58 protein-coding genes and 5 pseudogenes (1 of these 63 running past the window's edge) are annotated in these 54,848 nt (G+C 58.7%); 21 read left to right on the top strand and 42 right to left on the bottom strand.

Features of this window, described 5'->3' with window-relative positions; all coding sequences use genetic code 11:
* The 16 genes from SPHINGO391_RS01130 to SPHINGO391_RS01055 form a co-directional block, all read right to left on the bottom strand.
* Positions 1–211, bottom strand: the start of a protein-coding gene (locus tag SPHINGO391_RS01130) for an EamA family transporter (protein ID WP_096705142.1). The gene continues 728 nt to the left of window position 1, outside the view; only the first 211 of its 939 coding nucleotides appear in the window; its start codon is at positions 209–211; its stop codon lies off the left edge, out of view.
* A 27-nt stretch (positions 212–238) separates the two neighbouring features.
* Positions 239–682, bottom strand: coding sequence for a hypothetical protein (locus tag SPHINGO391_RS01125; RefSeq protein WP_152007191.1), 444 nt, complete (start codon positions 680–682; stop codon positions 239–241).
* A 13-nt stretch (positions 683–695) separates the two neighbouring features.
* Positions 696–1,688: an ABC transporter substrate-binding protein gene (locus SPHINGO391_RS01120; RefSeq protein WP_176556057.1), complete on the bottom strand. Its 993-nt coding sequence runs from the start codon at positions 1,686–1,688 to the stop codon at positions 696–698.
* Entirely contained in the window at positions 1,685–2,872 is a 1,188-nt protein-coding gene (locus SPHINGO391_RS01115; protein ID WP_244615066.1) for a Gfo/Idh/MocA family oxidoreductase, read from the bottom strand. The genes SPHINGO391_RS01120 and SPHINGO391_RS01115 overlap by 4 nt, the downstream gene beginning before the upstream one ends.
* Positions 2,862–3,800, bottom strand: a complete 939-nt coding sequence (locus tag SPHINGO391_RS01110; protein ID WP_152007190.1) for a PDR/VanB family oxidoreductase — start codon at positions 3,798–3,800, stop codon at positions 2,862–2,864. The genes SPHINGO391_RS01115 and SPHINGO391_RS01110 overlap by 11 nt, the downstream gene beginning before the upstream one ends.
* Before the next feature lie 129 nt (positions 3,801–3,929).
* A complete protein-coding gene (locus SPHINGO391_RS01105) occupies positions 3,930–5,072 on the bottom strand; it encodes an alpha-hydroxy acid oxidase (protein ID WP_152007189.1) in 1,143 nt (380 codons plus the stop codon).
* 127 nt (positions 5,073–5,199) lie between these two features.
* The gene (locus SPHINGO391_RS01100; RefSeq protein WP_040104545.1) at positions 5,200–6,480 is read right to left on the bottom strand and encodes a Rieske 2Fe-2S domain-containing protein; all 1,281 of its coding nucleotides are present in this window, start codon (positions 6,478–6,480) and stop codon (positions 5,200–5,202) included.
* 311 nt (positions 6,481–6,791) lie between these two features.
* Positions 6,792–7,367, bottom strand: a complete 576-nt coding sequence (locus tag SPHINGO391_RS01095; RefSeq protein ID WP_096705147.1) for a hypothetical protein — start codon at positions 7,365–7,367, stop codon at positions 6,792–6,794.
* 200 nt (positions 7,368–7,567) lie between these two features.
* Positions 7,568–9,418: a TRAP transporter fused permease subunit gene (locus tag SPHINGO391_RS01090; protein ID WP_096705148.1), complete on the bottom strand. Its 1,851-nt coding sequence runs from the start codon at positions 9,416–9,418 to the stop codon at positions 7,568–7,570.
* 220 nt (positions 9,419–9,638) lie between these two features.
* The gene (locus SPHINGO391_RS01085) at positions 9,639–10,628 is read right to left on the bottom strand and encodes a TAXI family TRAP transporter solute-binding subunit (protein ID WP_076626055.1); all 990 of its coding nucleotides are present in this window, start codon (positions 10,626–10,628) and stop codon (positions 9,639–9,641) included.
* Positions 10,629–10,938: 310 nt separating this feature from the next.
* Positions 10,939–11,466, bottom strand: coding sequence for a MarR family transcriptional regulator (locus SPHINGO391_RS01080; RefSeq protein ID WP_244462834.1), 528 nt, complete (start codon positions 11,464–11,466; stop codon positions 10,939–10,941).
* A gap of 421 nt (positions 11,467–11,887) precedes the next feature.
* On the bottom strand, positions 11,888–12,922 hold the full coding sequence (locus SPHINGO391_RS01075) for a 2-hydroxyacid dehydrogenase (protein WP_096705150.1): 1,035 nt from the start codon (positions 12,920–12,922) through the stop codon (positions 11,888–11,890).
* Positions 12,922–14,691, bottom strand: coding sequence for a thiamine pyrophosphate-binding protein (locus SPHINGO391_RS01070; RefSeq protein WP_096705151.1), 1,770 nt, complete (start codon positions 14,689–14,691; stop codon positions 12,922–12,924). The genes SPHINGO391_RS01075 and SPHINGO391_RS01070 overlap by 1 nt, the downstream gene beginning before the upstream one ends.
* A 133-nt stretch (positions 14,692–14,824) precedes the next feature.
* A complete protein-coding gene (gene nadC / locus SPHINGO391_RS01065) occupies positions 14,825–15,676 on the bottom strand; it encodes a carboxylating nicotinate-nucleotide diphosphorylase (RefSeq protein WP_096705152.1) in 852 nt (283 codons plus the stop codon).
* A gap of 126 nt (positions 15,677–15,802) precedes the next feature.
* Positions 15,803–17,281 (bottom strand): aldehyde dehydrogenase family protein, encoded by a 1,479-nt coding sequence (locus tag SPHINGO391_RS01060; protein ID WP_007803185.1) that lies wholly within the window; start codon positions 17,279–17,281, stop codon positions 15,803–15,805.
* Between the two features lie 56 nt (positions 17,282–17,337).
* Positions 17,338–18,096: an IclR family transcriptional regulator C-terminal domain-containing protein gene (locus SPHINGO391_RS01055; RefSeq protein ID WP_008335451.1), complete on the bottom strand. Its 759-nt coding sequence runs from the start codon at positions 18,094–18,096 to the stop codon at positions 17,338–17,340.
* A 105-nt stretch (positions 18,097–18,201) separates the two neighbouring features.
* On the opposite strand from SPHINGO391_RS01055, the gene SPHINGO391_RS01050 reads away from it, so the two are divergent.
* From SPHINGO391_RS01050 to pcaF, 3 genes are read left to right on the top strand one after another with little or no spacing between them, the layout of a single operon-like run.
* Positions 18,202–18,921: a 3-oxoacid CoA-transferase subunit A gene (locus SPHINGO391_RS01050; protein ID WP_102855997.1), complete on the top strand. Its 720-nt coding sequence runs from the start codon at positions 18,202–18,204 to the stop codon at positions 18,919–18,921.
* On the top strand, positions 18,921–19,616 hold the full coding sequence (locus tag SPHINGO391_RS01045) for a 3-oxoacid CoA-transferase subunit B (RefSeq protein WP_007803189.1): 696 nt from the start codon (positions 18,921–18,923) through the stop codon (positions 19,614–19,616). The genes SPHINGO391_RS01050 and SPHINGO391_RS01045 overlap by 1 nt, the downstream gene beginning before the upstream one ends.
* Positions 19,613–20,812: a 3-oxoadipyl-CoA thiolase gene (gene pcaF, locus SPHINGO391_RS01040; RefSeq protein WP_076626053.1), complete on the top strand. Its 1,200-nt coding sequence runs from the start codon at positions 19,613–19,615 to the stop codon at positions 20,810–20,812. The genes SPHINGO391_RS01045 and pcaF overlap by 4 nt, the downstream gene beginning before the upstream one ends.
* Positions 20,813–20,817: 5 nt before the next feature.
* On the opposite strand, the gene SPHINGO391_RS01035 is transcribed toward pcaF, so the two are convergent.
* Entirely contained in the window at positions 20,818–21,756 is a 939-nt protein-coding gene (locus tag SPHINGO391_RS01035; protein WP_193217147.1) for a LysR substrate-binding domain-containing protein, read from the bottom strand.
* Between the two features lie 54 nt (positions 21,757–21,810).
* Between SPHINGO391_RS01035 and pcaD the strand changes: the two genes are divergently transcribed.
* The 5 genes from pcaD to SPHINGO391_RS01010 all read left to right on the top strand — a co-directional run bounded on the left by pcaD (position 21,811) and on the right by SPHINGO391_RS01010 (position 25,440).
* On the top strand, positions 21,811–22,593 hold the full coding sequence (gene pcaD / locus SPHINGO391_RS01030) for a 3-oxoadipate enol-lactonase (RefSeq protein WP_096705153.1): 783 nt from the start codon (positions 21,811–21,813) through the stop codon (positions 22,591–22,593).
* The gene (gene pcaC / locus SPHINGO391_RS01025) at positions 22,590–22,970 is read left to right on the top strand and encodes a 4-carboxymuconolactone decarboxylase (RefSeq protein WP_076626051.1); all 381 of its coding nucleotides are present in this window, start codon (positions 22,590–22,592) and stop codon (positions 22,968–22,970) included. Before pcaD ends, pcaC begins: the two co-directional genes overlap by 4 nt.
* Positions 22,970–23,698, top strand: a complete 729-nt coding sequence (gene pcaH, locus SPHINGO391_RS01020; protein ID WP_076626050.1) for a protocatechuate 3,4-dioxygenase subunit beta — start codon at positions 22,970–22,972, stop codon at positions 23,696–23,698. Before pcaC ends, pcaH begins: the two co-directional genes overlap by 1 nt.
* Position 23,699: 1 nt before the next feature.
* Positions 23,700–24,305 carry a protocatechuate 3,4-dioxygenase subunit alpha gene (gene pcaG / locus SPHINGO391_RS01015; protein ID WP_076626049.1) on the top strand — a complete coding sequence of 202 codons (606 nt, stop codon included), beginning with the start codon at positions 23,700–23,702 and terminating at the stop codon, positions 24,303–24,305.
* A gap of 70 nt (positions 24,306–24,375) precedes the next feature.
* Positions 24,376–25,440, top strand: a complete 1,065-nt coding sequence (locus tag SPHINGO391_RS01010) for a 3-carboxy-cis,cis-muconate cycloisomerase (RefSeq protein WP_102855998.1) — start codon at positions 24,376–24,378, stop codon at positions 25,438–25,440.
* 127 nt (positions 25,441–25,567) lie between these two features.
* Here SPHINGO391_RS01010 and SPHINGO391_RS01005 read toward each other — a convergent pair whose 3' ends face one another.
* Together SPHINGO391_RS01005 and SPHINGO391_RS01000 are read right to left on the bottom strand one after the other, a co-directional pair.
* A complete protein-coding gene (locus tag SPHINGO391_RS01005) occupies positions 25,568–26,227 on the bottom strand; it encodes an HAD family hydrolase (RefSeq protein ID WP_193217146.1) in 660 nt (219 codons plus the stop codon).
* A 358-nt stretch (positions 26,228–26,585) separates the two neighbouring features.
* On the bottom strand, positions 26,586–27,188 hold the full coding sequence (locus tag SPHINGO391_RS01000) for a superoxide dismutase (RefSeq protein WP_152007187.1): 603 nt from the start codon (positions 27,186–27,188) through the stop codon (positions 26,586–26,588).
* A gap of 32 nt (positions 27,189–27,220) precedes the next feature.
* On the opposite strand from SPHINGO391_RS01000, the gene SPHINGO391_RS00995 reads away from it, so the two are divergent.
* Entirely contained in the window at positions 27,221–27,952 is a 732-nt protein-coding gene (locus SPHINGO391_RS00995) for a metalloregulator ArsR/SmtB family transcription factor (RefSeq protein WP_244615065.1), read from the top strand.
* 14 nt (positions 27,953–27,966) lie between these two features.
* On the opposite strand, the gene SPHINGO391_RS00990 is transcribed toward SPHINGO391_RS00995, so the two are convergent.
* Positions 27,967–29,163, bottom strand: a complete 1,197-nt coding sequence (locus SPHINGO391_RS00990; RefSeq protein ID WP_152007186.1) for a multidrug effflux MFS transporter — start codon at positions 29,161–29,163, stop codon at positions 27,967–27,969.
* A 128-nt stretch (positions 29,164–29,291) separates the two neighbouring features.
* Positions 29,292–29,738 carry a helix-turn-helix domain-containing protein gene (locus SPHINGO391_RS00985; protein ID WP_152007185.1) on the bottom strand — a complete coding sequence of 149 codons (447 nt, stop codon included), beginning with the start codon at positions 29,736–29,738 and terminating at the stop codon, positions 29,292–29,294.
* A gap of 93 nt (positions 29,739–29,831) precedes the next feature.
* Here SPHINGO391_RS00985 and SPHINGO391_RS00980 point away from each other — a divergent pair, with 93 nt between their 5' ends.
* From SPHINGO391_RS00980 to SPHINGO391_RS00965, 4 genes are all read left to right on the top strand, one after another.
* On the top strand, positions 29,832–30,710 hold the full coding sequence (locus SPHINGO391_RS00980; RefSeq protein ID WP_152007184.1) for an SDR family oxidoreductase: 879 nt from the start codon (positions 29,832–29,834) through the stop codon (positions 30,708–30,710).
* Positions 30,711–30,772: 62 nt separating this feature from the next.
* Positions 30,773–31,540 (top strand): SDR family oxidoreductase, encoded by a 768-nt coding sequence (locus tag SPHINGO391_RS00975; protein WP_193217145.1) that lies wholly within the window; start codon positions 30,773–30,775, stop codon positions 31,538–31,540.
* 92 nt (positions 31,541–31,632) lie between these two features.
* Positions 31,633–32,538, top strand: coding sequence for an NADP-dependent oxidoreductase (locus SPHINGO391_RS00970; RefSeq protein ID WP_152007182.1), 906 nt, complete (start codon positions 31,633–31,635; stop codon positions 32,536–32,538).
* Positions 32,539–32,569: 31 nt separating this feature from the next.
* Positions 32,570–33,619 carry an LLM class flavin-dependent oxidoreductase gene (locus tag SPHINGO391_RS00965; RefSeq protein WP_152007181.1) on the top strand — a complete coding sequence of 350 codons (1,050 nt, stop codon included), beginning with the start codon at positions 32,570–32,572 and terminating at the stop codon, positions 33,617–33,619.
* 50 nt (positions 33,620–33,669) lie between these two features.
* On the opposite strand, the gene SPHINGO391_RS00960 is transcribed toward SPHINGO391_RS00965, so the two are convergent.
* The 11 genes and pseudogenes from SPHINGO391_RS00960 to SPHINGO391_RS00910 form a co-directional block, all read right to left on the bottom strand.
* A complete protein-coding gene (locus tag SPHINGO391_RS00960) occupies positions 33,670–34,773 on the bottom strand; it encodes a helix-turn-helix domain-containing protein (RefSeq protein ID WP_152007215.1) in 1,104 nt (367 codons plus the stop codon).
* Between the two features lie 149 nt (positions 34,774–34,922).
* Positions 34,923–35,414 (bottom strand): annotated as a pseudogene (locus SPHINGO391_RS00955) (transposase); the annotation flags it as partial.
* A gap of 264 nt (positions 35,415–35,678) precedes the next feature.
* Entirely contained in the window at positions 35,679–35,906 is a 228-nt protein-coding gene (locus SPHINGO391_RS00950) for a patatin-like phospholipase family protein (RefSeq protein WP_193217144.1), read from the bottom strand.
* A 254-nt stretch (positions 35,907–36,160) separates the two neighbouring features.
* The gene (locus SPHINGO391_RS00945; RefSeq protein ID WP_152007180.1) at positions 36,161–36,520 is read right to left on the bottom strand and encodes a hypothetical protein; all 360 of its coding nucleotides are present in this window, start codon (positions 36,518–36,520) and stop codon (positions 36,161–36,163) included.
* Between the two features lie 4 nt (positions 36,521–36,524).
* Positions 36,525–37,976, bottom strand: coding sequence for a mercury(II) reductase (gene merA, locus SPHINGO391_RS00940; RefSeq protein ID WP_152007179.1), 1,452 nt, complete (start codon positions 37,974–37,976; stop codon positions 36,525–36,527).
* A 59-nt stretch (positions 37,977–38,035) separates the two neighbouring features.
* Positions 38,036–39,385, bottom strand: coding sequence for an NAD(P)/FAD-dependent oxidoreductase (locus SPHINGO391_RS00935; RefSeq protein WP_152007178.1), 1,350 nt, complete (start codon positions 39,383–39,385; stop codon positions 38,036–38,038).
* Positions 39,386–39,412: 27 nt separating this feature from the next.
* On the bottom strand, positions 39,413–39,595 hold the full coding sequence (locus SPHINGO391_RS00930; protein WP_152007177.1) for a hypothetical protein: 183 nt from the start codon (positions 39,593–39,595) through the stop codon (positions 39,413–39,415).
* Positions 39,596–39,627: 32 nt separating this feature from the next.
* Positions 39,628–40,032, bottom strand: a complete 405-nt coding sequence (merF, locus tag SPHINGO391_RS00925; protein WP_152007176.1) for a mercury resistance system transport protein MerF — start codon at positions 40,030–40,032, stop codon at positions 39,628–39,630.
* 86 nt (positions 40,033–40,118) lie between these two features.
* Complete coding sequence (locus SPHINGO391_RS00920; RefSeq protein ID WP_210385730.1) at positions 40,119–40,409, bottom strand: hypothetical protein; 291 nt, start codon at positions 40,407–40,409, stop codon at positions 40,119–40,121.
* Between the two features lie 22 nt (positions 40,410–40,431).
* Entirely contained in the window at positions 40,432–40,737 is a 306-nt protein-coding gene (locus SPHINGO391_RS00915; RefSeq protein WP_152007174.1) for a periplasmic mercury ion-binding protein, read from the bottom strand.
* A 12-nt stretch (positions 40,738–40,749) separates the two neighbouring features.
* Entirely contained in the window at positions 40,750–41,157 is a 408-nt protein-coding gene (locus SPHINGO391_RS00910) for a mercuric transporter MerT family protein (RefSeq protein WP_152007173.1), read from the bottom strand.
* A gap of 75 nt (positions 41,158–41,232) precedes the next feature.
* Between SPHINGO391_RS00910 and SPHINGO391_RS00905 the strand changes: the two genes are divergently transcribed.
* Positions 41,233–41,655, top strand: a complete 423-nt coding sequence (locus tag SPHINGO391_RS00905) for a helix-turn-helix domain-containing protein (protein WP_280177911.1) — start codon at positions 41,233–41,235, stop codon at positions 41,653–41,655.
* A 6-nt stretch (positions 41,656–41,661) separates the two neighbouring features.
* Here the strand turns inward: SPHINGO391_RS00905 and SPHINGO391_RS00900 are convergent, their stop codons facing one another.
* Both SPHINGO391_RS00900 and SPHINGO391_RS00895 read right to left on the bottom strand, forming a co-directional pair.
* Positions 41,662–42,384, bottom strand: a complete 723-nt coding sequence (locus SPHINGO391_RS00900) for a hypothetical protein (protein WP_152007172.1) — start codon at positions 42,382–42,384, stop codon at positions 41,662–41,664.
* Between the two features lie 9 nt (positions 42,385–42,393).
* Positions 42,394–43,539 (bottom strand): alpha/beta fold hydrolase, encoded by a 1,146-nt coding sequence (locus tag SPHINGO391_RS00895; protein ID WP_193217143.1) that lies wholly within the window; start codon positions 43,537–43,539, stop codon positions 42,394–42,396.
* On the opposite strand from SPHINGO391_RS00895, the gene SPHINGO391_RS00890 reads away from it, so the two are divergent.
* Both SPHINGO391_RS00890 and SPHINGO391_RS00885 read left to right on the top strand, forming a co-directional pair.
* Positions 43,508–44,386, top strand: a complete 879-nt coding sequence (locus tag SPHINGO391_RS00890; protein ID WP_280177910.1) for an IS110 family transposase — start codon at positions 43,508–43,510, stop codon at positions 44,384–44,386. The genes SPHINGO391_RS00895 and SPHINGO391_RS00890 overlap by 32 nt on opposite strands.
* A 277-nt stretch (positions 44,387–44,663) precedes the next feature.
* A pseudogene (locus tag SPHINGO391_RS00885) lies at positions 44,664–45,146 on the top strand (IS6 family transposase); the annotation flags it as partial.
* 424 nt (positions 45,147–45,570) lie between these two features.
* On the opposite strand, the gene SPHINGO391_RS00880 reads toward SPHINGO391_RS00885, so the two are convergent.
* The gene (locus SPHINGO391_RS00880; protein WP_193217142.1) at positions 45,571–45,909 is read right to left on the bottom strand and encodes a hypothetical protein; all 339 of its coding nucleotides are present in this window, start codon (positions 45,907–45,909) and stop codon (positions 45,571–45,573) included.
* A 348-nt stretch (positions 45,910–46,257) separates the two neighbouring features.
* Here SPHINGO391_RS00880 and hisI point away from each other — a divergent pair, with 348 nt between their 5' ends.
* On the top strand, positions 46,258–46,617 hold the full coding sequence (gene hisI / locus SPHINGO391_RS00875; RefSeq protein WP_343200283.1) for a phosphoribosyl-AMP cyclohydrolase: 360 nt from the start codon (positions 46,258–46,260) through the stop codon (positions 46,615–46,617).
* Between the two features lie 166 nt (positions 46,618–46,783).
* Here the strand turns inward: hisI and SPHINGO391_RS00870 are convergent.
* Positions 46,784–46,969, bottom strand: a pseudogene (locus SPHINGO391_RS00870) (IS3 family transposase); the annotation flags it as partial.
* Positions 46,970–47,082: 113 nt separating this feature from the next.
* On the opposite strand from SPHINGO391_RS00870, the pseudogene SPHINGO391_RS00865 reads away from it, so the two are divergent.
* From SPHINGO391_RS00865 to SPHINGO391_RS00855, 3 genes and pseudogenes are all read left to right on the top strand, one after another.
* Positions 47,083–47,277 (top strand): annotated as a pseudogene (locus SPHINGO391_RS00865) (winged helix-turn-helix transcriptional regulator); the annotation flags it as partial.
* A 172-nt stretch (positions 47,278–47,449) separates the two neighbouring features.
* Entirely contained in the window at positions 47,450–47,701 is a 252-nt protein-coding gene (locus SPHINGO391_RS00860; RefSeq protein ID WP_152007169.1) for a type II toxin-antitoxin system RelE/ParE family toxin, read from the top strand.
* 11 nt (positions 47,702–47,712) lie between these two features.
* Entirely contained in the window at positions 47,713–48,057 is a 345-nt protein-coding gene (locus SPHINGO391_RS00855; protein ID WP_152007168.1) for a helix-turn-helix transcriptional regulator, read from the top strand.
* A 61-nt stretch (positions 48,058–48,118) separates the two neighbouring features.
* Here SPHINGO391_RS00855 and SPHINGO391_RS00850 read toward each other — a convergent pair whose 3' ends face one another.
* Positions 48,119–48,802: an SMC-Scp complex subunit ScpB gene (locus tag SPHINGO391_RS00850; RefSeq protein ID WP_152007167.1), complete on the bottom strand. Its 684-nt coding sequence runs from the start codon at positions 48,800–48,802 to the stop codon at positions 48,119–48,121.
* Between the two features lie 2 nt (positions 48,803–48,804).
* Complete coding sequence (locus SPHINGO391_RS00845) at positions 48,805–49,761, bottom strand: DUF1403 family protein (RefSeq protein WP_152007166.1); 957 nt, start codon at positions 49,759–49,761, stop codon at positions 48,805–48,807.
* A gap of 124 nt (positions 49,762–49,885) precedes the next feature.
* On the opposite strand from SPHINGO391_RS00845, the gene SPHINGO391_RS00840 reads away from it, so the two are divergent.
* Positions 49,886–51,022 carry a tyrosine-type recombinase/integrase gene (locus SPHINGO391_RS00840; RefSeq protein ID WP_023516351.1) on the top strand — a complete coding sequence of 379 codons (1,137 nt, stop codon included), beginning with the start codon at positions 49,886–49,888 and terminating at the stop codon, positions 51,020–51,022.
* Positions 51,023–51,127: 105 nt separating this feature from the next.
* On the opposite strand, the gene SPHINGO391_RS00835 is transcribed toward SPHINGO391_RS00840, so the two are convergent.
* The 4 genes and pseudogenes from SPHINGO391_RS00835 to SPHINGO391_RS00820 all read right to left on the bottom strand — a co-directional run.
* A complete protein-coding gene (locus SPHINGO391_RS00835; RefSeq protein ID WP_024271578.1) occupies positions 51,128–52,504 on the bottom strand; it encodes a DUF4189 domain-containing protein in 1,377 nt (458 codons plus the stop codon).
* Entirely contained in the window at positions 52,501–53,448 is a 948-nt protein-coding gene (locus SPHINGO391_RS00830) for a hypothetical protein (RefSeq protein ID WP_024271577.1), read from the bottom strand. Before SPHINGO391_RS00830 ends, SPHINGO391_RS00835 begins: the two co-directional genes overlap by 4 nt.
* Positions 53,400–54,689 (bottom strand): AAA family ATPase, encoded by a 1,290-nt coding sequence (locus SPHINGO391_RS25310; protein WP_024271576.1) that lies wholly within the window; start codon positions 54,687–54,689, stop codon positions 53,400–53,402. The genes SPHINGO391_RS00830 and SPHINGO391_RS25310 overlap by 49 nt, the downstream gene beginning before the upstream one ends.
* A 53-nt stretch (positions 54,690–54,742) precedes the next feature.
* Positions 54,743–54,848: pseudogene (locus tag SPHINGO391_RS00820) on the bottom strand (IS5/IS1182 family transposase); the annotation flags it as partial.

Here is a 54,848-nt window from a genome sequence, read left to right as displayed (position 1 = left end):
CAATGAGCGCACCGAGTCCAAGTTCCGGCATCGTTGGGCCCAGGAGCAGCCAAAGCGCCCCGGAGACAACGGCGGTCATCAGCACAGAGATAAGAACGTCGTTGCCGCGGCCCTGAACCGATTGCGAACTCTTGGCAATGGAAACCGAACTCAAGGCGTAGCAGAACGCTCCGAACGCGGCCAAGAGGCCGCCGAACCCTGCGGTGGTCATCGCGCGTGTCGGCGCGGATTGTACCTGCTACTTGTCATGGGTCAGCAACTGATCCAGGAAGTGGTCTGAAGACATAACCTCGCGCATTGGCAGCGTCTCCTGCTGCGCCATCAGCTCGGTAGAATAGGTCAACCCCTGGCCGTCCCAGAACCACCAATAGATGATCTTGCCTTGCTTGTCGCGAATCGGCATCCGGAAAATCGGGAAACTTCTTTCCGAATGCGGAATGTCCGACTTTCCGGCAAGCGCGTGCTTCAACCCTAACCGATTCAATACCCCCGTTAGGGGGACCATGGCCATCGGTGCGGTTTTTTCGGCCAATACTGTCACATTGTCGGGCCGGTGTTCGTAAGGCCCCGGGAGGAACTTGACCACGGGAGGATAGCTCGGGTGGGTATGTGTGAGCTGTACGTAAGCCAGTCCCTTCGGTGTTTCGACCTCGACGATATCTCCGGGTGCATACTCTTCCATTGTGGCGCTCCTCTTAAAGGCTGTAGGCTTCTAGGGTCGAGGGATGGAACAGTTCTTCGATCTCCACTCGGCGCGGCGACAGTCCCTGACTCGCGTGGTAGTCCAAAAACTTGTTCAGGACATGGGCGTTGCCGCCGACGCCATAGCTCCAGGGGTCGTCACCCATTAGCGCATGCACGCGGTTGAGATTATCCTCGACGAAGGGCATCGTTACTTTCGTTGCAGAGGTGTCCGACAGGGCCTCTTCTGCTAGCAGCTTTGATTGCGTGAACGCCTTGAGCAGGGCGGCGGGTAGGAACGGGTATTCCTCTGCGAGGCTGCGGCGCACCCCAAGAACATGCATGATCGGAAAGATCCGGGTCTTTTCGAAATAGGCTTCGGCCGTAGCGATGCTGTCTGCAAAAAGCCGACCTACGTGCGGATGCCGCTCGGCGAAACAACGCGGCCAACGCGGGCCGACGAAGCCGTCGATCTCACCGGCTTCGAGCATGCCATTCAACGTGCTGCCGACCGGCGCCTCTTCCATGCGGATATCGCCGGGTAACTGAACCTTGATCTTTTCGGGCCGGCCCGGCGTATCCATACCGCCGCGCACCCAGATGATGTCGGAGGGTTTGACACCGTATTCCTCTTCGAGAATGCCGCGCACCCAGACATTGGCGGACAGCTGATATTCGGCGATGCCAATGCGCTTGCCCTTCAGATCCTGAGGCGTTTCGATTCCTTTGTCGGTTCGAATGTAGACAGAAGTGTGACGGAACGCCCGGCTCAGAAAGACCGGGATCGCGACATAGTGCGGATTTCCGCGGGCGACCGAGATCGAATAGGAGGACAACGAAATTTCGCTGATATCGAACGCTTCGTGGCGGAACGCCCGGAAGAACATTTCCTCTGGGGACAGGAGCATGGGCACGGGATCGACACCGTCTATCTGCACTCTTCCATCCACAATGGCACGCGTCCGGTCATAATTTCCCATGGCAAGGGATAGTTTGAGATTGCTCATCCTGTTTGTTCCTCCTCATTTGTTTTGCATTGTTGCCGCAGGTCGACAGGTTGGCCGGTCGAGGCGGACTGCAGGATCGCATGGCAAACCTCCAGGCTTGCCAGACCCCACGCGCCCGTCTGGACGGGGGCCTTGTTCTGGCGGACAGCGGTTACCAGTGCATCGTTCACGGTTCTACGTGGCGCGGGCCCGAATGTCGCTTCGATGAAGCCACGCTCGGTGTCACCAAATACTTCAACTCCGTCCGGAGTCAGCTTTAGGTCGGCACGGTCGCAAAGCGCGATGACTGGGCCAAAATGCTCGTTGTGCTTTGCGTCGACCGTCTTACCGCTGCCGAATGTGCGCGTCGTCTTGAGGCGCGCCTCGTCATCGGGATCGAGGTCCATCAGCGCCCGCCTTGCATCACCATAGGCGCCGGCGAGTTTTCGCTGCCCCAGCTCTCCGACGTCGTTCATCCAAATGTCGCTATCGAAATGGGCATAGCCCGAATAGGTGAGATTGGCGACGCATCCACCCTCAAAGTTCATCAGCGCCGTAAAGGCGCCTTCTGTTGGACGCTTTGGATCCCATGCCCCGGTCATGGCATAAATCTTCTCTCCCATGCCGCCCGCAAGCCGTCGGACCACGTCGATCTGGTGGATGGCCTGGCTGAACAGTACCCCTCCTCCTTCTTCGGTGCGCAGCTCCTCCGGGCGTCGGGGACGATACAGGAAGTCGGTGTAGTTAAGGGCCTGGATCATTCTCAGCTGGCCGAACTTGCCGCTCGCGATCAACTGCGCGGCCAGCTCGACCGGCGGATCGAAACTGTGGCTGGGCCCAACGATCAGGTGAACCTCCGCCTCGTTCGCGGCGGCGACCATGGTCTCGGCGTCTTCCATCGAGATCGCGAGCGGCTTTTCCACGAGAATGTGCTTTCCAGCGCGCGCCGCGGCCAGAACGTGATCTACATGCATTTGGTGCGGGGTGGCGATGTAGATCGCTTCCACAGATGGATCGGCGCATAGCTCCTCGACAGTCGGATAGGCGATACCGCCGTATTGCTCTTCGAATGCGGCCCGGCTTTCCGCCCTCGGCGCGGCCGCGGCCGTGAGCTTGACGCGTGCGTCGGCATCAAAGGTGGGGACCATCAGCATGAAAGCCCGCCCCAATCCCGCAACTCCGAGGCGGACGGGATCAGAGGTCAAGAACCAGCCTCCCCGATAGCGCGCGCGATACACAAATCATTATATGGTCGCTTTTTTCCTCTTCCATAAGCACCATGTCGCGATGGTCAGCTTCCCCTTCGAGGAGGCGGGTCTTGCAGGTGCCGCATGTGCCACTTTCACAGGAGCTGGACGTTGCGAATCCGGCGTCACGCAATGCCTCCAAGATCGAACGATCTTCGGGCACCGTGACGGTTTTGCCACTTTTTTTCAGCTCCACTTCGAAAGAGACATCGTCTTGGCGCACCACATCGACGGGCTTGAAATCCTCGAAGTGAACTCGCCCCTCCGGCCAGTGCCCGGAAACGGCCTTGATTTCATCCATCAGCGGTTTCGGACCACAACAGAAGACGTGAGTGGCACGGGGCGTGACGAGATCGTCCCAGAAATCGTAGACTGCATCCGGAGCGCCGCCGTCATGGTGCACAATAATCCGGCCATCGAAATCTCTCATCAGTTCATCCAGATAGGCCGATTCCTCCGGACTGCGGCTGACGTAGATGATTCTGAGCATCTTGCCCTTCTTGTCGAGATACCGTGCCATCGACAGAATCGGCGTGATCCCGATACCGCCGGCGATGAGCAGGTACTTCTGAACATCGGTTAGCGGGAAATCGTTTTCCGGGAATTCGACTGTCAACTCGGACCCGACGGTCGCCTGTTCGTGCATCGACGCGGAGCCCCCACGCGAATTCGGTTCTTTTTTGATCGCGACAACAAATTCCTTTGGGTCGCTGCCATCGTTGATCAGTGAATAGCGACGCATCGCTCCGGACGGAGTTTCCAAGGTGATGTGAGCACCAGGATCGAAACTAGGGAGCACATCGGCCCCAACCGGCACCAGGGTGAATTCGGCGATGCTCGGGGTCAAGTCACGCCGTTTCTCGACGCGCATCTTGATATTCTCCATGAGGTCCTCCCATTTGGTCGTGATTGTGAATTTGTTTAGATAGCTAAGTTGTGTGTGTCAACCGACCTTGAACTACGCAGTCATCCAAAACGTTGATCGTGCAAGCGCTACTGGCGGAGGAACCATTTATTACCGTCGAATTTCGACGTTGAAATCAGAGACCGCAGACACGGATCTTGCGCCCACAAAGGTCATGGTCCTCTTCATCTCCTCTTCAAGGATCGAAAGCGCCCGTGACACGCCCGCCTCGCCTTGCGCCGCCAAGCCATAGAGCGGCGCGCGACCCAGCAGAATGCCCTTCGCACCCAAGGCGAGGGCTTTCACGATGTCACTGCCGCGACGAATGCCGCCGTCCAGCAGAACCGGGAACTTCCGATCAAGAGCCGCGATGATATCTGCGAGTACGTCGATGGTGGCAGGAGCGCCATCAAGCTGACGGCCACCATGGTTTGAGACGACGATACCATCCACACCGGCGCGTTGCGCGTCAATCGCATCTTCTGGGCACATGATACCCTTGATCAGCAGCGGGCCTTTCCATTTCTCCCGAATGCGGCGAACATCTCCCCAAGAAAACTCCGGGTTCCGCTGAGATCGGGTAAACTCGGCCAGTTCTCTGTCGCTCGCGCTGTTTCCGACAAAGTCCAAGAGGTTCTCAAGTCTGGGACGGTGCGGCCCGAGCCATACGGAGGTCAGCCAAGCAGGATGCAGAAGCCCATCGAGAACAGTCCGGGGGCCAATGCGGATTTCGTGGGCGAAGCCGTGCCGCAGATCACGTTCGCGCTTGCCGCCCACGAGTGAATCGACAGTCAGTACCAGAGCCGAGTAACCGGCCGCCTGCGCCCGGTCGATCAGCGCATCAGCGAATGCGCCCTTCCCCCAAGGATAAAGCTGGAACCAGAGGGGACCCTTGCTCCTCCGCGCGATCTCTTCCAGCGTCGTGTTCGAGGCGGTCGAAACCGTGAAACCGACCCCAGCCCGTTCGGCCGCAGCGGCGAGGTGCAGATCTCCCTGGGGCCAGTAGAGGCCATTCAGCCCTGTCGGCCCTATGAAAAACGGCTTCGAGTATGTTTCCCCGAACAGCTCCAAGGTGAGATCGACGCTCCCCCCTTTGAGGATTCGCGGCGTGAGAACGATATTCGTGAAGGAACTGCGATTGCGCCGCAGCGTCACCTCCGATTCCGCGCCCCCATCCAAATAATCGAACACCACCCGTGGCAGGCGACGCCGTGCCTGCGCTCGCAAGTCTTCGATATTGATTGCTGTCGTCATAACGCCTGTCGCCCGTCGAGCAGAAACCGTCGAGGGAAGCTATGAAAGTCCGACGGCACCACGAAAAAAGAGCCGCCCAAAACCCCTTGAGGCTTTGGACGGTTCAGGGAGGAAACATGTGCGCAAGTTATTCGGCCGCTTCCGTCTTGCTCGACGTGTCTACCAGTGTTCGCCAATCGACGTCCTTAGGATACACGCCCTCGTGAGAGGCGATTACCCTTTGCGGAATCTTCGAGTCGGTGCCGATTGCCTGGCCACCTTCGGCGACTTTCTTTGCCGCATCGGCCATGAGCCGGCGGAACTCGACAATCGCTAGGTCGGAGGCCCCAAGAATGTCCGTGTGACGCTGCACGCGGCTACCCATCGAAACCCACATCACAATATCTTCGTTCGGAATGCCGTCCACGCCGGTAAAGTGGCCCTCTTTCATCCTTTCGCGGTCCTGCTTGAAGTCGTTCTCCAACGTCCGGAGAGAGCGCCATTTATGGTCCACGTCCTCACCCGGTACGGCATGGGCAAACTTGCGCCACTCTTTGGTGGAGGGAACGTTCGGTCCGTCGAAGGCTATGAAGTGAAACGCTGTCTCATCGTCATTGATCGGCACGATGACGCTGGCGACCCGGTAGTTGTTGTTCGGCGGAATCAGCGAATAATAGGGCGCGATAAATTCGGTGATCCGGAGATAGTTATGCGTCTGAGCGTTTTTGATCGGCTTACGGATCGCCGCGTAATGGAAACCGTAGCTCGTGGTTTCAGTCTGCATACGCGGAGATTTGTCTGTCGACGGGCGGTACCATGATTTGTCGTCCGCCGCGGCGCCCTCGACCCGTGCCGGAACCATATTCGAGGAATGGAGCGATGATGAATGCGCGCTATCGATCTGGCCCTCGTGAATCTGCGCCCAGTTGGCGGGCACGCGAATCTTCAGGATCGAAACTGGGGTGTCTTCGGTTGGCGCAAAGGCCGGCGGCTGGAACTCGGGCATATCATCTTTCTCGCCGAGCCAAGCCCAGACGAAGCCGCCCCACTCCCGCACGGGGTAGGAACGATGTTTGACCTTGTCCATCAATGGACTGCCTTCTGGCTCTGAAGACATTGCGACGACATTGCCTTCAACATCCATCTTCCAGCCGTGATAGAGGCAGCGCAGCCCACATTCCTCGTTACGGCCATAGACCAGAGAGGCCTTTCTGTGCGGGCAAAGCTCATCCAGCATTCCCAGACGACCCTTGGTATCCCGGAACGCGACATAGCTTTCGCCGAGAACTTCGACTCGAAGCGGTTTGCCGTCCGACTCTTCAACCTCTTCGATCAGGCATACAGGCGTCCAATGCTGACGCATAAGTCGCGCCATCGGGGCATCCCCCGTTACGCGTGTAAGCAGTTCATTCTCTTCGGGTGTAAGCATCTGGGCTCCTCCAATGGCATCCGACTCTTTCAGTGGATGAGTGGTTTTCGACCTCTCAATTATTCTTAGCTCTCTAAGTTTTATCTGTCAACGTAACCTGCCACTTTTTTTGCCCGCGTTGTAGGTATCGACCTAACTTGTTGTCCGAAATAGCGGGTTCTGAACTAGATCAAGCTGACGAGATCGCAAAACCGAGATTCTTTCGCGCAATTGTGGTCCGGAACCTCCCCGACAGCGGCTTGCCGGGCCCGTCACTGAGGTGTCATGGCGGCCAGCCTGTGCATGAGTCCCGGCAAGCGCACCATCTCGCTTCACCGTGTGAGCCATGGACGCAATCTCTTGCCCAGAAACGGCGCAACGTAGACACCGTTCACCCCGGTGAGCACCAGCGCAACAAGGAACAAAGACACCGGACCTGGAAGGTTTTGCGTGAGCGGTTGCAGCGCGTAGTAGATAAGGATCAGCAGGGGATAGACACCCAACATGCTGGCGACCCAGGCCTTCCAGTAGCGCGGCGCGGCTGGCGGTTTCGGGTCCGTATCGTTGGCCGACACCTGGTGTCCTTCCGCCACCAAAGCAAAGCTCAGTCTCTCTTCGAGGTCACGGGCCAATGCGGCCATTTCGTCTCGGAGCGACTCGGATATTTCTTCCCCACGCAGGGTAAGCAAAAAGGTGAACTCCTCAGAGCTAGTCTGGTTCTGCACCGACACTGGCCTGTCAGGTCGGCAGCAATCTAGGTGATCGGGAACGAAATCGTTGATCGCCTTCGCGACGACCGCGGCCTGTACAAGGGGCGCTCTGATTGAAACCGACAGCTCGGAGATCGCGTCGGCGCCAATACTAAGCTGTTTTGGCCCAAGTTCTTCCGGCCCCCGTGTTTCATTCATTTTCTGAACCTCGACATACTTTGCGCCGGTTGCGAAATGATCAGTTCCCACCTACGGAAGTGGCCGCCTGTGTTCGGTGTCATAGGCCGACCGGCCCGGACCAACCTTAAAAATTGGCCCAGACCAAATGCCGCCTCTGGGTTGAATCCCTCGATGACCAGACTGCACTTCAATAGGGGCAACCTGCTGAGGCGCCACAGCTAGGCACTGTCGACGTGGGCGCTTTCTGTCGTGAAAGCGATCTGCCGGATTAGCATTGCGACAATCACCAAAATACAGATCGCGGATACCGCCAAATATGGGCTTACGGCGCCAATCGCAGCGATGGGAAGTACGCCCCTTTCGATTGCAGTGAGTTGCGTCTTGACCAAGCCTTCCAGAGAGGCTGCGACCGCGAGGGCTCCGGCAAACGCACCCACGACGGCCAAGGTGTTTGCCAGGGGGCCAAGTTCTAGGAGGATACCCGGGTTCCACACGAAGGCGAAGGGCAGCAGGAAGCCGACGATGGCTAGCCGGACTGCAGAGAACGCGATCTTGAAGGGGTCTTCGTCGGCAATCGCTGAGGCCGCGATTGCAGCCACAGCAATCGGTGGCGTCAGTGCCGAGAGAATCGCGTAGTAGAGCAGAAACATCTGGCTCGGCAACGTCGGGAAACCGAGCTTTGCCAGCGCCGGTCCGACCAGCACGGCTGCCAGGATATACGCACTGGGCGTTGGCATCCCGAGACCGAGAACAATCGTGACGACCGCGGCGATAACGAGTGTCAGCAGTGGTTGCATGTTGCTGACAGTCAAAATGACGTTCGCGGATTTCATTCCAAGGCCGGTCATCGACAAGCCGCCAATCACAAGACCGGCCGCGGCACAAGCGCCGGCGACTGGCAGAATCTGGAGCGTAGTCGCCCCCAGCCCTTCCACCAACTGCCACAGTGACAGCCGTGTGTCTTTCAGCATCATCGCGGACAGGATGGTTACCAGAACTCCGACACCGGCTGTGAAGGTCGGGGAATACCCCAGAATGAGGGCGACGATGATGCCGATGATCGGCAGCAGGAAAACCCATCCGGTCCTGAATGTTTCCTTTGCTGAAGGTATTTCGTCTGCAGAGGGTCGAAGGTTGTGCTTGACTGACCGGAAGTGAACCTGAGCGAAGACACCCGTGTAGTATAGAAGCGCCGGCACCAGAGCGGCGAGCACGATGGCGTTGTAGGAAATGCCGGAATACTCGGCCATGATGAAGGCTGCTGACCCCATGATCGGAGGCATCGCGCTTCCGCCAGACGACGCCGCGACTTCCACCGCCCCCGCGAACCGTGCCCGATAGCCGAGTCGCTTCATGACAGGGATCGTGATCGACCCCGTTGCAACAACATCGGATGTTGGGCTCCCGGACATCGTGCCGTACAGGCCCGACGAAATGATCGCGATTTTGGCGGGGCCGCCGCGCGCATTGCCGGTCACAAGCGCTGCAAGGTTGAAAAAGAAGTCCCCTCCCCCGGCCTTGGCCAGGAATGTTCCAAACATCACGAACAGGAAAACATAGCTGGCAACGACCTGAAGCGGCACGCCAAAAAGTCCATCGGTGGTGAAAACCAGAATATCCAAGAGATAGCTGAACTCGCTGACGCGATGCCCGAATGGCGGCGGCAGAAGAGAGCCAAACAGATTATAAATCAGGAAGAGGGCGACAACGCCGGTCAGGCCTAGGCCGGTGGTCCGGCGGGTCGCTTCGATGGTCAGAAACAACAAGGCTGAGCCAAAGAAAAACTGATCGGTTGTGAATTCGTCGAGTAGACTGATCCGGTCCGCAATCGCTCCCGAGGTCACGTAGAAATACACCCCTGTGGCCAGGCTCAGCGCAGAGAGAACCCAATCATAGATCGGAATGCTGTCCGGCGCGCGCGAGGTCGCGCCGATCGCGAGGAAGAGAATCGTGAAAATGCCCGATACGAACAGAATGCCCTGAATGAGCGGATCGGAGATGATGAAGAGGTTCGAGTGGATTACCCAAACCGCGAATGCCGCCGCCAGAACCATGACGATGGTTCTCATCGGCGAGCCTAAATTTCTACGACGACCGGTTTCTGTAAGCGAAGGAAAATTCATGTAGACCCCGTATAAGGCAGAGAAGAGAAAGAACCGCGATGTATGGGCCGCGCGATGACATGACGTGACATCTCACGTAGCCACCGCGGGGCATTGCTCTGTGCAGTCCATGAGTGGGCCGGCGCGTGTCGTTGCAGCGCGCGCCGGCCGGATCGCGGGATCGACCTTACTTGAGCAGACCCAGTTCCTTGTAGGCACGCTCCGCACCAGGATGGAACGGCAGCGTGGTCTGCGACGTCAGAAGTTCCGGTGTGAGCGCCTGCATCGCCTTATGCACGCCGCGGATCTCGTCGATATTGGACGCGATGCTCTTTGCGAGCATGTAGCCAGTTTCTTCCGGCAGTACATCGGAAGTGATTACCATCGCACCCAGTGCGAGCGTGACGACATCTTCGGTCTGGTTCTTGTAGCTGTCGGCTGGAATTGTGAACGTGCCGGTTCCGAAACGCTCGTTGGTCGCAGCGATGATGTTTTCGGGAACGCTGAGCAACACGACGTCATTGCCCTCGTCAACTTTACGGAACGACGAATGTCCGATGAAAATGCCGTTGATCACCATATCGGTGCGGCCGTCTGCAATCAGATCTGCTTGCTGTGACGAACCACCGCGGACAAGCACGCCGCCATTGGACTCGATCGTGGCTTCGTCGTAGCCCGCCTCTTCGAGCATGAAGGTCGTGATGTTGGCGACGATGTTCCCGGCATTGTTGTTCGCAACACGGATCGCCGCGCCGGACGTCGCGAGGTCGTCAATGCTGTCGATGCCATATTCTTCGGCAAGAGACTTCTTGATGAAGAAGTGCATCGGCGCCCAGTTGTACATGTAGCCGATGGCTTGAAGGTTCTCGATCGGCGCGTCAAACGGTTCGTCCCCTGCGAGGGCCAGCTTGATCTCGGCATCATGTGCCATCCCCAGGTCGGTCCGTTCACGGCCCAGAAGGCCGATGTTCGCAAAGCCACCCCCGGTGGCCTGATAGGTCACCACGCCGCTCGGGTCATCCGCCTTGACGGCACGGTCAATACCAGCGCCCAGAAGCGACCAAAGCCCCGAGGGATTGCCGCCTGAAAGGGTCACATTAACGCTTTCTGCGGAAGCAGCGCTCGCAAGAACCGCAAGGCCGATCGATGCGGCAACGGCTTTGATTGGAAATTTCATGTCTTCCTCCCTGTTTTCAGTAGACATCTAATATTAGATATCTATCTTTAATGCCAATAGTCTATCCACTCGCACCCGTCAACCCTGATTGAAGTCGAGATTATTGTTCAGCGAAAGCCACTCAGGTCATAGTTCCTGACGCGGAACACGCCGAAGCCGTGTGTCCGGCGTAGGTGCTTTGTCGTGACGCACTATCAACCCGTGGAGCCCCGGAGCAGCAGGCCTCAAACCCCCGCCCCCATAGGCTCTCTATGTCCGCCACCGCCATTGAATGGCCCGCGCCGGACCCTCGGCACGCATGGCTCGCGATTCAGTTTTCTGTGTTGCCCTTGGTCGGGGGAACACGGACCCCTCTGGCGGCCGCATCCTGTTCGTCATTTTCGAGGTTCCGGATCATCACGGCAAGTGCGTGTCGCAAGTCTTCCTGAGCTTTCTTGGACAGTCCCGCCATCGCTGCATCGTTCACTTCGAGCGCCAGAGGTTCGAGAACGTCGCGCAGCTCCAAGCCCTTCCGCGTCAGAAACGCGTGCTGGCGCCGTTTGTTGCCCTCGACGTTGCGTCGCTCTATGAAACCCAATTCTTCCATTTTGATGAGCGCGGTGTGGGCGGTGGGTTCGGTGAGATGCGCCCGGTCGCTCAGTTCGCGTTGCGACAACCCGTCTTCCTGCCAGAGGATGCGCAGGAAAATCCACTGACCGAACGTAACATTTTCCGTTTGCAGGCGAAGTTGAAGAGCCCGGTTGAAACCGCGGGCCGCCAATCGCACCAGTCGGGCCAAGCGCTCGTCGGGGCGGACAGGCACATGGCTTGATTGCTTTTCTTTCATCGCATCGCTCACGGCCTGTCTCCACACATGGTTTTTATCCAAACAGCGCGCCCGCCCGGACTTGATAGCTAGGAACTCCAGAGTTCTGCCGCACGCCTTTGGCGGCGGCACAACCCTAGCGTGGCGCGCGCAACATAGGTGCCGAGCCTTGGTACAAAGTCAAGACATGGAAGACGGGGTGCCTATCGTTGGGCCCGAGTATGGACTTTCTTCCGGGGTGGTTTTGCCCCTGTGTCGGGATTGTGCGCCGGTTGCTTTCCAGAACGCGACCATCATGCGCCGACACCTGCCTTGCACCACTGTGCCGCACAGCGCCGGGCAACCGTTGTGTAACGCCTCCGGCAAACCCGGCGCGGTTCACGGCCATTCAATAGGTGCAAGGAACATAGGCTCTGCAGTTCAGCTGTGCACACCGTTCGCGCGGAGGGGCTGGTCAGTTCAGATCGTTCAACTTTTGTCGCCAGCGTTCCACCACATCGGGGTTCCTGACATATGTCGGCAGACCACCTTTCATGATGCGTGTTGCGTTTTCGACGAGGACGTCGGGCATGACCGTGTAGAGATCAATGGTGTGGCCCAGGATATGCGGGGTGAGGATCACCCGGTCGAGGCCGCGCAGCGGGTGGTCGGCGGGCAGCGGTTCGGTTTCCGTCACGTCCAGCCCCGCACCAGCCAGGTGCCCTGCGGTCATCACCCGCACCAGCGCATCCTCGTCAATGAGACCCCCGCGCGAGGTGTTGATCAGAACCGCATCCGGCTTCATCATGCGCAGTTCAGCCTCGCCAATCATGCCCCGTGTCTGCGCGTTCAACGGCACATGCAGGCTCACCACATCACACGTGGTCAGCAGCGCGTCGCGCTCCACCAACCGTACGCCCGTAGGCGCGGTATCCGGTGTCAGGAACGGATCGTGCACCAGGATCTGTGCCGGCTCGAACGCCAGCAGTCGCTCGATCACCCCGGCCCCAATCCGGCCAGACCCGATCAGGCCGATCGTCCGGCCCCGCACCATCCGCGCATACATCTGCTGCGGCCGGCCCGCATTTTCGCGTAGCAGGCGTTCGGATTCATGCAGCCGGTACAGCAGCACCAGCATCAGCATCACTGTCGCCTCTGACATCGCCAGAAAGTTCTCGGGCGTTGCACCATTGGCCACGATCAGACCACGCGCGGCACAGGCCTCCAGATCGACCGCATCCACCCCGATCGTCGGAAAGACCAGCGCCCGCAGCCGTGGCGAGGCATCCAGATCCGCCTCGCTCAGCCGCGACCGCGAGCTGGCCACGATGATATCAACGTCCGACAGCAGCGCCTGCCGTTGCTCTCCCGTCAGCCGCAGCGGAACACCCGGGGTGATCTGGGGGCCGCGAACGACCTCCCAGCCTTCGGCCCGCAGCCGATCCGTTGCGGTGTCCAACACCTCTTCCAGCACAGGATCCTGCGCAATATAGATCTTCGGGGTCATCATCAGTCGCTCCGCGTCAGGCCAGCGACCATGTTGGGGTTATACCCCGGCTGGACACGTGCATCGATCACTACGCTCTTGCCCGCGCGCACCATCTCGACGCCCTGTTTGATCGCCTCGACCAGCTCGCCCGCGGTAAAGACCGGGCCGATCCCTTCGCAGCCCTGCGCCCGCGCAACTCCGGCAATGTCGATATCCGGATCACCGATACGCTGGCCGATCCACTTGTTCTCGACCGGGCGGTTGCGGGCCACGGCCACGCGTTCCTGGTGCACCTCGTCATTGTAGAACGAGCGATTGTTCGACACCACCGCCAGGAACGGAGTGCCATAATGCGCCGCCGTCCAAAATGCCGAGGCCGCCATCATGAAGTCGCCGTCCCCAAGAACCGCAACAGGCAGCCGGTCGCTGTCTTTCAGCGCCAGCGCCGCCCCGATCAGCATCCCAGGACCCGAGCCGATCCCCGCGCCGCCATCCGAACCCAGGAAGTCCAGCGGATGACGGAAGTGCCACGCCTCGCCCGCCCAACCCAACGGCAAACGCACAAAGCTGGCACAGACACCTTCCAAACCTTCGCCAAGCGCCCCGGCCAGCGTCATGATATCAAGCTCAACATCTGCATCGGGGGCGTTCAGCGCGGGTTTGACCGGCAAATCACCGGGCATCTCGCCCGCCCCTACACCCAGGGCATCGGCAATCGCATGCATCGCAACATCCGGGCCACAGGCCAGGTGCAGATCCAGCGCAGGCAGCGCCTGATGCTCCATCCCCCAGCCATTGTGCAGCTGATAATCCAGCGACGCCTGGATCACCTGCGCCGTCACTTCGCCCGCCAGTTTCAGCGTACCCGCGACATCCAGCCAGTCCAGGCTCAGGATCACATCGGCCTCGCGCAGCACCGCGCCCGCCGCGTCGTCGATGAAGAAGGCTGGTTTACCCCGATGCTGCGGGTGATCCGTCGGGAAAGACGCCCCGATCCGGATATCCGTCAGAACCTTCGCCCCCAGCCCCTCGACAAAGGCCACACGCCGCGCCCAATCCGCCGGATCGCGCGACACCCGCCCCGCCAGCACCACAGGCGCCTTGGCGTTCTTCAGCAGGTCCGCCGCACGTGCCACGCCTTCGGCCGAAGGAGCCGCAGGCAAAGGCGGCTGGTAACGCGCAAAATCCGGCAGCGCCGGGGCCTGCGCGTGCTGCTTTTCCTGGATCGACACATCAAAGTTCACATAGGTCGGCCCTTTCGGCTCGCTCCGCGCAATCACATCCGCCCGCAACATCGATTCCAGCGCCGCCTCCATCGAGCCAGGCTGATCGTCCCATTTCACATAATTCCGGATCATCGACGCCTGGTCACGGCAGGTATGCAGCCAGTCAATCCAAGGACGCCGCAGCGCCGCATCAACCGGCCCCGTCGCACCATAGATCAGCACAGGAACCCGATCACACCATGCGTTGAAGATCGCCATCGTCCCATGCATCAGACCCACGTTGCTGTGCAGAATCACCGCCAATGGCTCCCCCGTCACCTTCGCATAGCCATGTGCAATCGCAACCGCATGCTCTTCGTGCAGACACAACAGCATCTGCGGATCTTCATTACCAAGGTGGTTCACAAGGCTGTCATGCAAACCCCGAAAGCTCGACCCAGGGTTCAGCGCAACATACTTCACCCCCAAACCTCGCAACATATCCGCAAATACATCGCTACCCCAAACTCCCAAACTATCCGACGATACTGGGCGCTCAACCTGATACAGCCTGTGCTCTGTCATGTGTTTTGGCCTTTCCTTATGAAGTGTTGATGCAGCAGCGCCCCATTTTGAAAGGCGTACGCAATAGGTATTTATTGCCCGCCGAAAGGGCGGGTATTTTTGCATTTCAGACGGTCTGGAGCGGTTCAGAGGATCAGAAATCCAAACCGAAATCGACGGTCCCCGCCGAATGGGTCAAAGCACCGGAGGAAATATAATCCACATTTGCCGATGCGATTTCGCGCAAACGGCCAAGGGTCACATTCCCGCTGGCTTCTGTCTTCGCCCGCCCGTCAATGCGCTTTACGGCTTCGGCCATGTCTTCGGTCGACATATTGTCAAACATGATGACATCTGCGCCCCCGGTCTGAAGCACCTCGTCCAACTGATGCAATCCGTCGATCTCGATCTCAACCACGACCATGTGACCCACATTTCGCTGAACAGCTTCCAGCACCTGTTTGATGCCACCAGCCGCTGCGATATGGTTGTCCTTGATCAGGATCGCATCAGATAGGGAAAACCGGTGATTGTGGCCGCCGCCATGCAAAATGGCGAGCTTCTCGACAAGTTTCAGCCCCGGTGTGGTTTTGCGCGTACAGGTGATACGTGTCTTGGTACCCGCAAGTTCCTGCACATAGGACGCTGTCAAAGTTGCCGTCCCGGACAACCGCCCGGCAAAGTTCAGGGCAACACGCTCTGCGGCAAGGATCGACGCCGCCGATCCCTCTATACACATCAAGGTATCGCCCGCTTTGCAGGCCGTACCATCCGCAACAACAGTCTCGACAATAAGATCGGGATCAATCAGCCGAAACGCCAGAGAGGCCACCTGCATCCCAGAGACAACCGCGTCCTGCCGTGCACGCATTTGCGCCTTATAGCGCGTGCCTTCAGGCAGAACGGAACGGGTTGTCACGTCGCCTGCTGCACCCAAGTCCTCCATAATAGCGTTCCGAACCATAGGTTCGAGGATGATATCGGGGACGTTCGCAACACTGCTCATTATTTTTAAGATCCTTGTCGGTTTGCAGAAAGGGCAGGAAGGGATGGTCTCATCCCGGCCAAAGCAATCAATAAAGAAAAAGCTTTTGGATCCCAGACCCCGTTCGCACATTACCTACGCACCGGGTCACTGACCCGACAGATTGATATGCACATTCTTTTCATGGGTGAAGGAAATCAGCTCGCCAATACCTTCTTCGCGCCCGATACCCGATTGTTTGACCCCACCGAACGGGGCACCAAGGAAATGCCGGCCAACTTCGTTAACCCAAACAAACCCGGCCTCGACGCGTGCAGCCGTACGATGAGCCGTCACCAAGTCCCGAGTCCAAATTGCGCAGGTCAGCCCAAGCTCAAGTGCATTGACCTCGTTCAGCATGGAATCTTCGTCCGACCATTTGCGAACCGCAAGAACTGGCCCGAAAATCTCTTCACGGGCGATACGCATCTGCGGCGTTACATCCGCAAAAATCGTCGGCGCGATGAAGCTTCCCTGTGCCAGCGCACCTTCGGTCACCGCATGGCCGCCGGTTACGGCACGCGCGCCTTCGCTCATGGCGGATTCGATGAAGTCCATGATCCGATCGAACTGTGTCCGGCTGACGATCGCCCCCATCGTGGTCTCCGGCTCTGTCGGAATGCCTGGCTTGTACCGTTCGACAGCCGCTTTGAGATGTGAGATGACCGCATCGTGGATGTCTACATGCAAGAAAGCGCGGCTCGTCGATCCGCAAGATTGCCCGCACCAGCCGAAATTCATGCCGCCGACGATCGCATCGGCGATCTTCTTCGGATCGCTGTCCGGATAGGCGATCAGCGCGTTCTTGCCGCCGAGTTCGAGCAGCACTGGTTTGACGGTGTCGCTCGCGCTGCGCATCACCGCCCGGCCCGCGGGTACGGAGCCGATGAGTGTGACCTTGGCGACGTCGGGATGTTCGGCCAGCCCAGCTCCTGCCTCGACGCCGCCCGGCAGAACATTGAACGTGCCTTTAGGCAGCAGGCCATCGATGAGCTCCGCCAGCCGCAGCGAAGACAACGGAGCCTGAACCGGCGGCTTGATGATGACGGCATTGCCTGCGGCCAGAGGCGCTGCCATCTTTCCGCCGCAGAACATGAAAGGGTGATTAAAGGCAAGAATCCGTGCAACCACGCCCATCGGCTGGCGTAGGGTCATGTTGATGCGCTCTGGTCCCATAGGGATCGTATCGCCCTTCATTTCGGTCACAAGACCGGCGAAAAACTCCATCTGCGCTGCCGCAATCGCGGCGTCGCCGCGCATTTCAGTATAGGGGTTGCCACAGTTTGCAGCGTCCATCATCGCCAGTTCATCGCCATGCTTTCGCAAGAGATTTGCGATTTCCTTCAGGATACGTGCGCGTTCCAGCGGCACAACATCCCGCCATACCTCGAACCCTTCTTTCGCTGCCGCAACCGCCGCATCGACATCGGCGCGACTTGCCGTCGCAACCGACCCGATCCGCTCGCCGGTTCCTGGGTTGAAAGTGTCTTCGTACTTTCCCTCTAGTGGCGGCACCCATGCGCCGCCGTAGTAGAGATGGGCTGGTTCTTGAAGAGAGAGCTTCGCGTCTAGTTTCAGATTTTCCATCTAAGGTATCCTCCCGGCTTGAGGTCCTAATAACTTAGACTTCTAAATATTGTCAATCAGAGAACCCGCCCGAGGGCCGATTGGACGCCAAGCAAGTGCGGCAAGTATGTTTCAATCGTCTGCTTCGGTGTCCAGCCGGCAGACGACAAACCGATATTGAGAGCAGCGACGGTCAATCCCTTGCGATCATTCAGCGGAACAGCGATTGACCGTAAACCCGTTTCCACTTCCTGGTCCACAAATGCATATCCGTCCTCTCTCGCAGCATCGATCCGGCACAAGGTCTGAACTGGGTCGAGTATTGAGAACTTGGTCCGCGGGGTAAGGTCCGAGCGTCTGACAAGCAGGTCAGCCTCTTCGCGAGGCAGCGCAGCCAACAGAACCCTTCCCATCGAGGTGCAATGGGCGGGGAGTCGTGACCCAGGCATGAGCCCGATGGACATCACACGTTTCTGCGCCGCGCGCGCGATATACACGATCTCGGTCTCATCGAGCAGTGCCACGGAACAGCTTTGACCAATTTGCTCGGAGAGTTGGTCAAGCCAAGGTTGGACAATCTGCGAGAGCGGTAGGGAAGCAAGTGCGGCCACTCCGAGCCGTAGGATGCGCGGGGTAAGAGTAAAAAACTTACCGTCATAGTCGGCGTAACCTTCGCGGTGGAGCGTCAACAGTACGCGTCGCGTAGCAGCGCGATCCAAGCCACTGGCGACGGCAGCTTCGGATATCGAAAGACGCGGGGATGTGGGTCCGAAGGCTTCGATCACTTTCAGCCCCTTGGCGAGCGAGGCGATGTAGTCGGTGGGATTGTTCAACATGCGAACGCTGATATACACATGTTGAAAAAAGATCAATATATGAACTTTTTACTCGCTACGGCGGTAATCTAGGGATATTTCGAAGGGTATCTAAGGAGGATCCTGATGAACAAAACATCGCCCAGCCTCGCTGACGCGGTTGCGGATATCCCCGATGGCGTACAGGTTATGATCGGTGGCTTTGGAGGCTCCGGAGCCCCGATCGAACTGATCCACGCTTTAATCGACCGCTTTCGTGCCACCGGCAGCCCCAAGAATCTTACCGTGATAAACAATAACGCGGGAAACGGCGCGATCGGAATCGCCGCGATGATCAAAGCGGGGATGGTCAGGAAGATGATCTGCTCTTTCCCGCGCAGCTCCAACGCCGAGGCATTCAACGAAAAATACCTGGCAGGCGAAATCGAGCTCGATTTGATCCCGCAGGGTACATTGGCCGAACGCATTCGCGCGCGCGGAGCAGGCATTCCCGCTTTTTATACACCAACTTCTTTTGGTACCGAGCTTGCCGAAGGCAAGCCGACAGAGACGTTCGACGGCAAGATGTACGTGCAAGAGTTGTGGTTGAAGGCCGACTTCGCCCTGATCAAAGGCCATGATGGTGACGAGACCGGCAACCTTACCTATCGTTTGGCTGGCCGGAACTTCAATCCGTTGATGGCGATGGCTGCCGATCGCACGATTGCGCAGGTCTCCAACCTCCGCGCACCCGGCTCCATCGATCCTGAGGCGGTAGTTACCCCCGGAATCTTCGTCGACAAGATTGTCGAGGTTCCCGCGCCTCAACAAGAAGAAGTACTCGTGCGTAGGGGGGTGGTCTACTGATGTCCGGTTTCAATTTAATGGAAGACAAACTGACGAACGCGCAGATCGCGTGGCGTGCCGCTCAGGATATCGAAGATGGTTCCTATGTGAACCTCGGTATCGGATTTCCCGAGATGATCGCCAAGTTCCAGCCCGATGGCCGCGATGTAACCTATCATACCGAGAACGGCGTGCTGGGATTCGGAAAAGCCCCTGCGGAGGGACAGGAAGACTGGGATCTTATTAATGCGGGCAAAAAGGCGATTACATTGAAGCCCGGTGCATCCTTTTTCCATCATGCCGACAGCTTTTCGATGGTGCGCGGTGGCCACCTCGATCTGGCCGTTCTTGGCGCGTATCAGGTCGCCCAGAACGGCGATCTGGCGAACTGGCGCGTAGGCACCAAAGGCGTGCCGGCCGTGGGTGGAGCAATGGACCTTGTGCATGGGGCCAAGCGTGTGGCGGTTGTAACTGACCATGTAACCAAGGATGGCGGCCCGAAACTGGTCGAGGCCTGTACTTTCCCGCTGACAGGCGTCGGGTGCGTGACCCGCGTCTACACCTCTCTGGCCGTGATTGACATCGAAGATAGCAAATTCGTGCTTCGTGAAAAACTGCCGGGCATCACTTTGGACGCCTTGCAGGCGGTGACTGGCGCGACGTTGCACATTGTTGGCGAAGTTGCCGAACTCAATGTTCCCGAGGGAATCTCATGACTGACGTATACATATGCGACTACATCCGCACACCAATCGGCCGCTTTGGCGGTGCGCTTTCCTCCGTCCGCGCTGACGACCTTGCCGCGATTCCGCTTCGGGCCATTGCCGCGCGCAATCCGGGCCTCGACCTTGCCGCGATCGACGAGGTGATCTTCGGCTGCGCCAATCAGGCTGGCGAAGACAACCGCAACGTCGCCCGCATGGCGCTGCTTCTCGCAGGCTATCCCGAGACGGTGCCGGGTACGACGATGAACCGACTTTGCGGCTCGGGTATGGATGCGGTCATCACTGCAGCTCGGGCGATCAAATCCGGCGAGGCCGAGCTGCTTGTCGCCGGAGGGGTAGAGAGCATGTCGCGCGCGCCATTCGTGATGCCCAAGGCCACCTCCGCCTTCTCGCGGGCCAATGAGGTCCACGACACCACTATCGGCTGGCGTTTCGTTAACAAGCTGATGAAGGAACAATATGGCGTCGACAGCATGCCCGAGACGGCAGAGAATGTGGCCGAAGATTTTGGCATCTCGCGCCCCGATCAGGATGCCTTCGCCTTGCGCTCGCAGCAGAAAGCGGCCAAAGCCCAAGTCAATGGCCGTTTGGCCCAGGAGATCGTGCCGGTTACGATCCCGCAGCGCAAAGGTGACCCTCTGGTCATCGACACCGACGAGCATCCGCGTTCCACGACTACATACGAAGGCCTGAAAAAGCTTCGGCCCTTCGTGAAAGCCGATGGCACTGTGACAGCGGGCAACGCCTCTGGCGTGAATGACGGGTCTGCCGCTTTGATCCTTTCGACGAAAGAAGCTGCCGAAAAGCATGGGCTTAAGCCGATCGCCAGAGTGCTCGGCGGGGCGACCGCCGGCGTGGCGCCGCGCATCATGGGCTTCGGCCCGGCTCCGGCCTCGAGAAAGCTTCTGGCGCGTCTTGGCCTGCGCCAAGAGGAGTTCGCAGTGATTGAGCTTAACGAAGCTTTCGCCTCGCAGGGCCTCGCCACGTTGCGTAATCTTGGGATTGCTGATGATGACGTGCGTGTGAACCCCAATGGCGGGGCAATCGCGTTGGGTCATCCGCTGGGCATGTCGGGTGCGCGGATTACTGGCACCGCGATGCTTGACCTCAAGCCTGGTGAGAAATCGCTATCCACAATGTGTATCGGTGTAGGACAGGGTATTGCTATTGCGCTAGAAGCCGTCTGACTGGCTCAACGACGGGCGCAATCCTCTTCAACCCGCCGGTGCAGAAGCCGCGCCAGCAGATCGGCATGGCTGTCTTCGTCGAACGTGAACTTGCGTGTCAGACCAACCGCCCCGGCCATGTAATCCGACTTTAGATCGAGCGCAGCAAGGCTGCCGCGCGCAATTTCCCGCGCCACGACGCCGCGCGAGATGAACCAGAGCATCTCAGAACCTTCGAGAAGCGTTTGCGCCGCCGGCAGGGCCACCGTCTCGAACACCGGTGTGAGATCGGATAACCCCATCGCGGCAAGGTATTGATCCACGCTCTGACGAATGATCGCACCGGGGTTGGGCAGGATGAGGGGATAGCGTAGCAGAGCGTCGGTCACCGGCAGATCCAGCGCTGGATGTCCGGCGCGCGCCACCAGCAAGATCGGCTCGTCATAGAGATACTCGAAAGACAGGCCTGCCATGTCGGCTGCCCGTGGCATGCGCCCGACCATAAGGTCAATCTTGCCGCCGCGCAGTCGTTCGAGCAGGTAGTGGTTCGGCCCAGTGATTATACCGATCCGCGCATCCGGGCGCGCCTGCGAGAATGCAAGAGCGACCGAGGGGAAGAACCCACCGGCCACGGTCGGCAGCAACCCAACCTTCACCAGCCCCGCCGCCACCTGCCCCGACAGGTCGCGCACCCCTGCCTCGAGGCTTTGCAACGCGGCGCGGGCATGAGCACGAAAATTCTCTCCTGCCGGGGTTAAGACGGCCCGCCGCCCTGTACGCTCGAAGAGATGCGCGCCAAGCAGCCCCTCCAGTTCCGAGATCGTTTTTGACAGTGCCGGCTGCGACACGTTCCGTTGCCGCGCCGCAGCAGAGATTGTTCCGGCTTGAGCAACGGTCAGGAAAGCTTCGAGATGGCGCAGTTTCAGACCATTAGGTATATCCATTTGGTTATAGTTTTTGGCCAAGATCATATTTTTGTAAAGGGAAAAGTTATGCCAAATTATCGGCAGGAGGATACCATGCAGGCATTGAAACGCGATTGGGGCACCACGCATCTGCGCGCCACTGACGGCGAAGGTGTCGCGCTTGTCTTCATCAATTCGCTCGGCACAGACCTGCGGATGTGGGACGATGTCGTCGCGCTTCTACCCGCGGGCTGGTCGAACTTGCGCATGGACAAGCGCGGTCACGGGCTGAGCAGTACCGCGCCGCAGGGATATGGCATTCCAGAGCTGGCCGAGGACGTGCTGGCCGCGATGGACCATATCGGTCTCGCTCAGGCGGTGATCGTCGGTTGCTCCATCGGCGGCCTGATCGCGCAGCACATCGCGCTCATGGCGCCGGATAGGGTGATCGGCTTGGTGCTTTCGAATACCGCCCCAATGCTGGGAAATGCGGATAGCTGGCTGAGTCGGATCGAGGGTGTACGCACTAATGGCATGGCGGCAATGGCAGACGGCATCCTACAGCGGTGGTTCGGCCCCGATATGCTTGCGACTCTTGAAACCGATCTGTGGCGGGCGCTGCTCACCCGGACAGATACGGAAGGCTATATAGCCACTTGCGCGGCGATCGCCGGCACCGACATCACCGACCGCCTTCGCGAGATCACCCAGCCCGCGCTGGTGATCGGCGGCTATCACGATCAGGCGACGCCGCCGGACGTGGTCGAAAAGCTCGCCGCCGCCCTGCCCCGCTCCGATTTAGTCATGTTCGACCGCTCCGGCCATCTTCCTGCGGTAGAGCAGCCAAAGGTATTTGCCCACACCCTGATGAATTTCGTGGAAAGGATCATCCCATGACAGAGACGTTCGACAAAGGCATGCAAGTGCGCCGCGAGGTGCTGGGCGAGGCCCATGTGGACCGGGCAGAGGCAGGCAAGACCGAATTCGACTTGCCGTTTCAGTCGTTGATCACCGAAAGCGCATGGGGAACTGTTTGGGCGTCGGAGCGGATCACCCGACGCGAACGCTCGATGTTGACCCTCGCACTGCTGGCCGCGACAGGAAATTTCGAGGAAATTCCAATGCATATCCGGGCTACCGCCAATACCGGTGCCTCGAAAGCGGATGTCGCCGAGGCGCTGCAACACGTCGCGATCTATGCTGGCGTGCCGAAAGCCAACCACGCGCTAAAGCTGGCCAAGCAGACTTATGCGGAAATGGAGGAAAGTATCTAATGACTGACCATGGACCACTGATTCCGCGCAACCGCGCGATCCACCCCGAGCCCTATGATCCTGGCTACAAAACGAGCGTCGCGCGCTCGCCCTTCCTGCCGTTGCTTTCGATGGAGAGCACTCCCTCGGAAGAGACTGGTCCGAGATTCGGCCACACGAAGCTCGGCGCGCTCGACAACAACCTGATCTTGAACTGGACAAAGGGTGCTGCTCCCGCCGTGGGCGAACGCATCCTGGTGCATGGCCGCTTGCTGGACGAGATGAACCGCCCGATACCGAACGCGCTAATAGAGATCTGGCAGGCTAATGCGGGTGGGCGCTACCGGCACAAGAAAGACACCTATTTCGCACCGCTCGACCCAAATTTCGGCGGCTGCGGTCGGACCATCACGGATGAAAACGGATACTACGAATTCTTGACCATTCGTCCAGGGGCTTACCCCTGGCCTAACCGTGCCAATGACTGGCGTCCGATGCACATCCACTTTTCGATATTTGGCCACAGCTTCGGCCAAAGGTTAATCTCGCAGATGTATTTCGAGGGCGATCCGCTCATCAATCACTGCCCGATCGCCGCGACCATCAAGGATCGCAGCCAGCTCGACCGGCTGGTCGCGCCGCTCGATTTCTCGAAATCGCGCCCACTCGATTTTCTCGCCTATAAATTTGACATTGTTTTGCGGGGTCGCCGTCAGACCATGTTTGAAAACAAGCTGGAGGGCATGTGAAATGGTTCAGAAACTTGAAACACTGATCGAAAGCGCCTCGCAAACGGCGGGCCCTTATGTCCATATCGGCCTGATGCCTACCTATGCGGGAAACGCAGGATACTATGACGAAGAGATTGGCACCACGCCTTTTCTGGATGAAAGCAAGGCCAAGGGTGAGATCGTTGAGATCGTTGGCTCCGTATTTGACGGCACCGGCTGGGCGATGCGAGATGCGTTGATCGAGAGCTGGCAATGCGATGCTGGGGGCGTGTTTCCGGGCGATAAAAGCGCCGATCCGGCCTTTACAGGCCATTGCCGCTTTGCGGCCGACGCGGAAAGCGGCGAGTTTACCTTGCGCACAGTCAAACCTGGCTCTTACCAGGGGCGCGGTGGAGTCGAGAGCGCGCCTCATATTTCCCTTTGGGTCGTCGCACGTGGGATTAACGTAGGTCTCAATACCCGGATCTATTTCGAAGACGAGGACAACGCCAATGACCCGTTGCTGATCCGAATCGAACAGCGACCACGGGTGAATACCCTGATCGCCAAGAAAACCGGCGACGGCAAGTACCGCTTCGACATTCGACTACAGGGCGAGGGCGAGACGGTTTTCCTCGACATCTGACCAGATCGGGAAAAGCGGAATCATATAGATTGGTCATCCCGCGCTTTCGGCGCACCATAAGGAGCTCGCTATGAGCGCTTCAGTGTTTGAGAGTCCGTGGCTATCCGGTCTGTTCGGCGATGACGCTATGGCAGCGATCCTCTCTCCGGAACGGCATCTTCAGCACATGCTCGCCTTCGAGGCGGCATGGTCGCGGGCCTGTGGCCGGGCAGGACTGATTGACGCAACTCTGGCCGAGACAGCTGCACAAGCAATCGAAGTTGCCAAACCCGATCTAACCGATCTTACCAAAGGTACGGCGCAGGATGGTCTGCCGGTGCCGAGTCTGGTCAAACAGCTTAAGGCTATCGCACCTGAAGAAGCCGTCCACATGGGCGCTACTTCTCAGGATGTGGTCGACACCACGACAGTCCTGGTTCTGCGAGAGGCTTCATTGCTCATCACCAACAGATTGATTGAATTGGAGAAATTCCTCAAGGAGCTAGAAGAGCGGTTCGGGGATGAACCGTTAATGGGGCGCACAAGAATGCAGGCCGCCACGGTGATCAAGGTACGTGATCGGGTTCTACCCTGGCGCCTGCCTTTGGCCGAGCATCGGGTGCGGCTGGATCAAATCCGTCCCCGTATCGAGCGGGTACAGATTGGCGGGGCCTCCGGCGACCGCAAGGCTCTCCGAAATAAGGCGGATGAAGTTGTCGCCGATGTCGCCAACCAGCTCGATCTTGCGCCGACTAAAAAGGCCTGGCACACGATGCGTGACGGGATTGTGGAATATGCGTCTCTGCTTTCAATGATTTCTGGCACTCTAGGCAAGATTGGGCAGGACATCGCCCTCATGGCGCAGCAAGGCATCGGTGCGATCGCGATTTCAGGAGGTGGTACCTCGTCCGCCATGCCTCACAAGAACAACCCGATTGCTGCCGAGCTCTTGGTGACGTTGGCACGGTTCAATTCGGTACAGGTCTCGGCTATGCATCATGCCTTGATCCATGAACAGGAACGGTCGGGTGCAGCCTGGGCTTTGGAGTGGATGGTCCTCCCCCAAATGCTGATGGCAACCGCGAGGGGGTTGGGTGCATGCTGCTCGCTCAGTCAATCAATAACAAGAATTGGTGAAGCGGATACAAAAATTTAACAACTATCTTGTTTGATGGCCGTGTTCCTTCGCAGGTCACAAACTTTGTTTGTTCCGATGGAGATTTGCAGCCGGGTATACGTCGTCCGGTCCATGCGAAGCTGGTTGCCGTCTATGGATTGACCACTCAAAGCCCCAACAGTTTCGGCAGGTCAGCCATATCGGTTAGCCGTCGCGCACCGAAGACGTTCTCTGGATTCAAAGCTGTCTTCGGGAGGTAGGCAAAACAGGTCATCGCAGCGTTGGAGGCCGCCTCGAATCCGCTCATGCTATCTTCGACTACCACGCAATCCTCTGGCGCAACGCCATTCATTTCGGCCGCATGCAAAAACACATCGGGCGCGGGTTTGCTGGCGCCGACATCATAAGCCGAAAACATATTTCCTTCGAACCAGGGAAGCAGACCCGACCGTTCCAGTGTGACACGCATCTTTGCCAGAAGCCCATTTGAGGCTACGCAGAGCGGAATGCCAGCCGACGAAATCAACGTCACCGCCTCACGGGCGCCCGGGATCGGCTGGACCTCCTTTCCGAGGGCTTCGAGAACTCTGTCGTAGAAGTCGTGTGGCCATTTCGCAGGAAGGCGCAATCCCCTTTCGCTCACATAACGTTCGACATCATGTCTGCTCTTGCCGACGAACAAGCCGTGGCATTCAACGAGTGACAAGCTTGCGCCAGTAGAAAGCAAATAAGCGTGCAGCACGCGATTGAAGGTCGGCTCGGAGTCTACGAGCACACCGTCACAGTCAAAAATCACGAGTTTCGGTGCGCGTCGCGAAATTGGCAAATCCAGTTCCCGTCCTCCTTGTTTGAGAATAATCGCCCAAACTGCTTGGACGATTTCATGCTATAAGCCGCGCTACACCCGGTGTCACCCACCTCCAAACGTTCTGCCATGCGCCGTCGCGAGGTCACTAATTGGTGACTCTCCTTCGCTTGAGCCGGCTGTCCCCAGGCCTTTTTTTGAGGAAGGCAACTGAAGGAGGCCCTACATAAGTCTGACGTGAGATCCGAGAAGAGTATTCACTTGGTCTTCTCTTGAGTTTGAGATCAAGAAATGGCCGATACGCATCGAATTGTCGAGCCGACTCGGAACGCAGAAAGCCTGTTTCAAACTGGGCCCCGACGCCGAGACCGACTCGCGTTCAGGCGAGGTTGGCTTCGGCAAATTCGTAATTCGCCAGGTTGTCGAGGAAGTTGGTCACATAGTCGGGCCGCCGGTTGCGGAAGTCGACGTAGTAGCTGTGTTCCCAGACATCGAGGCCCAGCAGCGTCGTGCCCTCTCCTGTAGCCAGCGGGTTCACGCCGTTCGGTGTTTTGGTGACGGCCAATGTGCCATCAGATTTCTGGATCAGCCACGCCCAGCCGGAGCCGAACTGACCGTTGGCTGCGGTCTTGAAATCGGCCTTGAATTGCTCGACCGAACCGAAGGCATCGACAATCTTGCCTTCGAGTTTACCCGGGATGCCGCCACCCGCACGCGAAAGTGCGTTCCAGAAATGAATGTGGTTCCAGTGCTGGCCCGCATTGTTGAACACGGGCGCACGATCGGCATCGCCATAGGTGAGCGCGATGATTTCTTCCAACGTCTTGCCTTGCAGGTCGGCGTTCGCGTCCACAAAGCCATTGAGCGCGGTGACGTAGGCTTGATGGTGCTTGTCGTGATGCAATTCCAACGTTTCCTGGCTCATCCCCCGCGCGGCAAGGGCTGCGTGGTCGTAGGTTAGGGCGGGCAATTCAAAGGCCATCATGTCTCTCCTTATCGGGTCCGGCTTGCGTCATGGTACGTGAGCGGGTAATTAAACAAGTGAAGACTTTGAAAAACAATCCGGCCAATATGTCAAGCGATCATTTGGAAAAATACCCGGATGCACCACGTGCACCGTCGGAGCGCATCCTGATGACCCTGAAGATGCAGGGCGCGTTGACCTCGTCGCAGATCGGCGAACGGCTTGGGATTACCGGTGAGGGCGCGCGCCAGCAGCTCATGAAGCTCTCGAATGACGGGCTGGTCCGCGAAGAGCGGCGCAGTGCGAGCCGAGGCCGTCCATCGACCTACTGGCACCTGTCCGAAAAGGGGCAGGCACGGTTTCCGAATACCCACGCCGGGCTAACCGTTGAAATCCTGAGCAGCATTCAGGACGAGTTGGGTGCGGAGGCCCTGGATCGGGTTATCTCGGCCAGAGAGACCAGGACACGGGCACAATACGAAGCCGCCATGGTGGGATGCGGCAGCCTGAAGGAGCGCGTCGCCAGACTGGCTGAACTGCGCTCTGACGAAGGCTATATGGCGAGTTTCGAGGATGCCGGTGACGGGACGTTCCTATTTGTCGAAAACCACTGTCCGATCTGCGCTGCCGCGCGTTTCTGTCAAGGTTTCTGCCGGTCGGAACAAGCGGTTTTTGAGCAGGTTCTGGGCCCTGGTACCGCCATCGAGCGGGTCGAGCATATCGTGAGTGGTGGCCGCCGTTGCACCTACCGGATCGGGAAGGTGGCCGCTGGCGCAGCCTGACCGGCGCCGACACCCTATTCAGCGGGGATCTGCGCCTCCTTTCGAGGTACAGAAAGCATCGCCAGAGCAAAAGCGATCACGGAACAGGCTGCGATGGCCACGATCATCGGAATGGGCGTGCCGTCAAAGAATGCGCCCGCAATCCCGATCATGACCGTCGCCGTCATGAATTGCAGCGCACCCATCAGCGCCGACGCCGTTCCGGCTTTTTCTCCATGATCTTCCAAAGCGAGCACCGCCGTGCCCGGCACGACGAGACCCAGAAACGCATAGCCGCATAGAAGCAGGACAATCATCACCGGCAGCGTTGCGATCCCGGCCAGCTCCGTGATCAGCAGCAGCAGCATGACAGCCACATTCGCCGCCGTCGCAAACCGGATCATCGGCCCCAGCCCGAAGCGTCGGCTCAGATACCCGTTGAGTTGGGCGACGCCGATAAACCCTGCGGCGTTGATCGAAAAGGCGAGGCTGTATTGCGTCGGGCTCAGTCCATAGTACTCGATCAGGATAAAGGACGAGTTCGCCACATAGGCCATGAAGCTGGCCAACCCGAACGCGCCAACAAAGACGATGCCGAGAAACCTCGGTTCGCGCAGAAGGCTTGCGTAGTCCCGGAGCGAGCGTGCAAGGCTGCTGTCGCCGCGCTGCTCGGGGGGGCGGGTCTCCTTGAGCGCGGTGGTCAGAAGCACAAGCGCCGCGATGGCCGCCGCCGCCATCGACCAGAAGATCGTGCGCCAACCACCTGCGGCGAGCGCAGCGCTTCCCGCCAGCGGAGCGAGGACCGGCGCAATACTGACCACCAGCATTAGCGTGGCCATGAGCTGCGCGGCCTGAGGGCCGGTATAGAGATCTCGAATGACGGCACGCGCGATCACCATTCCCGCTGCTGCGCCCAGCCCCTGAAGCGCACGCGCGGCGATCAGCCATTGAATGTCCGGGGCCAGCGCGGAACCGACCGCCCCCAGCAGATAGAGTGTCAGACCGATGAATAGCGGCAGCCTGCGGCCGAACATGTCCGAAAGCGGGCCATAGATGAGCTGAGCCAGTGACATGGAGACAAAGAACGAAAGAAGGCTTAGCTGAACGGTCGCCGTGTCGGTGTCAAAGACATCCTCGATGACTGGAAGCGCGGGCAGATACATGTTGATCGCCAGCGGGCCGACCGCGGTCAGCAGGCCCAGGACGAGGGCCGTGAGATAGAAACTGCGCATGAAAGGAACCTTTCCAGGGCGGCCCGTTCGTTTGGGGCGATCGACATATGTGTTGACCCGAGGACTGGCTCATCCGGTGTGTCGACCGTGACAAACCTGACAGGTCATTGAAGGCAGGGGCCCGGACCCTAGGAAACCAGGGGAATATCCTCTCCCTTATGGTCAAACGCCTCACGCGCCTGGCGGATCTGGTCATGGCTTCGGTCGGCCCAGACAATCAGCCCGGCCAGAGGTTCGAGCGCGGACCGGCCAAGATCCGTCAGGCGATAATCGACCATCGGAGGTGTCGTCGGGTAGACGGTCCGTTCAACCAGGCCGTCGCGCTGCAGCGAGCGCAGCGTCTGGGTCAGCATCCGCTTGGAGATGTCACCGACAACCCTGTTCAATGCGCTGAACCTCTTTGGCTCACGAGCGAGCAGCGTCAGGATCAGAACCGACCATTTGTCTCCGATACGGTCCAGCACATCGCGGACCGGACAACTTGCCGTATCAATGCCACCTTCCGGACTGGTCTCGAAATGCCTGATGAGGTCATCGAGCACATCAGCAGGGTTACTTTTGTGTTCCCTGGTCATTTGCATCTGCCTTCTTCCAATGCTGAGAAACAGTAGGTAACTGAAAGAGACCATACCTCATATGTATACCAGAATCAAAGCAAAGGACACGTCATGGCGGATCAGACGGCAAAATACCTCGTCACAGGTGCATCGGGCCAACTCGGCGCGCTAGTCGTTGCCGAACTGGTCGGCAAGGTTCCGGCCAAGAACGTCGTGGCCCTTGTGCGCAGACCCGACGCGGCCGCCGCTCTGGAAGCGCACGGCGTTGAAGTGCGCATCGGCGACTACGACGACCGCGCATCGCTCGAGCAGGCCTTTCAGGGCATCGACCGGATGCTCCTGATCTCCGCTTCCGAAATGGGCAGACGTGCCGAGCAACACAAGAATGCGGTTGATGCCGCTGTGGCTGCCGGTGTTGGCTTTCTTGCCTATACCTCGGTTCTCAGGGCCGAGACGAACAGCATCGGACTTGCCGCCGACCACCGCGAAACCGAAGCGGCGATCAAGGCCTCCGGCCTGCCTCACGCCTTCCTGCGCCATGGCTGGTATACCGAGAACCAGACCGCTTCGATCCCGCCCGCGCTCGAACATGGAGCCTATCTCGGCGCGGCTGGCGACGGGTTGTTCTCAAGTGCGACCCGTCAAGACTATGCAGAAGGCGACGTTGCCGTTTTGGCCGCCGATACCCTTCAGTCCGGGGCGATCTACGAGTTGGCCGGGGACGAAAGCTACACGATGGCCGAGTTTGTCGAGGTGATCTCTTCGGCGGCCGGTAAGCCCGTCGCCTATGTTGATATGAGCGAGGCAGAATTTGCTGGCGCTTTGGAAAGCGCCGGCCTGCCCGCCCCGATTGCCGCGCTCCTTGCTGACAGCGACGCCAATGCAGCCAAGGGTGCGTTGAAGGATGAAAGCCACACGCTTCAAAAGTTGATCGGGCGCCCGACAACCCCCTGGGCCGAAACGGTCCGCGCCGCTGTGAAGGCACTTTGAACGAATAACTCGAACAAGCATCGGGCCTTGCCTGACTGCTACAAGCAACAGGAGCGCTCAATTTGGCTGAGACTATTGATTTGGCAAAAGCCCGCTATCCCGATTTAGGTCACCGCCGTGTGGTCATTGCCGGAGGAACCGGAGATGTTGGCGAGGGGATAATTCGCGCATGGGTGAAATCTGGTGCGCATGTCGTCGTTCCGTCCAGAACCGATCGCAAGATTGATGAGCTGCGAGGAATCCTTTCGGATCTCGAAGGTCCGGGAAGGGTGGATTTTGTATCCGGCGACTCCGCCAGCTTCGAAGACGCTGAGGAGATGGCCAAGCGCATCATCAGTGAATTCGGCCCGGTTACGGATATCGTTGCATCGATCGGCGGATGGTGGCAGAAAAACCCCCTGTGGGAAATCTCGGACGAAGACTGGCAGAGCTTCTTTGTCAGCGTAAGTAGCGCCCATGTTGCGACGGTTCGCGCTTGGGTTCCCCATCTGCCGCAATCTGGAACCTACCAGTTGATCCTCGGGGGAAGCGCCCAGATGCCGGTGCCCGGCGCGTCGATTATCAACATGCAGCAGGCGGCGCTTTTAATGATGCGCAAGGTGCTGACCGCTGAACTTGGTGACCGGCTTCGCGTCGCGTCGCAGGTCCTTGGCCCAGTGGTTACACGTGCACGCGAACACGTTGATCCGAACTGGGTTGCGAATGGGGAAGTTGGGCTGGTTTCCGCCGCAATCGCTGCCGATCCGGCAGTGACCGGCGTCGATTTCGTTTCCTACGACAAGAGCCAGATGTTGGAGACCCTGGTCGCGCTGAAAGTCTACCCCGGGTGAAAGGCCTACGGATCAAAGTTGACAAAATGCCGACCTGGCAAACCACATAGAAATTGATAGTCCCGCTCGCGAGTAAATTAAGGAAGACGGCAATGAAAGCAATCAAATTCAATGAGTTCGGCGGACCTGAAGTCCTTGAACTGGTCGAAGTTGACGAACCCCATGCCGGGCCCGGCCAGGTGCGGATTGCGGTCCGCGCAGCCGGGGTAAATCCGGCGGAGTGGAAGATCCGGGCCGGGTATTTCAAGGATTTCATGCCCGTTGAGTTTCCCGCTGGCGTGGGGTTCGAAGCCTCCGGAATGGTCGATGAGGTTGGTGAAGGCGTGAGCGGCGTGGCCGTGGGCGATGCCGTTTTTGGTGCAGGTATCGGCACATTCGCGGACTATGCAGTGCTGAACTACTGGACGGCCAAACCTGATGCGATGCCCTTTGACGTGGCTGGAGGGATGACAGTCGCTTCGGAGTCCGCCATTCGCAGCCTCGACTATGTCGGAGCCAAGGCGGGCGAGACGATCCTGATTTCCGGCGCGGCTGGCGGCGTCGGTTCGGTCGCGGTCCAGTTCGCTAAGGCGCGCGGGATCACCGTCATCGGCACAGCCAGCGCAGCCAAGCATGACTATCTGAGCGGTCTCGGAGCAACGCCGACCACCTACGAACCCGGGCTCGCCGACCGGCTGAAGACCCTTGCGCCAGAAGGGATCGACGCGACCCTCGACCTGGTCGGCGCGGGCAACATTCCCGAACTGATCCAAATCACCGGCGAGGCGTCGCGGGTTATCTCAATCGTCGATTTCTCCGCCCCCGAATATGGTGCCCAATTCTCGCCCACCCCGCAGGCACAGCCGGAACAGGCGCTACAGGAGGCAGCGCGGCTCTACTCCGAGGGCGCGTTGGATCTACGCATCGAAAGAACCTTCTCCCTGGATCAGGTCGGCCCAGCCCATGAACTCAGCGCTGAGGGCCGTGTAACCGGCAAGCTCATTATTGCGATAAGCTGAGCCGGACCCTGGAACAATCGAGCGAACCGCAATGGAAATCGGGCTTTTTACCTTTGGCGATATAGGTCCCAACCCGGTTACCGGGCAGGTCGTTGGCGCGCCCGAACGCCTGCGCAACATCGTCGAAGAGATCACTCTGGCCGATCAGGTCGGGGTTGATGTCTACGGACTCGGCGAACATCACCGGGACGATTACGCCGTCTCCTCTATCGCGGTTGCCCTCGCCGCCGCGGCGACACAGACAAAGCGCATCCGCTTTACCAGCACGGTCTCGGTGCTCAGTTCCGATGACCCGGTGCGGGTGTTTCAGCAATTCGCCACGCTGGATGGTCTGAGCGATGGTCGCGCCGAAATCATCGCCGGGCGGGGGGCGTTCTCTGAATCCTTCCCACTCTTTGGCTATGACATGTACGACTACGATGATCTGTTCATCGAAAAGCTGCACATGCTGTTGGAGATCAACAAGGCCGAGCACGCAAACTGGCCGGGGAGCGCCCACACCCAGCCTCTCGATGGGCTCGGTGTTTATCCGCGGCCGGTTCAGCTGCAACTGCCGATCTGGCTGGGGGTTGGCGGCACGCCGCAATCGGCCATGCGGGCCGGCACCATGGGACTGCCGATGGCGATGGCATTGATTCTGGGCGGCGAATGGAAGCGTGTCGCGCCGATGTTCCAGCTTTATCACCAGGCCGGGCATGAGGCGGGCCATAGGGCACTGCGCCTGAAGACATCGCTGACAGCCCATGGTTTTGTGCATAACAGCATGAAATCCGCGCTGGACATCTACTATCCAGCGCATTCGGCGAAGATGGGAAAACTCGGCCGCGAACGCGGCATGCCCATGCAGAGCCGCGAGATGTTCGAGAAGTTTTCCGGTCCCAATGGCGGCTATTTTACCGGTGGCCCCTCGCAATTGGCCGAGAAAATTCTCGCCGCACATGAGGTCTTGCGTTTTGACCGGATCCTGCTTCAATTCGGTGTGGGCGTTATCGACCACCGATCCATGCTGGAGGCCATCGAGATTCTCGGCGCAAACGTCATTCCGGAAATACGCCGGGGGCTCGCGAAGGTGGCCGGTTAGGCCTTCGGATTTGGCAGTCAGGCCCGGGGTTCGTTCCAGGGAACACCTTTTTATACAAGTGCGCACCACACTCTGTATCGGCCCTGCCCGGTGATTTCGCGGATGAGTCCCATCTGAGCCATATCATTGAGATTGCGTTGAAGGGCCGCCCGGCTGGCCCCGGTTATTTCTTCTGCCATCGGCGCGGAAACCAGCGGCCATTCGGAGAGAACTTCAACCATTCGCTTCGGCGTGCGTCCCGATCGGCCTTTCAGCGCGTGCGACGCCCTGCCTTGCCACGCCTCAAGCTGATCGAGATGTCGCAGCGTAGCCAGTATCGCCGCCTCTGCCCCCTTCAAAAACCGCCGAAGCCGCTCCGCCGGATTTCCGACGCGACGGAGCCCAGACAGCCCGCCACCCGCCAGCGGCAGGAACACCGCCCCGCCCGTCAACCCGTCGGTGGCGATCCTCGCAGAAAGTACTGCTGCCTCCATCTCTGCGCCTGGCACATGAGCCAGCAGGCCGGTTGGCCCCCACAGGTATTGCCCAAATGCGGCACGACTGATCGGATGCAGGTCCCCGGCCCGGTTCATTTCTTCGCACCATGCGGCCAACTGGTCGCCGATCGGCTCACCGGAAGGATGAAGAATATGATCCACCTCAGCGGGTTCCTGGCGACCCAGGAAGTCCATGACACTCTCAGCCGACGTCACGTCGGGCATTGGCCCGGCCGTCAGTCGGCGGCAGGCCCAATCGGCCCGCGCGAGTGCCTGGTTGTCTTCCTGGACGCCACTGAGCCGCATGGCCCGCCAAAGTGACAGGCGCTCCGCCGAGATCCGTTCGGTCCCAAGCCAGCTCACGCCAGATGCTTCGATCAGCGCGAGCCGGTGCCGCCAGCCCTCTGGGGCCCGGCGCAATCTTTCGTCGAGGGCCCCAAGCTTCGCCGCGACCTTAGCCAATGATACGGCAAGACTGGCCTCCGCCTCACGCCATGCGTCAACATCAATGAGCCTGGAGTGATCTGCCCGGGGGAGCGGAGGCGCGAGGTCGTCAGCTTCCCCACTAAAACTGGCAGGCATGAACCAGAGGTCGTCATCTTGAATTGGCTCCGGATCGTAGATTCCGCACTCGGACTCTTCGCTACCGGCTTCTAAAATATAGGGATGACGCTGCATAATGAGCAAAATAGGAACATATTCGGGTCTGATGCCGGAGGGGGCAGGATCCTACGTTAAGGGCTGATTTGGCGTTCTGTCCGTTGCAACGTCCTGTATACAGTTGGCCTCGAAACTGAGAAGAGTTCGGCAAGATCGCTGATGGAGTATACCTCAATAGCAGGACGTTCCTGCAACCATGCCTTTGCGCTCTCGACGCTACGATCGTCCAGAACATCGACGACTGTTCGGCGTTCGAGATCGACCATGATGGTGCCGTAGTGCGAGGACTGCCGCCAGCTCCAATCATCAATGCCAACAACTCGAATATCATTATCTTGCCTTGAGGCACCAACGTTGCGCTTCAATTGCCGCAAGATCGTGTCGTCACTGATCGGCATGCCCAGCCGATGCATCAAGTTTTCGGCCGGGCGACCGCCCATCTTGTGCCCAACCAAACCTACGATCTCGGCCATCCGCATTGTTCGATGCGCATAGGGCAAAGCAATCTTGGGCAAACGATCTGTGAACGTTCGCCGCTGGCATTTCCGGTGTCTACACTGCCACCGGATCAGCGAGAGTTTGACTTTCACCACTTGACCCTGAACAGGCAAGTCCCGGAGGCAGCGGTTGTGCCAACCATGCCTGTGCCGACTTCGCATACCGCAATCCGGGCAAATGCCGATGGGTTTCGCAGCGGCGGAAACAACCCAATTTTCTTCATCCTTAAGGGTGACACCCAGAACTCTGACCCCCGGGCCGGGCGACCATTTCGATTTCGTTTGCATCACCGCAGATAGCAACTGTGACGCTAACACTCCGTTAACCACAGACTTTGAGGAAGAACCATTTAATTTGAGAATCGGACTGCCAATATTCTCAAATTTAAATGCCAAATTTGGGCCAATTCGGCGCATTCTTACAATTTAATGCCAAGCGACACCACCGGCGAGAAACGCACCATTCACCGCACCGATCGAGGTTCCGAGGATTCGGTCGTACCCGATGCCAAGATCCGACAGGGCGCGGGCAAAACCGACTTCCAGCGCCCCGTGGCCGCCGCCACCACAAAGGACAAGCGCCGTGTCGCCGCGGGTCAAAGAGACCCGGTTGGCGTCACCGTCAGGCAATGTCTCGGCGGTGTTCATGGGCATGCCCGCCTTCGTTCTGTGACCTGTGGGCGGATCTGTTCGAAAGCGCCCGCAGCAAAAACCAGCCCGCCGCCAAAACCAGGAGGAGCACGCCTCCAATTTTGACCGCAGGCTGATCTATCATCGCCAAGAGTCCGCCAAGCGAGAATGCCCCGGTGGCCAGCAACAGCCCGCCGCAGCACACAAGTTTAAGCGCGATCAGCCCCGCCAATGAGCCTTTGTCACCATCATTTTTCATTTTCGCTCCTTCGGATTGCTCAGTGATATTTCCCCTCGCGCTCTGTGATAGCGGTGATGCCCCACGCCCCAAGTCCGATTGCCGCACCAAGCCATCTCCACCCCTGGCTACCCAAGTCCACAAGGCCATATCCGTGGGCCAGCACCGCCAGCGTCATTGCCAGAAAAAACGGTCCAGTCCAGAAACAATGGCGCCGCTTGCACCGGCGGGCATTCCACAAACAGGCGCTCCCCATCCAGACCAGCGCGCCGACCCAAATCCAAGTCTTGACAGGATGCGGGACACCGATCGCCAAGATCATCGCCGCAATGGGCAAGCCCCAAGCGATCAACGCACCGGGAATTGTCGACAAGAAATCAAATTTTTCGGTCGGCTCCACGGCTTCACCCCGCACAGCAGCTGAGCTTGGCCACGTCCTTGTCGAAGGTCTGCGCGGCGAGCTTCAGCCCCTCGACCGTGGTCAGATATGGGAAGATCGTCTCGCCGAGCGCCTTGGTGGTCATGGAGAACTTGAGCGCCATGGCCAGTGTCTGGATGGTGTCCGACCCCTCCGGTGCAGCGATCTGGCCGCCCAGCAGGAGGTCGGTCTTGGCATCGGCCACCAGCTTGATCACGCCGCGGGTGTCGCGGGCCGCCGCGGCGCGCGGGACATTGTCGAGCGTGATCACGCTCGTTTTGACTTCGTGCCCGGCCGCCTTGGCCTCAGCCTCCGAAAGGCCGATGCCGGCCACCTGCGGGTCGGTGAACACGACCCAGGGCATCGCCGCATTGTCATAGCGCATCGGCTCAAGCCCTAGCGCGTTGTTGATCGCCACCTTGGCACCGTAGGCCGCCATGTAGACGAACTGATCCCGGTCCGTGACATCGCCAGCCGCCCAGACGCCTGGCCGTGTGGTAGCCATGTCTGGGCCAACCCTGACCGAGCCGCGCGCATTGGTCTCGATGCACATCTCAGACAGCCCCAGCCCGTCAGAGTTGGCTACCCGGCCGGTAGTCGCGACCAGCCGCTCGGCGGCAAGCGCTTCGGTCTTGCCATCCCGTTTGATTGTCAGGGTGACGCCGCCCGATTCCTGCGCCACCGAAACGTAGGCCAAGCCGGTCTCGACCGCGATGCCTTCGGCTTTCAGCGCGTCGGTCAGTGCCTCGGCCACCTCGGGCTCGGCGCCGGGCAACAGGCGCGAGCGGGTCACCAGCGTGACCTTCACGCCCAGCCGTGAGGCCATCTGTGCCAGTTCGCAGCCGATGTAGCCACCGCCCAGCACCATGATGCTCTCGGGGCGCGTGGGCAGGGTCAAAAGGTCGGTGGAATCCAGCACATCCACCGACTCAATGCCGTCAATATCGGGCGTGTGCGGGCGCGAGCCGGTGGCGATTAGAACGCGCGGGGCGGAAATGATCCGTCCGGCAACCGCCACGCCGCCGTCGACCAGCCGCGCCGGACCTTCCTCGATATAGGTGACATTCTCATAAGCGGGCAGCAGGTCGATGTATTTCTTGTGCCTCATCTCCTCGACCAGATCGGCGGTGCCTTTCACCACGGTTGGCCAGTCCACGGCATGTTCACATGGCGAGACGCCAGGGAATCGGGCAGCGGATGCGCCACTATGCACCGCTTCGGCGGCGCGGATCATGGCTTTGGACGGGACGCAGCCGACATTCACGCAGGTGCCGCCAATGGTGCCGTGCCCGACAAGCGCCACCCGCTTTCCGGCTTCAGCTGCAGTGATCGAAGCCGAGAACCCGGCAGAGCCCGCACCGACGACGATCAGGTCATAGCTGTCGCTGCTGGTTTCTTTGGTCGAGCAGCAATCATGTGCCTTGACGGTCTGGTCCATTTTCATTTCCTTTTTTCCTGACAACCGGCGCCGTCCTTGTGGACCGGTCAAATTTCGTTTCACACCATCGAACCGATGTCGGAGGCGTAACTGGGATAAGCGAAAATCATCGCCTTGATCTGATTTGCGGTCTGCCCGGCACCCATGGCCATGGCAAAAAGATTGATCTGCTCCTCGGCTCCTGGCCCAATCAGGTGCGCGCCGAGTATTTGCCCGCTGCCCTGTTCGACAAGGACCTTGAATCCGGTGTGTTTCGCGCCGACGCGCAGCGACGAATACCAGCCCTCGGTCTTCTCGAAATGCGTGTCGAACGTCAGACCCTGCTCCCTGGCCGCCGCTTCCGACAAGCCTACGGTGGCAACCATCGGCAGGGTGAAGACAACAGACGGGATCGGCGGGTATTTGACCTCGCGAGCGTCTTTTCCGGCCAGCAGGTTCTTGCCCGCGACGCGTCCCTCTGCCGCCGAGACCGGGGTCAGGTTCAGCCCGCTGTCGGCGCAGTCGCCGGCCGCGAAAATGGCTGGGTTGGTGGTGCGCATTGCGTCGCTCACCTTGATGCCACGGCGTGAGTATTCGACGCCGGCGGCCTCGAGGTTCAGACCGTCGATATTGGGCACGCGGCCGGTGCCATGCACAACCAGATCGCAAGTGATCGTTTCGATGCCTTCGGGACGTTCCACCGTGACAACAAACTCGTCGCCCTGTTTCTCGATCTTGGCTACCTTTGCCTTAGTGCGCAGATCGACGCCCAGCTCTTCGGTCGCCTCGACAAGCATTACGACCAGGTCGGGATCGAAAGGACCCAAGGGGCGTTCCATCATCTCCAGCACTGTGACTTCGCTTGCGCCAGAGCGTTTGGCGATATGCGCGAATTCCATGGCAATGAAGCCACCGCCGACAAAGGCGATGCGGTTCGGTCGCTCAGGCAGTTCCAGGAACTCGGTGCTGGTGGTCAGATGCTCTTCGCCCGGGATGTTCAGCGTCATCGGCCGCGCGCCGGTGGCGATGTGAAAATGCTTCGCGGTCAGGGTCTCGCCGTTCAACTCGATCGTATCGGGGCCGGTGAACCGTGCCTGCCCGTGCAAGACGTCGATCCCCGCCTTTTGCAACCCGCCTTCGATGCGTGGTGGCATAGCGTCGGTGAAGGTGCGCTTGAAGGCGATCATGTCGGGCCAGTTGACCGCAGGCTGCGCCTCCAGGCCCTTGCCTTTCATGTTTTCCGCCCACTCGACGCCCTCGGTGACCGCGATCAGCATCTTCTTGGGGTCGCAGCCGCGCAATGCGCAGGTGCCGCCATGGGGCTCGCTGTCGATGCTGACCACATTCCAGCCGGCATTCGCCGCCATCCGGGCGACGCCATTGCCGCCGGTTCCACCGCCGATCACGATAAGGTCGTAACTACTCTTCATATTCTGCTTTCCCACCTGGCTTTAGTCTTAGGTTTCATTCGGGCGGACGGCGGCCTGCGGGCGTTTTGCAAGCAGGTATACAATCGCGGCAACCGCGATCAGGGGCGTTGCCATGGAGATGAGACCGGCGAACAAGCCAAAAAATCCGAATGCGCAGCACCCCATCATCTGCGGTGCCATTGGCATCATTTCATTTGCAGAATTCATCATATGTCAGTCCTTTGACTCAATTGATGCGGGATTCACCGCGGATCGATGTCCGAAAGTTCCGTTGTAGCCTGGCCAGATTTTCGGAGCCAGATTGCATATCCAGCCACGGCCAAAGCGGCGGCGACCGAGATCCGCAAAGCAAAACGAAACTCCAGCCAAAAGAGCAGCGCTGAAAGCGCCACTGCCAGAACAATGAGAAGAGGTTTTGGGCTATGTCCGGGTTTTCCAGCCTCCAGCCAGAGAGCATACGCGATCACGCTTAGTGACGCGAAAAGCATTGGGAAGAGGGCGTAATCAAGCCAACCGACAAAGGCAGAAAGTCCCACACCAGCGACAATGACGACCAAGAAAGGCGTAAAACAACAAATCGCAGCGATGCCGCTGCCTATTAGCCCTCGTTTCATTAGCCTTTTATTTTTGGTTTCGTCTGCAGTCATGAAGGTTCCGCTTCTAATTCAGTTGAGCAACAGGACCGGCGAAGGACCAATTGCCTGATTGTGAATACCGCAACGAGGCCGAGAGCCTACGGGTGTCCGATATCGGTGGAGCCGGGCGCGACCTTGGTGTTGGGGAGGCAGCAGGTGTCGTCCTGCGCGCCATCGGCCTTTGCGGAGCGGTGCCGCCGGATCTCCCGAACCAGCAGCACTGCACCGAAGGCCGCGATCACCGTGGCAATGCCGCCGAGCCCGGTCAGCCACCCGCCTATCCCGCCGAGAATGGCGGCAAGGATGACGCCGCCACCACCGCAACAGATCACCATGATCGGAGCGGCGATGATGAAGGCCAGAAGACCCCCCATGTGTTTGTCATCCATGGCCAGCGCCCTCCTTCAATCCTCAGGAGTCGCCTGACTGAAGCACTTCGGCCGGGTAGCCGTTGGCCAGAACAGCGTCGATGATCATGTCGGGATTGGCCACTTGGTCGTCATACGCGACCACATAGATGCCGTCGCCCCAGGCGCGACCTTCCTGAAAGTCGATGATCTGCACCGAAGGCACGCCCCGCATGGCCGCCGCCACTGTGAAGGAACAGGACGGGCAGGTCAGTTCGCCGACGCCGACATTGATGCGTTGTTCGTCGGCGCTGGCGGGAACCGCCGCGAGAATTCCCAGGGCCGCGATGGCGAGTTGGATTGTTTTCATGGGTTCGGCCTTTCAGTAGGATAGGAGGTATGGGGTGAGATAGGGAAAGATCATCGCGACGGCGACGATGGCGGATGCAATCCAAAGAATGGATCGCATGAATGTTCGGTTCATGGGACGCGCACAGGTTCCATCGGAACATGATTCAGCCGGTATCGGGCGGTAGGCCTTGTAAAAGCCGTAGCCGATGAACGCGGCGCTCAGCGCGAAGGTGATCCACTTGTACTGGTAGAGTGCGCCCAGTTGGGCGATGAACACGCCGCCGACCCCGAAGCTCACCAGCACCAGCGGCAGGATGCAGCACGAGGTCATGGCCAGCGCGCCGAGCAGTCCCAGCCCGGTCGTCGCCCATGCCTTTTTGTCGGCACCCGGTGTTTCGTCGAATGCCGTCTGGCGGACTGCGGATGTGGTTTCAGTCATGTTTCGAATCGTCCTTGCCTAATTGATGACTTCAACCTAGTGTCTGTAGCTGATACAGGCTCAAGGGGGTCTTACGTGAAAACTCATCACAAACCGGTGAAGGTCATTCGCCGTTCGGATCTGTCCCGTATGACCGGATGCAATCTTGAGACGATCCGCTACTACGAGAATATCGGCGTCATGCCGGAGCCGCCGCGTACCAGCAAAAACTACCGCGCATACGATGAGCGCCATGTCGGACGCCTGCGCTTCATCATGCGGTCGCGCGAATTGGGGTTCACGCTCGAAGAGGTGCGCGATCTTCTCGCCTTGGTCGATGGTGGGGCCCAGACCTGCGGCGAGGTGCAGGGTCTCGCTAACACTCATCTCGCCTCTGTCCGCGCCAAGATTGCCGATCTCAAGCGCATCGAGCACGTCCTGTCTTCCACTGTGGCGCAATGCACCGGAGACGATGTGCCCGAATGCCCCGTCATCGATGCGCTGACGGAGGTGGCGTAAGAGGAGTCACTTCAGGAAATCCGTGCCAATCAACCAGACGGCCAGTGGCACCGGCGCCGTCGCTAGGATCACAGTAACCAAGATAGAGGGCAGTGTGAACAACCGGCTCAGCCCTGCAACCAGCAATATGCCACCGCCGCCACCAAATAAGCTATTGCCGGGCAGGTTGATCAACACGGCCAGCAGCACATAGCGATATCGCAATATCCATCGACCAATCCAGCGCGGCGCAGCCACATTGAGGTACTCTAGCCTCTCTGGACGGCTCATCACCTTCATCGCGTCTACAAAGGCGCAAGCGCGACGAAGCCCCATTGTGTCCAAAAACTTGCACGGCAATGTTGCTGCGAAGGCCCAACCCATAGCGAAGGAAATCAACAATCCCGCTACAGTCGCAGCATGCACGAAGGGCGCGATCACCGTTCCTTGCATGATGAGGAGTGCGATCCCGATTTCCACACCGGGGACAAATGGAATTGCCAGTAGCAAGGCATAGACGACGAGGGCTGCAACGCCGACCCAGACCCCTGATGACAATCCGGCATCAAGCTGTCCTTCGATAAGTTCGGTAAAACCCTTTCCAAGCAGGAAATTGAGTAGCAAGACTGCAGCAATCAATATAGACCAGTGCGGCAAATAAGTAAGCCGTGACGTCGACTTGGGCAAATACTTCTCTGCAGATTCTTGCCCTTGGCTCTTGGTATCCGACTTGAAAGTCTCGTTCATCATCGCAGCCACCTACGGCCCATGCGGCGCGAGGTTGGGTAACCTCGCATCAGCGCTGAGGTAGCGATCGAACCAGTCTCGGACCATGATCTGAACTTCAAGCTCGAATTCGGACATGCTGTGATCACCGCCTTCAAGCATAACGAGCCGGAAGGGCACGCGGCGGTCCAATAGAGTTTCTGATAGCCTTATGGAGTCCGAAGGAGGCACCCGCCAGTCTGCAGTGCCGTGCAAGATTAGAAGCGGAGTAGTCTGCGGAAATTTATCGACGAGATTGAGTGCCGAGCGAGCATCGAGTTCAATCTCAAGCTCCGCACCTTGCCGGTCAATAGCTTCCGCATAGACCCGCATCATCTCCGGCCGAGCCTCCAACCCAGCCCGAAGATCGGTGGGTCCGGCCATCACGACGGCCGCGCGGATCCGATTTGTTCTTGTCAGGGTAAGATATGTCATCAAGCCGCCGCGGCTATGGCCCATCATCCCGATACGTTCTGCATCGACCGACTCTAATCGATCCAACACATCAATCAAAGAAAGCACATCTCCGACATCTTCCCCTCCAAACCCATCGTGCCCAGGGGCTCCTGCGGTTCCCCGGTATTGGCTCGCCACCACAACAATCCCTTCCGCCGCCAAATCAACAAGTTGCAGAAAATCTAGATTAGGGGCGAGCATGCCGAATGTACCGTACCCGCCGCGATTGTAGATAATGGCCGGATGCGGACCAGGAGCCGTCGGTTCAAAAAGAAAACCGGCCACTGGCAGCCCGCCGCTATCGTATGTTATTTCCCGGATTCTCACACGGGCCAAAGCATCGTTGTTGAGCAAAGGCAGCGTCTCAAGAACGTCGGCTCCAATCGACAGCGACACCTCCGTCGAAGTCAGGAGCGCTTGGGGCGCGTTTTGCTCGGTACCCTGCTGCGCAGACGCTGCTGTCGCCGAGGCTATCATAACAGACACGACAGAGCTGCGGCATACGGACCAAAGAGTTCGCCGATGATTGCGGTTGGTTGTTTCATATTGTTGCGTCAAAGCTTTGCCAGATTTGATCAGTTCCGAATATCTCAATGGCAGCTCTACGGCCTGTAGTGAATACAGAGTCAAGGGATTCTCTTCGGGGGCCGGTTTGCGCAGCGTATATCCGGTCGCGCTGATCAAGCCCTTACCCGGCATTGCCAAGTTGATCGCGCCACAACTGGTGAAGCCGTACGTCAAGCGCGGCAAGAATGATGCAGCCGATGCTGAAGCGCTATGCGAGGCGATGAGCCGCCCGACGATGCGGTTCGTTCCGGTGAAGAGTGCGGATCAGCAAGCCGCGCTGATGCTGGTGGGCCTGCGTGAGCGTGCTGTCGCCGCACAGACGCAGCTTGCCAATACGATTCGTGGCTATGCAGCTGAGTTCGGGCTGACCGCGGCCAAGGGCATGTCTCATATTCCGTTCCTTCTGGAACGCATGATGATTGATGACAATATCCCGGCTTTGGCGCGTGATCTGTTCGCATCACTAGCTGAGGAATTTGCGCAGTTGGGTGAGCGCCTGAAAGAGGTGGAGGCAAAGCTGATGGCTTGGTATCGCGACAATGAATGTTGTCGCCGTCTTGCAAAGATCCCTGGTGTTGGGCCGATCAGCGCGGTCTTGCTGGTGATGAAAGCGCCGGCACCGGAACAGTTCACATCAGGAAGGCAGTTTGCCGCCTGGATGGGCCTGACGCCCAAGGATCATTCGACTGCGGGCAAAGTCAGGCTCGGTGTTATTACGCGGGCCGGCGATGAGGCATTGCGCAAGACATTGGTAGTAGGGGCGACCTCGTTGCTCCGACAGGTAAGAGCGGGAAGAGGCAGGAACGCTTCGCTATGGCTCATCGAGTTGCTCAAGCGTAAGCCGCCAAAACTTGCGGCTGTCGCGTTGGCCAACAAGATTGCCAGAATCGCGTGGAAAATGATGGTATCCGGCGAGGGTTACAAGGGCAATGCTGCGCAACCGGCTCTGGCATGCGCGGCGTGACGAGATCAGCCTATCACGGTGAGCAGGATACAGACGCTACCGTGCTGAGTTGATGCGTGAACTTGCATGAAACGAGTAGATGGTGTGATCGATCGATCCGAGACGTGGTCCACTCCGCAGGTGCCAATGGCCCAACGAGGCCGAACAAGTGTTTGGAACCCACGTCGCGGAACCCATCTTGGCCAGCGTTCATGTGTGAACGCACCAACAGGCCGGACATATGAACGCAAGCGATCCGATCAAATTATCAAAGAATTCTTGCAAGGAGGGGGCCGTCCACATATGGCATCTTGATGAGGTTGTGATCACGATCAACGGCATAAAGCATTGGCTGTGGCGCGCAGTAGATGCTAACGGCGACGTGCTCGACATCCTTGTCCAGGGCCGCCGCAATGCCAAGGCCGCCAAGCGCTTCATGGCAAGGCTGATCACTCAATTTGGCCAGCCCCGGGTCGCCATCACAGACAAGCTGCGCAGCTACATTAAGCCGATCTCGCATCAAGCACCGGACGCCGATCACCGTGCTCACAAAGGGCTCAACAATCGCATCGAAGGGAGTCTCAGGCCGACGCGACGACGAGAGAAGACCATGGGACGGTTCAAGTCGCCACGGCAAGCGCAGCGCTTCCTCGCAGCACATGACCAGATCTACAATATCTTCCGCTCTCGCCGTTACCGCCTCTCCGCCACATCATATCGTCATGCCAGGGCAGATGCATTCTGTCTCTGGGCTGACTATACCGCCGAAATGACATCATAATCGTCGCGATAACGCGCTTTCAAAATCTCGCTTCAGCAACTTGGCAATGCCCCTTGAGCCTGTAGCGGCTACAAGGTGTATGCTTCAATCAAAATGGCTTCAGAAAATGGCTTCAGAAAATGGCTTCAGGAGGCTTCAATGAGCGACAAACCGGTTGTCGGCATCACAACGGCACATACAGTGCTCCCGCTTGTCATCCTGTGCTGCGCTAGCCCGGTCTTCCTTTTCGCGGGCTTGGGCGGCTTGATCGGGTGGCTCGGCGGAGCGAACATTTTTCTGGCCGTGGGCCCGGCGATGGTCGCCGGAGTTGCCGTGAACAGATTTCTGCGTCGAAGGGGTGGAGGACCCCGGACAACCGAAGCCTCGAACCACGCCGCAAACCGGCTTGAGGACGAGACCAGTGAAGGTGTCAAGAATTGGCCGCCTACGTCGGCTTGCTGCCCGACCGCTCCGCGCGAAACGCCAGCCAAAGGGACACGCTTGGAACGATCAGCCACTGCAGCACCGGAGAAATCCCAACATGAACATATGGCAGTACCGGCATTCTTGCGTCGTAGCTCCAGCGCGCCAACAGATGAATGGAAGCCCATTCGATCACCACAGTCAGGAGAAATCCGGTCGCAACCGTCGTGACCGCGAAGGCGAAACGGGCGGTGGGCGGCCAGAAGGACCTTCGTAAGAGCCACCATCCTGCAAAAATGGCTGCGGCTGCGATGGCGATGTCGCCCAAGGTGCATTGAGCGACGTCCGAGACGATCTGCACAGGCGATCCTGAGCGCCAAAGCGTGTAAAGCGGCGAATGAGCGAACTCCCAAAACAAATGGAAGACGGCGGAAGACACCAAGTAGATCAGCCAGAAACGTTTTCCAAATCGAATTCGGGGGAATGTCGTCGCGCAGAGGGTCACATTTGATGCCGCCAGATTGGATTTACCAGCGCAAACGATACCGCCGGTAGAGGCTACAGGGTCAAGACAACATCAGAAAAGGGTCACCACGATATGGCCGAACATATTATACCAAGCACGCGGAGACCTGCTCTGAAGGTCATGAAAGATAATGGCGAGTGCATTGACCTCTTGCTTGAATCCCGGCAGCGCTTGGAGGAAGGAATGTCTTTGATGCCACGGTTCGATGCGAACGGCCTTATCCCCGCCGTCGCCACGGACATATCGGACGGCACCGTACTAATGCTTGCCTGGATGAATGCAACGGCTCTCAAAAAGACGATCGAAACCGGTGAGGCCTGGTATTGGAGCCGGTCCCGCCAGTCTCTGTGGCACAAGGGCGCCACCAGTGGCCAGGTCCAGAAAGTCGAGGAACTGCGCATGGACTGCGACCAGGACGCGGTCTGGCTCAAGGTTCGGGTAGCCGGCGATGGCGGATGCTGCCACACCGGCAGGATCACCTGCTTCTACCGCAGTATCATAGTTAGACCGGAGGGTGCGCGGCTGCGGGGCATTGAGATGTGACGCGGCTAGTGCGCTGGATTGAGATGCGCGCGGTCCTTACGGCGGCTGGTTCTACCCGTGTCACGGCTCCATCCATGGCCGTGCAGGCCGGGTGTCCGTCGTCGAATGATTTGAGACTTTTCGTGCGTTGGAAGAGTGGAGTTTCCGGCTCGGTTTGCGGTTCGATTTAAGCCGCTTTTGCATTGTGCTTCAAGCGGCGCTGCTTGATGGTGTTTCGTTTGATCCTTTCGCGTTGGAGCAAGATGGTCTGGCCGCGCCCGAAGTAGACGTCAGCCGGGGTGAGATTGTCGAGGTTCTCGTGGTATCGGCGATGGTTGTAATGCACGACGAAAGCCGCGATTTGGGCTTCGAGTGTTGAATTCCGCTCAGAACTGAGCCGGGTGGGCGGATAATTTCCATTGAGATTTGAGCCATGTGAACCTTCCCCCCAGAGCTGTGAGCGTCGGGGGCAACGGAGTGATCCACATGGGACTTTTAAACATCATTCGGCGCATGCATTTGCGGGAGAAGCTGTCGATCCGTGAGATCTCGCGACGCACGGGACTGTCGCGCAATACGGTGACCAAGCATCTGGCAGCGAACACGATCGAGCTAAAGTTCGCGACGCCAGAACGTCCAAGCAAGCTGGATCCATATTCTGAGAAGTTGGCGGGCTGGCTGAAGACGGAAGCCGGGAAGGAAGTTTGCGCGCCTGCGACGGCCCCCTCTTGACCCGAGTCCGCTAGCTTGGTGATGCCCCGCAATCCATTTGCGCAGTCGATTTTGCTGCGAACATGTAGCTCTTGGCGACACATCTCTTGACTTTCTTCATGATGTCGCCCATAGCTACAACGTGAGACAGATCAGTTATACGAAGATGGCAATCCGGGTCTTGCGCCGGATGCCAGTGAACAAGGCTAGACTGATCCGGTCCAAGATCGAAGCCTATGCTCAAGACCCCGCCTCGCAGGCCAACAATGTGAAGTCCTTGAAGGGGCGAGATGGGATCCGACTGCGCGTGGGCGATTGGCGGGTGATCATGGATGAACAAGACAATGTCCTGGCCATCCTGGATATAGGCCCCCGTGGCGGCATTTATGATTGAAAGGGTATGACATGAACGAGATGGTGACGATCCCCCGCGAAGAATATGACCGCCTTCAGGCGGCAGCCGAAGATCTGGCCGACCTTCAAGCCTATGATCGCGCCAAAGCGGCGCTGGCAGCGGGCGAGGACGAATTGATCCCGGAAGGTTTTGCAAACCGCCTGATGAATGGCGAAAGCCCACTGCGCGTCTATCGCGATCTGCGCGGCCTGACCCAGGCTGCCCTGGCGGATAAGGCCGGTGTGAACCGCGTCTCCATTGCCGAGATCGAGACCGGTCGCAAGCAGGGGTCGATCGCTACCCTGCGCGCTTTGGCAGATGCTCTCGGGGTCACACTCGACGATCTGGCAAACTGACTTCTGGCCTCTTGCCAGGGTAGGATCCGCTACACATCGTTTCCGAAAGCCGTGGCTCGTCCTACTCGTCTTTTTCAGGACTTTCTTCCGCAAAACCATTGCCCAGGGGTATACGGGCATCCAGCAACCCCGAATCCTCTAGCGCCTCGATGTCGGGCAAATCGCGCAAGGTCTCCATGCCGAAGGCCGAAAGGAAGTGTTTTGAGGTAACATAGGTATAGGGCGCTCCCGGCGTCGGGCTGCGCGGCCCCGTCGCAATAAATCCCGCGCCGCGCAGGGACCCGATCACGTCACGGCTGACCTCCCTGCCAAAAATCTTCGACAGCTCACTGCGGGTTAGTGGCTGGGAATACGCAATCGCCATCAGCACAATCGCCTCGAACTCGGACAGAGCCGCGGCCCCGCCCCTTGTCGGTGCCTGCGATGCCCGGATTGCGTCCGCGTAAGCCGTACGGCTTCGGTGCTGCCAACCACCTGCGACCGAAACCAGCTCATAGGGCCTGGATCGAAGTTCCTCGCGCAGATCATCAATGAGCAGATCAATGCTGCAATCCCTGCCCACGACGCGCGCCAGGGTTTCACGCGTCACCGGCTCGGCCGAGGCAAAGATCACCGCCTCAACCCGCAGCATCCATTCCCGCCACCGCAAGTCCTGCGGCAAATCCTCCAGCTCCCGATCAAACAGCCGATCGGCTGTAGGGTTCGTCTTCTTTCGGGATGGTCTTGCAGCCGGGGCTCCGGTCATGGTCACAATCCATAGATCCGGAAGGACGACCGGCCGGACAGCTCGCGCACGGCGTCAAAACCCTCCAGCCGTTCGAACAGTCGGGAACTGGCCCAACGCGACAGACCACTGCCGGGTGCGGAAGCCGCAATCGCATCCTCATCAAGCAATGTCTGGAACACGGGCTCGGCTCCCTTGGTGCGAACTTTCGGTGCCGCAGCAACAAGCTGATCGGCTCGGCGGGCAATCTCGCCGGCTGAACGCAGGGCACCCGCTGTGCCCTCAACCAAAGCCAAACACATCGCCCCCGCGAATGCGGGTTCGTCGGGGCGAACACGCCCCCTCCCCCCAATCGTGCGAAAAGCTGGGCCATACCGTTCACCCATCAGCAGCGGGACAGGAAACGGCCATTTGAGTTGTTTGGCGATGAGACCATCGGCCAGCGCCCAGGCGAGGGGCTCGGCATCCGGACGGGCGGCACAGAGTGTTGTCACCAGCTCCGCCGCGGTGAAGGGTGGCGACAGGCCCGAGTGGACCGCGTTGTCATCCGCTGTCCCGACAGTGACCGCAAACGTCTCATCCCAGGCGAGACCCAAAAGTTCGGCAAGCTCGCCAACGTGTTTTGGGGAAAATCCAGGTTTTCGGGACGAAATCCTTTTGTAGGCCAAAACCACCTTTCCGGCCGGGCCAGAGTCGTCGCCGGCCGCCGCCAGCAAAACCGCGTCACGCAAAGCGTGTTCGTCCTCGTTGCGGCCCATCAGCCGGACGGCGGCGGCGGCGCATTTGAGCGCCTGACGCGAGCGCCAGCAACCGGCCCAGGCCGGATCTGAACGAACCAGATCATCCAGCGATTTCAGGGCGATGCCGGCGGCGAAGGCCGCGTCTGCCTCGGTCACATCACGACCATTCGGACGCGCCCAGGTGGGCAGACCAGACAAGCGAAAGGGCAATGAAGAAGGGGCGGCCGGCAGCGAATCCATGCGGAAGACGCTACATCGATTGTGCGGTTTAGGCTACCTAAATTACACCTATCCGCACAGCATGTCTTCACATTTCTATGAATGATAAGTTTGCATTATCGTTCGTTTTGCTCATTATAGAGGAATGACGCAAATAATCGACGAAAACAGCGATTTTCATGCTCCGGAGAGCTCTGCACCGCTGCACGGCACGCCAGCCGCCGACGGCATTTCCACCGCCGTCGCCGCGGCCTCAACGCCCCCTCCCCTGCCGGCACAGCTGCAGGACCTCACCGAGCGTGCCCGCGGCTACGTTGATGCCGCCAGCTCCGCCAACACGCGAAAAGCCTACGCCTCCGACTGGAAGCACTTTGCCGCTTGGTGCCGGCGGCAGAACCTCTCTCCCCTCCCCCCAGATCCAGAAATCGTCGGGCTCTACATCACCGCCTGTGCCAGTGGCACCGCCTTCGGCAGTGCCACTGGCACGGCGACACGCGGCGCAAAGCCGAACAGCGTCTCGACCATCGAGCGGCGCCTCGCCGCCATCGGCTGGAATTGTTCGCAGCGCGGCATGCCGCTGGACCGCAAGGATCGGGCGATCGCCACCGTGATGGCAGGCATCCGCAACCGGCATGCAGCTCCGCCCCGGCAGAAAGAAGCCCTTTTGCCGGAGGACCTGATCGCCATGCTGGAAACGCTCGATCGTGGTTCGCTGCGCGGCATCCGCGACCGGGCCATGCTGCTCGTCGGCTTTGCCGGCGGGCTGCGCCGCTCGGAAATCACCGGTCTCGACCTTGGCCGTGACCAGACGGAAGACGGGCGCGGCTGGGTCGAGATTTTCGACAAGGGCGCGCTCTTGACCCTGCGCGGCAAAACGGGCTGGCGCGAGGTCGAGATCGGTCGTGGTTCCTCCGATGCCACCTGCCCTGTCGCCGCGCTCGAAAGCTGGATCAAGTTCGCCAAGCTCGCCAAAGGCCCCCTCTTCCGTCGTGTGACCGGCAAGGGAAAGGACGTCGGGCCGGACCGGCTGAACGACCAGGAGGTCGCGCGCCTCGTCAAGAAGACGGCGCTCGCCGCCGGCATGCGGGGTGATCTTTCCGAGGCGGAGCGCGGACAGCTCTTTGCCGGCCATTCGCTGCGTGCGGGCCTCGCCTCCTCTGCGGAGGTCGACGAGCGCCATGTGCAAAAGCAGCTCGGCCACGCCTCGGCCGAGATGACCCGACGCTATCAGCGCCGGCGTGATCGCTTCCGCATCAACCTCACCAAGGCGGCTGGACTATAGGCAAATTCACATACTGGATGCATAGTTCAAGGAACTCCGCAGCAAGGGACTTTTCACCCCGGCCCATTCGGCGAGAATTAATCTTGGCTGAATGGTCTCAATTCATCAAGAAGGGCAAGCAGCGCGAGTAACTTGGCACTCCTTCCCGTGCTCGCGTTCACAACGAGATTTCGCCCGTTTGCCCGCATCACTCTCGGATGTCCCATCTTCTGCGGACCATCGGGAACCCTTGTTCGTAGGTTTTACTCGAGCAATGGCGACGCAGGTATCCTCAAACGTCTGCCGTACGTTGCAGTTAAAGCCGCCACCGAAATTGCGGCAGGCTGTAATGGCATCCAAAGATGCGTCGCGTGGTGACGCAAAGTCAATTTCCGTCAAGATAACCGTGCCATTGCCACTTGCGGCAATGGCACCGAAGCGAGACACCGCAGACGTAGACCGGGTGACATCGTAATCGTTCTCCTCACCTGCGAGGCTGGCGAGTCCCAGACGTTGCTGCAACTCCTTAATTTGATTATCGCGGTCCCGCTGTCCTACCGCAAACTCAGCAATTGTCTGAGTCTGTGTACGGAGTTGCTCGTTCAGTTCACTGTTCCTATCAGTGAGGCTTACAAGATCGCGTCGTGCCGTGGCTAAATCTTGACGGAGGGACCCCATCTCTCGATTGTCCGTTTGGCCACCACTAGGCTCGTCAACTTTTCTTAATCGCTCATTTAAGTCGAAGTTCTTACTGGCGAGGTCAGCTATCTCACGCCGTGCAACGGCCAAATCCTGCCGATATGAGGCCGTCTCGCGGCTGTTGGGTTGGGTCTTAAGGGTATCGTTTTCGACACGGAGGCGCGCAATGAGCTGTTCCTGCTCGGCGAGACGCACCGCAAGCTGCTCACGCTCTGCATCAGACGGTGGAGCAATATCACGAGTACCCCTGGCAATTGTTACCAAATCCGCTTCGGCAGTAGGCAGCCCTAGGTGCGAGGCACCAAATCCAATCCCAATACCGCACGCCAGAAAAACAAGAACCTTCCACCCGCCGTATCGAGAAGCTCGCGATTGAGTGGCCACGGTGACAGGAGAAGGTTCTTCCAATGCCCGTTCGTGACTGGAAAAGGTTGTTGGTAACGTCGCAACCGGTGCTGCGACGACTTCTTTCGGGCTCGTCGGCCCAAAAGGAAATGCGTCATCACCGCTCGGCCAGTAACCGACCGCTCGAAACGCACCTCCAACATCTGCGATTTCGAGGTGCATACCGTCCGCAATGTGCTCGCCGACTTTTTGGGTGAGAAACAAGTAAATCTTGTCACCCTCGCTTCGAGCTTCCAGGGGCACATAAGATAACGACTTTACCCACCCGGCTTTACCGAGAAACCGGTTTGTATTCAAATCTCGGATACTAAATCGAGGAAGCCCCCGGATTGGACTTGCACCTTGGAGGATAATAACGGTGCCTTCGGGGTTGTTCTCAACGTCCGCAGTAAATTTCACAGGTATCCACTCCTCAAGTGGGTGGCGTCGTCGCCAACAAGCGTTGAAATGTGCGCAGAAGCTTTGTCTCGAAGCATCTTGACTCCATCATCAATCGATTTCGCGCCCTCACCGACCATAAAGAGCATGCCTTCGAAATCGAGCAGTTCCCGTATCAGTTGCTCATTCCATTCCGGAATGCCATATAGACCCCGATACCACTGCTCGATCGGGTATTGCTCCTTAGCAGCAAACTGGATTCTTCGTTGTGCAGCCGGGTGCATCAGCCAAAAAGCAAGACGATCAATTTCAACAGGCTGATCTGCATCTTTCAGGCGAAAGCTGAATGCAATCCTTGGCCCCCTCACCTGCGCTAGCTGATTTTCATCAGTCAGCCAGAAGGGCTGCGAACACGAAATCCAGGTGACCTCCACTCGAATGCCGCTGTCCTCAAGTTCGTCGATCCAACTGACAAGCGCGGCACCCCAGTTCGTAATGTGAGCGCCGGATACGCTCTTCTCGGTGGTCATGTTTATCGCGACCTTAACGATAGGTCTGACACGACGTAAATCTGGAAGATGATCCATCATGCAATCCAAATCGCCCCCAAGATACCGGGGGACGTCAGGATAAGCTCCAGCGTAATCGTAAGCCTCGACCGTCAAGGGCGACGTTGCATTTGCCACTGCGATGTCCAATGCCCTAATTAATCGGTCGCGGCCTTCTTCCCATCCCGTTCTAGCAAGTGCAACCGCCTCTTCCCATGTAGACGTACCGAGCGAAGGATCGTTGCTACGACTTACACGCTCTCCTCTCCACGGCGATGACTGTGTGCACGCAAGGTCCAGAAACTCGTCAGCACTCTCGAATTTGAAGTGCTGGGTTTCCTGCCAGCGCTCTGGAAACTGGACGAGCGTTACATTGCTTTGATCTTTGAGACCGTGCTCGGATCTAATCCCCGCCATACGACCATCTCCTCGACCTCAGCTTCAGGGACATCCAGCTTCAATAGATTCGCTCCCATCATCGAAGCTCTCATCGATATTACGTGCCGGATCTTCAACTCCTCAGCTCTTTTCCGCCAACGCTGGATTTTGCTGACCCAATCGTCGTTCTGAGCAAGGTTCCGCTCCATCTCCTCATCGTAATCAACGGGGATCACTATAAAGCGGTCGAGCGTTGCCGCATCGAGTTGACTTCTCCCGACGTAAACGTGGTTCGCGCCGCGGCCGTATGTATTGGCCGCCGCCATACAAATGAAATCGGGATGAACCGGGACTGGTTGATCTGTTGACGGAAAATCGCAGTATCCGTTGGCGATAGCTGTATTGAACGCCACGAGCGCCTGCGCAGACGACGCATCAATCTCGTCAAACAGGAATACCCCACCCTTCGTGTAGGCATTGTAAAACGGAGTAGGGTTATAGCCGCCCGAAGCATCCCGAAACCCAAGAAGCTTATATTCACTTTGAATCGGGCCATTGAAATAGAAGTCCCGCTCCAGAAACCGCGCTGCTTCCATCGCTATCCGTGTTTTCCCCGAACCAGCCGGACCGACCAGTAGCAAGTTAGCGCCCCTTATCTGGGCGGCAGTTAGCACCCTTTCGAATTGCTGGTGTTGTTTGGTGCCCCGTGAACGCCTTCCATCCTGGAATTCAATCCTGATAATTCGTGGAAACGACTCCTTGATTTCTGCGTCAATAATCTCTTGAGCTATAGCCTGAAGCTCTTCCCGGATTTCCTCGCGCTCGATGTTTTGGCGCAACGAGTTCCAAACCAGTTCCTCAGCTTTAGCCCCTGCTAAATCGAGAGTTTGTTGATGCAGAGCCTGTTCGATTTTTTCATCTTTGAACAGCCTCTTTAGCTTGTCTTCAAGCTGGGCGCGGAAAAGCGCGACAGTTGCGTCCTCGCTAAGATAGTCGGCAAGCGCCTTGTTTCCTCCGTTCTCAATCGCGGCCTTCAATAGTACCGACACCCGCTCAGCAATGCCGCCTAAGAACTCCGGACTGTTCAACACAGCATCCGTCTGCTCCTTGATGAAGGTGCGACCGTTGAGTGTGATCGCGCTTTCAATTTCGCCAAAGAGCTTTTCTACAATGGCGGCAGACGATAAGATCGCATCGACCTTTTCTTCTAGGGAGTTTTGGATACTGGGGTTTCCCTCAAGAACTGCCGCTACTGCTGCAATGAATGCAGGATCCTCCATTTTTCCATTTTCAGGTTTATTCTTACGATCTAAGAGTCGGTCCGGAAAGTTATTCAGTTTGAACAGAGCCTTCTCAGCATGAGGCGAATGGATGCCAATTTGAGGAAGGCGAGTGCGTTGCGTGACATGTTTTCGAAGTCCTTGGCCAGCCTGCGGCAA

It is taken from the genome of Hoeflea sp. EC-HK425, from assembly GCF_902498795.1.
GTDB classification, from domain to species: Bacteria; Pseudomonadota; Alphaproteobacteria; order Rhizobiales; family Rhizobiaceae; genus Hoeflea; species Hoeflea alexandrii.
This window is presented reverse-complemented; position numbering and strand designations above follow the sequence as displayed.

Excerpts from the sequence above, each read along its gene's own strand:
- SPHINGO391_RS01120 (WP_176556057.1), bottom strand. The coding sequence starts at position 1,688 with ATGAGCAATCTCAAACTATCCCTTGCCATGGGAAATTATGACCGGACG.
- SPHINGO391_RS00960 (WP_152007215.1), bottom strand. The coding sequence starts at position 34,773 with ATGCAGCGTCATCCCTATATTTTAGAAGCCGGTAGCGAAGAGTCCGAG.
- SPHINGO391_RS01050 (WP_102855997.1), top strand. The coding sequence starts at position 18,202 with ATGAACAAAACATCGCCCAGCCTCGCTGACGCGGTTGCGGATATCCCC.
- SPHINGO391_RS01125 (WP_152007191.1), bottom strand. The coding sequence starts at position 682 with ATGGAAGAGTATGCACCCGGAGATATCGTCGAGGTCGAAACACCGAAG.
- SPHINGO391_RS01110 (WP_152007190.1), bottom strand. The coding sequence starts at position 3,800 with ATGGAGAATATCAAGATGCGCGTCGAGAAACGGCGTGACTTGACCCCG.
- SPHINGO391_RS00900 (WP_152007172.1), bottom strand. The coding sequence starts at position 42,384 with ATGATGAACGAGACTTTCAAGTCGGATACCAAGAGCCAAGGGCAAGAA.
- SPHINGO391_RS00985 (WP_152007185.1), bottom strand. The coding sequence starts at position 29,738 with ATGACCAGGGAACACAAAAGTAACCCTGCTGATGTGCTCGATGACCTC.
- SPHINGO391_RS01090 (WP_096705148.1), bottom strand. The coding sequence starts at position 9,418 with ATGAGAACCATCGTCATGGTTCTGGCGGCGGCATTCGCGGTTTGGGTA.
- SPHINGO391_RS00935 (WP_152007178.1), bottom strand. The coding sequence starts at position 39,385 with ATGAAGAGTAGTTACGACCTTATCGTGATCGGCGGTGGAACCGGCGGC.
- SPHINGO391_RS00855 (WP_152007168.1), top strand. The coding sequence starts at position 47,713 with ATGAACGAGATGGTGACGATCCCCCGCGAAGAATATGACCGCCTTCAG.
- SPHINGO391_RS00930 (WP_152007177.1), bottom strand. The coding sequence starts at position 39,595 with ATGATGAATTCTGCAAATGAAATGATGCCAATGGCACCGCAGATGATG.
- SPHINGO391_RS00965 (WP_152007181.1), top strand. The coding sequence starts at position 32,570 with ATGGAAATCGGGCTTTTTACCTTTGGCGATATAGGTCCCAACCCGGTT.
- merF (WP_152007176.1), bottom strand. The coding sequence starts at position 40,032 with ATGACTGCAGACGAAACCAAAAATAAAAGGCTAATGAAACGAGGGCTA.
- SPHINGO391_RS25310 (WP_024271576.1), bottom strand. The coding sequence starts at position 54,689 with ATGGAGGATCCTGCATTCATTGCAGCAGTAGCGGCAGTTCTTGAGGGA.
- pcaH (WP_076626050.1), top strand. The coding sequence starts at position 22,970 with ATGACTGACCATGGACCACTGATTCCGCGCAACCGCGCGATCCACCCC.
- SPHINGO391_RS00830 (WP_024271577.1), bottom strand. The coding sequence starts at position 53,448 with ATGGCGGGGATTAGATCCGAGCACGGTCTCAAAGATCAAAGCAATGTA.
- SPHINGO391_RS00840 (WP_023516351.1), top strand. The coding sequence starts at position 49,886 with ATGACGCAAATAATCGACGAAAACAGCGATTTTCATGCTCCGGAGAGC.
- pcaD (WP_096705153.1), top strand. The coding sequence starts at position 21,811 with ATGCAGGCATTGAAACGCGATTGGGGCACCACGCATCTGCGCGCCACT.
- merA (WP_152007179.1), bottom strand. The coding sequence starts at position 37,976 with ATGGACCAGACCGTCAAGGCACATGATTGCTGCTCGACCAAAGAAACC.
- hisI (WP_343200283.1), top strand. The coding sequence starts at position 46,258 with ATGTCTTTGATGCCACGGTTCGATGCGAACGGCCTTATCCCCGCCGTC.
- nadC (WP_096705152.1), bottom strand. The coding sequence starts at position 15,676 with ATGAGCAGTGTTGCGAACGTCCCCGATATCATCCTCGAACCTATGGTT.
- SPHINGO391_RS00970 (WP_152007182.1), top strand. The coding sequence starts at position 31,633 with ATGAAAGCAATCAAATTCAATGAGTTCGGCGGACCTGAAGTCCTTGAA.
- SPHINGO391_RS01045 (WP_007803189.1), top strand. The coding sequence starts at position 18,921 with ATGTCCGGTTTCAATTTAATGGAAGACAAACTGACGAACGCGCAGATC.
- SPHINGO391_RS01055 (WP_008335451.1), bottom strand. The coding sequence starts at position 18,096 with ATGTTGAACAATCCCACCGACTACATCGCCTCGCTCGCCAAGGGGCTG.
- SPHINGO391_RS01105 (WP_152007189.1), bottom strand. The coding sequence starts at position 5,072 with ATGACGACAGCAATCAATATCGAAGACTTGCGAGCGCAGGCACGGCGT.
- pcaC (WP_076626051.1), top strand. The coding sequence starts at position 22,590 with ATGACAGAGACGTTCGACAAAGGCATGCAAGTGCGCCGCGAGGTGCTG.
- SPHINGO391_RS01100 (WP_040104545.1), bottom strand. The coding sequence starts at position 6,480 with ATGCTTACACCCGAAGAGAATGAACTGCTTACACGCGTAACGGGGGAT.
- SPHINGO391_RS00995 (WP_244615065.1), top strand. The coding sequence starts at position 27,221 with ATGGTACGTGAGCGGGTAATTAAACAAGTGAAGACTTTGAAAAACAAT.
- SPHINGO391_RS01060 (WP_007803185.1), bottom strand. The coding sequence starts at position 17,281 with ATGGAAAATCTGAAACTAGACGCGAAGCTCTCTCTTCAAGAACCAGCC.
- SPHINGO391_RS00845 (WP_152007166.1), bottom strand. The coding sequence starts at position 49,761 with ATGGATTCGCTGCCGGCCGCCCCTTCTTCATTGCCCTTTCGCTTGTCT.
- SPHINGO391_RS01075 (WP_096705150.1), bottom strand. The coding sequence starts at position 12,922 with ATGATGACCCCGAAGATCTATATTGCGCAGGATCCTGTGCTGGAAGAG.
- SPHINGO391_RS00980 (WP_152007184.1), top strand. The coding sequence starts at position 29,832 with ATGGCGGATCAGACGGCAAAATACCTCGTCACAGGTGCATCGGGCCAA.
- pcaF (WP_076626053.1), top strand. The coding sequence starts at position 19,613 with ATGACTGACGTATACATATGCGACTACATCCGCACACCAATCGGCCGC.
- pcaG (WP_076626049.1), top strand. The coding sequence starts at position 23,700 with ATGGTTCAGAAACTTGAAACACTGATCGAAAGCGCCTCGCAAACGGCG.
- SPHINGO391_RS00950 (WP_193217144.1), bottom strand. The coding sequence starts at position 35,906 with ATGCCCATGAACACCGCCGAGACATTGCCTGACGGTGACGCCAACCGG.
- SPHINGO391_RS00990 (WP_152007186.1), bottom strand. The coding sequence starts at position 29,163 with ATGCGCAGTTTCTATCTCACGGCCCTCGTCCTGGGCCTGCTGACCGCG.
- SPHINGO391_RS01085 (WP_076626055.1), bottom strand. The coding sequence starts at position 10,628 with ATGAAATTTCCAATCAAAGCCGTTGCCGCATCGATCGGCCTTGCGGTT.
- SPHINGO391_RS01095 (WP_096705147.1), bottom strand. The coding sequence starts at position 7,367 with ATGAATGAAACACGGGGGCCGGAAGAACTTGGGCCAAAACAGCTTAGT.
- SPHINGO391_RS01010 (WP_102855998.1), top strand. The coding sequence starts at position 24,376 with ATGAGCGCTTCAGTGTTTGAGAGTCCGTGGCTATCCGGTCTGTTCGGC.
- SPHINGO391_RS00910 (WP_152007173.1), bottom strand. The coding sequence starts at position 41,157 with ATGACTGAAACCACATCCGCAGTCCGCCAGACGGCATTCGACGAAACA.
- SPHINGO391_RS00920 (WP_210385730.1), bottom strand. The coding sequence starts at position 40,409 with ATGGATGACAAACACATGGGGGGTCTTCTGGCCTTCATCATCGCCGCT.
- SPHINGO391_RS01000 (WP_152007187.1), bottom strand. The coding sequence starts at position 27,188 with ATGGCCTTTGAATTGCCCGCCCTAACCTACGACCACGCAGCCCTTGCC.
- SPHINGO391_RS01070 (WP_096705151.1), bottom strand. The coding sequence starts at position 14,691 with ATGACAGAGCACAGGCTGTATCAGGTTGAGCGCCCAGTATCGTCGGAT.
- SPHINGO391_RS00850 (WP_152007167.1), bottom strand. The coding sequence starts at position 48,802 with ATGACCGGAGCCCCGGCTGCAAGACCATCCCGAAAGAAGACGAACCCT.
- SPHINGO391_RS00915 (WP_152007174.1), bottom strand. The coding sequence starts at position 40,737 with ATGAAAACAATCCAACTCGCCATCGCGGCCCTGGGAATTCTCGCGGCG.